The sequence below is a fragment of the Streptomyces sp. WM4235 genome, assembly GCF_001279725.1.
In the GTDB taxonomy this organism is placed as follows: Bacteria; Actinomycetota; Actinomycetes; order Streptomycetales; family Streptomycetaceae; genus Streptomyces.
Map to the genome: position 1 here is coordinate 115,344 of NZ_LGDE01000226.1, position 57,671 is coordinate 173,014.

Below are 57,671 nucleotides of genomic sequence, written 5' to 3' on the forward strand. Positions count from 1 at the left end.
CCGAACGTGTGCGGCAACAGCGTGGACGGGGGTGCCGCGCTCAACCCCTCGATGGGCAACACCTGCGCCACCACCACCGGCTCCGACGCCGCCCACGACTACGAGCGCCACCTCAGCCCCGAACACGCCGCGATGTTCGAGCGCTACCTCGACGAGCGTCAGGGCGGCCGGCACGCGATGCCGCAGCAGCGGGACGAGGAGCCTCGCAGGCAGGCGCCCCGGCACGCGGCCCCCAAGCACGCGGCACCCCGGCACGCGGCAACCCGCCACGAGGAGGCCCGCCACGAGGGCCCCCGTCACCAGGGCGGCCACGGGAGCGCGGAGGAGGAGTGCGACGACCCCCCGCCGGTCGGCCCCCCGAACCCCGAGCCCCGCCCGCAGGCGGAGCACCCGACCGCCCCGGTGCCCCACCCGGCGCCCCCGGCTCCGAGGCCGCTCCCCCAGCCGCACCCGCTCCCGGGGCCCGTCGCGGAGCACCCGGCCCCGAAGCCGTTGCCCAAGCCGGTCCCGATGCCCGAGACGCCCGCACCGGTCCAGGAGGCGCCCGTACCGCTTCCGGCGCCCGAGCCCGAGTGGGAGCAGCCCAAGACGCTCCCGGCGCCCACCCCGGGTCCGTCGTTCGAGGACGAGGTCACCGGGCCGCCGCGCGGCAGCATGCCCGTGACGCACCCGGCCCCGGCCCCCGCGCCGGAGGTCGTACGCCCCGCGGACCAGCCGCCGGCCGCTCCCGCCGGCGACCTCCCCGTCCACCTGCCGCCGGTACCGGCGCCGGCTCCGGCACCCGCGCCGGTCACCGCTCAGGTCCCCGCCCTCCCGCCGATGGTGGCCGTCCCCGCGCCGGCCGCGGTAGGGGAACTGGCGGACACCGGAGCGGGTCAACAGGCTGCCGCGGCCGCCCTCGCCACGGCTCTGATCCTGGGCGGCGCCATTCTGTACCGAAGGTCCCGTATCGCCTGACCGGCAATACCGGTAATCAGAAGAAATAACGGCCGGAGAATCCCTGGTGGATTGTCCGGCCGTTGCCGCGTTCGCTCGCGCGTTTCCGTATCGGCGGGGAATCGTTAGCCAGGTCGAAAGCGGCGCGACGGTCGCCGCTGGAAAAGGGTTTCGATAATGAAGTTCACGAAGGTCGCCGCTGTCGTCGCCGGTTCCGTGGCCCTCCTCGGCGCCGCGTCTCCCTCCTTCGCCGCCGGAACCCCGGCCGCGATGCCCCCCATGAGCCTGACCGGGGGACTGAGTGACGCGCTGACGGCCACCACCGGCGCCACCGAGAACCTTCCCAACGAGGCGCTGGCCGAGCAGGGCGACAGCCTGGGCAAGGTCGTCGGCACCGTGCAGACGCTCAACAAGGCCCGCAACGACCTGCCGGGCGAGACCCTCAAGCTCGCGAACGGTGCGACTCAGGCCTCCCCGCTGCTCGGCGGCGTGGACCTCAACGGCGGTCGCTGAATCCGACCGGACGAGACATGACCGTGGGCGCCACCGGCGAGGCCGGGGCGCCCACAGTCATGAGGTCGACTGACGTCAGTCGTTGACGCAGACGTTGCCGAACGCGGGGTTCAGCAGGCCGATGACGTCGACCGAGTTGCCGCAGACGTTGACCGGGATGTGGACCGGCACCTGGGCCAGGTTGCCCGAGAGGACACCGGGGGAACCCACGGCCGCGCCCTCGGCCGAGGAGTCGGCGGAAGCGGCGCCCGCGGCACCGGCCACAGCGAGACCAGCGGAGGCCAGGGCCACGGCGGCCTTCTTGGCAGCAGAGTTCATGGGAAGTGCACCTTCTCTTCGACGTCCTGCCCCGATCCCGGGGCTCACACCGAGCGAAACGGTTCTGGTTCCCAAACGACACGGGTGAGCACCGAATCAGACCTGTTCAGCCCAATAGTCGTAACCACGGCGCCCTTCCGGGCCGTTCCCCGCCACCATCTGGACGGCTACGGCACGTCGGGGATCTCCGGGATGTCGGGCACCAGGTTCACCGGCAGGGCGGGGACGGCGGGCACCGCGGGCACCGCGGGCACCGCGGGCACCGCGGGCACCGCGGGCAAGGCGGGCAAGGCGGGCACGGCGGGGATCTCCGGGAGCTTGGGGACCTCCACCGGCACCTGCGGGACGGTCGGGATCTCCGGCAGCGTGGGGAGCGTGGGCAGTTGGATCGGCGGCAGCTTCACCCCGGCCGGCAGCAGGCCCTCCAGGGACTTCAACAGCCCCTCCAGCGTCGTGCGGAGCGTGGCGAGCAGATCGTCGATCGGCCCGGCGGCCGCGCGGGCCTCGATGCCCTCGATCTGTTCCTGCACGGCCTCCACGCGTCGCGTGAGAGCCGCGCCCGCGCCGCTGTCGGCGGCGCTCGCGGGGGCGACCGCGCCGCACAGTATGGCGACCGCGAGGACGGAGGGGACGAGGACGCGGGCGCGGAACGACATCTTGCGGTGCATGAATCTTCCTTCTGGTGGTCGCACGAATGCGGACCCGAGCGATCCGCTTCCTTGCCCACCGTGCGAACACCTCGCACGCTCCGCAACCGGAACGCGGTCGCCGGCACGTCCCACTGCGGGCTGCGTACGGCCTTCGCGCACGCGTCCGGAGCCGCCTCACCCTGGCTGGGGAAAAGCGCGCCCCAAGCGGGCCGTTTGAGTGAAGCAGCGGAACCAACCCGGCACCGGGCAGTTGATCAGGGCGCTCCACTAGCGGGCACTCGTGCGACAAAAGGACCAATGATGCTCAAGAAGATCATGACCGCCGCCGCGGTCTCCGCCGTTGCCATCGGCGCGGGCGCCGCTGCCGCCGCCCCGGCCATGGCCATCGGCAACGACAACGGCGTCAACACCGTCAACGGCAACGGTGCCTCGCAGATCTACGGCAACCAGAAGACCAGCGGCGACCTGAGCCCGCAGCTCGGCCTGGTCCAGGGCACCCTGAACAAGCCCTGCATCGGCCTGCCGGCCAAGGTCAACGCCCAGTCGCTGATCGCCCTGCTCAACATCGGTGTTCAGGACATCAACGTCCTGTCCAACCCGCAGAACCAGCAGTGCACCGAGAACTCCACCCAGGCCAAGGGCGACGAGCCGCTCTCGCACATCCTGGACAACATCCCGGTCCTGTCCGGCAACGCCTCTCTCGGCAGCTGACCTCCGCTCCCCCTCACGTCCGGGCCGTGGATGCCCGTGGAGCGATGTGACGAGGGCCCCGGCAGCCACCAGCTGCCGGGGCCCTCGCATGTCGTCGACCGTCAGCTCGTCCAGAACTCCCACCACCGGGTCAGGATCAGCATGCCGATCACGCCGAGGTGCAACGCGGGCGGGGCCCAGCCGAATTCGGTGAAGAATCCCCGTACCGGGCCGGGCGCGGGAAGGATGCCCGCGGCGACGGTGTGGGCGGTGACCGCCCAGAACATCAGCAGCGTCGCCACCCAGGCGAGGCAGCACCACAGGCAGAGCGCGTTGATCTCGTAGAGGGACTGGACCATCAGCCAGCCGCAGAAGACGGTGCCGAAGAGGGTGCCCGCGTTCAGGCCGAGCCAGAACCAGCCCCGGTAGCGGGCACCGGCCAGCAGGCCCATGCCCACGCAGACCACGACCGCGTACGCCGCCAAGCCCAGCATGGGATTGGGGAAGCCGAAGGCGGCCGCCTGGTCGCTCTTCATCACGCTGCCGCAGGAGACCACGGGGTTGAGGCTGCAGGCGGGCTTGAAGTTCGGGTCCTCCAACAGGAGGAACTTGTCGAGGGTGATGACCCAGGAGGCCAGCACGCCGGCGGCCCCCGTGAGCACGAGCAGCCAGGCCAACCCCCTTCCGGGGGCGTCGGGTCGGTCCTCGCGTCGGGTGTCGGGGCGACCCTGCTGCCGCGGGACGCCCACTGTGTTCGTTGCCATGTGCCCCATGGTCGCGCGCCATGCCCCAGACCGGGGCCAATCATGCCTATTCGTACACAAGTTGACCTGAAGGGGTGGCGGGAACCCCCGATGCTTCCCGGACGTTTTACCGAACCCCGGACGTGATGTCAGAGCCAGGGGTTACGTTGAGCTTCCGCGAAGTGACAAGCTGCGACGGCCTGGAGACCCACCTTGAGCGATCCGTACGAGACAACCGAGGCGCACCTCGATCGACTCCTGGGCCGCGCCCTCAACTCCTTCGACCTGCCGGACCTCTTGGTCGAGCGCCTCGGGACGGCGCTCGCTCACAGCTCCTCGCTGTCCACCACGCACCACAGCCCCTCGGCGGGGCTGTGGCGGGAGACCCACTGGCACACGTACCTGTTGGCCGACGGGGGTTCGGAGGCGCTGTGGGAGTTGGCGTACCGGCAGGAGGGTGACCGGGCCGTCCGGCACGAGGTGTTCGCGAGCAAGTCGGACCTCTGCATGGCCGTGACCCGGCTCTTCGGCGAGGTCCCCGCGCGGGTGGCGCGGGATCTGGCGGCATCCCCGTCCGGGGGCGGGCCGGCCGGGGACGTGGCTTCGCTCGGCGCGCTGTTCGCGGCTCCGCCTCCGGCGCTGCGGCACCGGGAGTACACGGTGGAGCAGTCCGCCGACCACGCCCGGCGGGTGCTGCGGCGCGCGGAGAACGCGGACCGGCCGGGCGAGCGGTTGGCGGAGCGGCTGCGGTCCGCGTACGCGCACCAGATCACCCAGGCGTTCGGCGGAAGGCGGAGTCTGATGTCCGGGCGGGACGCGGGGTTCAGCCTGTACGAGCACGCGTTCGTCCTGCTGGACGGCTCCGAGGTCAGCCTGTGGGAGGTCGAGCACACGGCGACCCCGGACGGGCGGCACATGTGCGAGGTCTACGAGAGCGAGACCGTCGCGCGCGGGGCGATGGAGCTCCGCGCGCGGGTTCGGTGACACCCCCGCCCCGCCAGGGTGTGGAGGTCCCCCGCTCGCAGCGGTGACCCGCCGCGGGCTCCTTCACACGCTTCGGACCGCGGCGGGTTCGGTCAGGGGGAGGTCGAGCGGCAGGTCTCGGGTCACGCGGACCGCGTCGGGGCGCAGGTCGGCGGGGGTCGGCATGGCACTGCCGGGCAGTCGCACGGCGGCCGCGCCGTGGGCCAGGGCCGAGGCGAGGGCCTCGGGGCCGGCGCCACCGGCGATCAGGAAGCCGGCCAGGGAGGCGTCGCCCGCCCCGACGTTGCTGCGGATCTCGGCGGCGGGGGCGGTGCCGTAGTGGTCGCCCTCGGCGGAGATCAACAGTTGACCGTCGGCTCCGAGGGAGGCCAGTACCGCCCCCGCACCCAGGGCGCGCAGCTCCCTGGCGGCGTCGACCACGTCGCCGAGGGTGGCCAGCGGGCGGCCGACGGCGGTGGCGAGTTCGTGGACGTTCGGTTTGATGACGTCGGGGCGGTTCGGGAGGGCCGCGAGGAGCGCCGGGCCGGAGGTGTCCAGGGCGATCCGGGCCCCCGCTTCGTGGGCACGGGTGACCAGTTCGGCGTACCACTCGGGGCGCAGGCCGCGCGGCAGGCTGCCGCAGCAGGCGATCCAGGCGGGGCTGCCGTCGTGGGTGCGGACCGTCTCCAGGAGCAACGCCGACTCCTCCGGAGCGAGTTCCGGGCCCGGTGCGTTGATCTTCGTCAGGGTGCCGTCCGGTTCGGCGAGGGAGATGTTGGAGCGGGTCTGTCCGGCGATGGAGACCGCCGTCACGTCCACGCCCTGCGCGCCCAGCAGTTCGGCGAGCAGGGCGCCGGGGGCGCCGCCGAGCGGGAGGACCGCGGTCGTGCGGACGCCCGCGGCGGCGACGGCGCGGGAGACGTTGACCCCCTTGCCGCCCGGGTCGACCCGGTCCCCGGTGGCGCGCAGGACGTCGCCCCGGCCGAGCGAGGGGATCTCGTAGGTCCGGTCGAGGGAGGGGTTGGGGGTGACGGTGAGGATCATGCGAGCGCGACTTCCGTCCCGGCGGCCTGGCCGGCGCTCAGGTGCGTACACGTGGATTCAGGTCCGTTCACGTCCGTCGGATGCCCGACTGTGCGCTTTTCCTTGCACGGTACGCCCTGTTTCCTCCGGAAATGAAACAGGCTGGGCTCGAAAGCAGAACAAGCGGGCATGCCGGCTCCGGAGAGCGGGCATGCCCGTTCGTCGTGCGGTGCGCCGGCTCGCGGCTAGTGGGCGCCTTCTCGCTCGTCCATCGGGACCGACTCGCGCGGGAGCATGAACATCACCGCGAAGATCAGGACCAGGACCGCCGCGACCCACCACAGCGCACCGCGGAAGGCCTCGACGTACGGGGCACCGAGGACCCCGTCGTCGTCGATGAGCCCGAAGAAGACGACCGAGGTCAGGCCGAGGCCCAGCGCGTTGCCCATCTGACCGGTGGTGTTGATCAGGCCCGAGGCCGAGCCGGCGTGCTCGCGCGGCACCTGCGAGAGCACGGTGTCGGTCAGCGGCGCGACGATCAGGCCCATGCCGATGCCCATGACGACCAGCGGGGCGGCCATCTGCCAGGAGGCGATCCCCATGCCGTAGTGGTCGGACTCCCAGATGTAGAGGAGCAGACCCGCGGCCATGGTGAGCGCGCCGGCCTGGAGCACCTTGCGGCCGAAGCGCGGTACGAGCTTCTGTACGGACAAGCCCGCGGCGACCGAGACGGCGATCGAGAAGGGGATGCCGGTGGTGCCGGCGCGCAGGGCGCTCCAGCCGAGGCCCATCTGCATGTACAGCGTCCAGACCAGGAAGAAGATGCCGGTCGCGATGCCGAAGGTCAGTTGGACGGCGATGCCGCCCGCGAAGCTCTTGACCTTGAACAGGGACAGTTCCACGAGCGGGGAGCCGTCCTTGCGGATCTTGTGCTTCTCGTAGGCGATGAAGCCCGCGAAGACCGCCGGCGAGAGGATCATGCAGACGAAGCCCCACAGCGGCCAGTCGTTCTCCCGGCCGTGGGTGAGCGGGAAGATCAGCATGACCAGGGCGAGGGTGGCGAGCACGACGCCGACCAGGTCGAGGCGCAGCGCCTTCGGGGCCTTGGACTCGGTGATGAACTTGCGTCCCAGGAGCACGCCGGCGATGCCGACGGGCAGGTTGATCAGGAAGATCGGGCGCCATTCGAGGTCGAACAGGTTCCACTCGGTGAGCAGTGCGCCGAGCATCGGGCCCGAGACGGCGCCGAGGCCGACGATCGCGCCGAACATGCCGAAGACCTTGCCGCGCTCGTGCGGCGGGAAGGTGACGTGGATGATCGCCAGGACCTGCGGGACCATCAGGGCCGCCATGGCGCCCTGGAGGACGCGGGAGGCGACGAGCATGGAGGGGTTGGCGGCGATGCCGCAGAGCAGCGAGGCGGCGGTGAAACCGGCGATGCCGATGAGGAAGACGCGCTTGCGGCCGTAGATGTCACCGAGACGACCGCCGGTGATGAGGCCGGCGGCGAAGGCGAGGGCGTACCCGGCGGTGATCCACTGGATCGCGCTGGTGGACGCCCCGAAGTTCGCGCGCATGGTGGGTATCGCGATGTTGACGATCGTGACGTCGACGAGGTCCATGAAGGCCGCGGTCATCACGATGGCGAGCGCCAGCCAGCGGCGGCGGTCCGCGGGGGAGGCAGCGGCGACGGCCGCGGCCTCGGAGGCGCCGGATGCGCCGGTTGCGTCGGTAAGGAGGGTGTCGTTCCGCTCTTCTGGTACGGGCCCGTTCTCTCTTTCGGGCGATGCCTTGGCTGTCTCGGTGCTCATGGGGAGAAACCTAGACGGCATCTAGGTCAGTCGGTGACCTATTTCTCCGGCAATCTTGAGCCATGAACGACACCCCGGCGCGGTTGCTCACCCTGCTGTCCCTCCTTCAGACACCGCGCGAATGGCCCGGGAGCGAGCTCGCCGAGCGCCTGCGCGTGAGCGCCCGCACGATCCGGCGGGACATCGACCGGCTGCGGGAGCTGGGGTACCCGGTGGAGGCCTCGCTGGGCTCGGAGGGCGGATATCGGCTGGTGGCGGGCGCGGCGATGCCCCCGTTGCTCCTGGACGACGAGGAGGCCGTGGCCATCGCGGTGGGGCTGCGGGCGGGTGCCGGGCACGCGATCGAGGGGATCGAGGAGGCGTCCGTACGGGCCCTCGCGAAGCTCGAACAGGTCCTGCCGTCGCGGCTTCGCCGCCGGGTGAGCGCGCTCCAGTCGGCCACGGTCGCGGTGTCCCGGGGCGACGGGGCGACGGTGGATCCGCGGACCCTGACGACGATGGCGGCCGCGGTGGCGGGTCCGGAGCGGCTGCGGTTCGGCTACCGGGCCCGCGACGGCGCGGCCACGCGGCGGCTGGTGGAGCCGTACCGGCTGGTGAGCACCGGCAGCCGGTGGTACCTGGTGGCCTACGACCTGGAGCGCGAGGACTGGCGGACGTTCCGGGTGGACCGGGTGAGCGAGCCGTTCGCGACGGGGGCGCGGTTCGCCGCGCGGGTGCTGCCGATGGAGGCGGAGGAGTTCGTGCGGCGCGGGCTGCGGGGCGGGGAGACGTACCGGGTGGAGGTGACCTTCGCGGCGACGGTGGACGCCCTGCCGGGCTGGCTGCGGGAGGACGCCGTGGAGGAGCGGGGCGGCTGTCGGGTGAGGTTCGACACCGGGGAGGCGCCCGAATGGGTGGCGGCGCGGCTGGCGCTGACGGGATTGGGGTTCGCGGTACGGGAGCCGGCGGCGCTGGCGGACAGCGCGCGGGGGCTCGCGGAGCGGCTGAGCGCGGCGGCCGGGGCGTAGCCGGGGGCGGGCGCCGAGCGGGCCCCGGCGGGTCCCGGTCGAGGGGCCGCCAGGGGCGGGTCCGGGTACGAGAGAGCCCCCGGCACCTGGGGGGGGTAGGCGCCGGGGGCTCGTGGAGGGGGCTTCGTCGCGGGCCGGTCAGGCCACGGCGTCGAAGCCGGTGTCACGCGCCATCTTCTTCAGTTCCAGCAACGCGTGCTTCTCGATCTGGCGGATCCGCTCACGGGTCAGGCCGTGCTGCTTGCCCACCTCTGTCAGCGTACGCTCCCGACCGTCATCGATGCCGTAACGCATCTTGATGATCGACGCGGTGCGCTGGTCGAGCTTGCCGAGCAGGTCCTCCAGTTCCTCGCTGCGCAGCAGCGAGAGCACGGACTGCTCCGGGGAGACCGCCGAGGTGTCCTCCAGGAGGTCACCGAACTGTGTGTCGCCGTCGTCGTCCACGCCCATGTTGAGGCTGACCGGGTCACGGGCCCAGTCCAGTACGTCGCCGACGCGCTTCGCCGTCGAGTCCAGCTCGGCGGCGACCTCCGCGTGCTCCGGGTCGCGGCCGTTCTCGCGGTTGAACTCGCGCTGCACCCGACGGATCCGGCCGAGCTCCTCGACCAGGTGGACGGGGAGGCGGATGGTGCGGGACTGGTCGGCGATGGAGCGGGTGATGGCCTGGCGGATCCACCACGTGGCGTAGGTGGAGAACTTGAAGCCCTTGGCGTAGTCGAACTTCTCGACCGCGCGGACCAGGCCCGCGTTGCCTTCCTGGATGAGGTCGAGCAGCGGCAGGCCGCTGCGCGGGTAGCGGCGGGCGACGGCCACGACGAGGCGGAGGTTCGAGCGGATGAAGACTTCCTTGGCGCGCTCGCCTTCGGCGGCGAGCGCCTCCAGTTCCTCGCGGGCCGGGGTCTCCCCCGTGCGCTCTATCGCGTCGTCGAGGATCTGTCGGGCGTACACACCCGCCTCGATGATCTGCGAGAGCTCCACTTCCTTGGCCGCGTCGAGCAGCGGGGTGCGCGCGATCTCGTCGAGGTACATGCCGACCAGGTCGCGGTCTGCGATCTCCCCGCCCACGGCGCGAGCGCTGCTCGTGGACTGACGGCGGGCGACGGCGCGGGTTGCCATGCGTGCTCCCTTGCGATGCGATGAGTTCGGTCGCGGTGCGGCTGCGGGACGCGTCGTGCTTCTCCGAGTGGTGCGGATGATGCGTCCTTCGGACACTCTCCCGAGTGCCCGCTTTCGAAGGAAACAACGACTGGAAACGGGACAGAATTCCCACGCCGGCCCCTCTTTTCCGAGATCTTGCAGTATCCTGCCCCGCCACGTCCCGTCACCGAAGGAGACAGTGTGCGGTCAGATCTCGAAGAGGTGCAGGTCAGGCCCGGGGTGGCAGCCGACCTGCCGGCACTCACGGCGTTGTACAACCACTACGTCCGTGAGACCGCCGTCACATTCGACACGGTGGCCTTCACCCCGGAACAGCGCCGCCCTTGGCTGCACTCCCACCCTGAAGACGGCCCCCATCGGCTTCTGGTTGCCTGGACTGGCGAGCGAATGGCCGGATACGCGACAAGCAGCGCTTTCCGCCCGAAACCGGCCTACGTGGGCTCGGTGGAGGTCAGCGTGTACCTCGCGCCGCACGCGGTCGGTCGGGGGGTCGGCACGCTCCTGTACGAGGCCCTGTTCGCGGCGCTCGCCGACGAGCCGGTCCATCGGGCCTACGCGGGCATCGCCCTGCCGAACGAGGCCTCGGAACGCCTCCACGCCCGGTTCGGCTTCCGGCGTGTCGGGGACTTCACCGAGGCGGGCCGGAAGTTCGACCGCTTCTGGGACGTCCGCTGGTACGAGAAGGCGCTGCGGGACCCGGACCGGGCCGTCTAGCCGAACTGGAGGGAGCGCTTCGAGAGGCCCATCCAGTAGCCGTCCACGGGGGTGCGGGGCGCCGTGAGGTCGCCGGTGGACTCGGCCGCGCCCAGGGTGACGAACAGCGGGGCGAAGTGTTCCGTGCGGGGGTGGGCGAGGCGGCCGGCGGGGGACTTCGTCTCGAAGTCGAGCAGGGCGTCGACGTCGGAGGCGGCCAGCGCCTCCCGGCCCCAGGCGTCGAACTCCGCGGACCAGCCGGGCACGCCCGGGCCGGTGTGCCGCAGGGCGGCGAGGTTGTGCGTGAAGAACCCGCTGCCCACGATCAGCACGCCCTCGTCGCGCAGCGGCGCGAGCCTGCGGCCGATGTCCATGAGGCGGGTGGGGTCCAGGGTCGGCATGGAGATCTGGAGGACCGGTATGTCGGCCGCGGGGAACATCTCCACCAGGGGGACGTACGCGCCGTGGTCCAGCCCCCGGTCGGGGATGTCCTGGACGGGCGTGCCCGGGGTCCGCAGGAGGGCCCGTACCGAGGCGGCCAGGTCGGGGGCGCCCGGCGCCTCGTACCGCACTCCGTAGTAGTGCTCGGGGAAGCCCCAGAAGTCGTACACGAGCGGGACGGGCTCGGTGGCGCCGAGGGCGAGCGGGGCTTCCTCCCAGTGGGCGGAGACCATGAGGATCGCCCGGGGGCGGGGGAGGTCGGCGGACCAGGCGGCGAGTTCACCGGGCCAGACCGGGTCGTCGGCCAGCGGGGGCGCGCCGTGACTCAGGTACAGGGCCGGCATGCGGGTCACGGGGCACTCCTCGGTCGTCGGGCGGGGTGGAACAAGACCGACCCCGCTTCGTACAAATTTGAACGAAGCGGGGTCGTCAGTCATTCCCGGGCCCGTGCCCCGGGGGTCAGTGGGCGACCACCGGGATCTTGATCTCGGCCTCGGCGCCCTCGCCGGAGGCCACCGGCGCACCCGCGCCGGGGCGGCCCGTGGTGATCAGGGTGAAGGCGATCAGCGAGCTGGTCACCAGGATGCCGACGGCCCACCAGATGGCCGAGGAGTAGCCCTCGACCATGGCCTGGGCCTGGATCAGCTTCGCCGCCGGGCCGCCCGCCGCGGCCTCGGCCGCGTGGTCGGTCAGGTACGCGGTCGTCGCGGAGGCGGCGATGGTGTTCAGCAGGGCGGTGCCGATCGCGCCGCCGACCTGCTGCGAGGTGTTGACCATGGCGGAGGCGACACCGGCGTCGGCCGGGTTCACCCCGTGCGTGGCCAGGGACATGGCGGGCATGAACGCCGAACCCATGCCGAGGCCGAGCAGGAGCTGCGCGGGCAGGATCAGCGCCGGGTAGGAGGACCCGACCTCCAGCTGCGTCAGCAGCAGCATGCCGGTGGCGGCGAGCAGGAAGCCCGGGCCCATCAGCAGCCGCGGCGGGACGCGGGTCATCAGGCGGGCGCCGATCTGCGTCGAGCCCGTGATCATGCCCGCGATCATCGGCAGGAAGGCGAAGCCGGTCTTGACGGGCGAGAAGCCCTTCACGACCTGGAGGTAGTAGGTGAGGAAGAGGAACAGGCCGAACATCGAGATGACGGCGAGGCCCAGGGAGAGGTAGACGCCGCCGCGGTTGCGCTCCAGCAGGACGCGCAGCGGCAGGAGCGGCGACTTCACCTTGGACTCGACGTAGACGAAGGCCGTGAGCAGCGCCGCCGAGGCGATGAACATGGTCACGGTCACGGTGTCCGACCAGCCGGCGGACTCGGCGCGGGTGAAGCCGTAGACCAGCGCGACCAGGCCGAGCGTGGAGAGGATCACGCCGGGGATGTCGAGCTTGGCGGGGTTGCGGGCGCCGGCGGGCTCACGGATGACGAACCAGGCACCGATGGCCGCGACGATCGCGAAGGGGATGTTGACGAAGAAGGTCCAGCGCCAGTTGAGGTACTCGGTGAGGAAGCCGCCGAGGATCAGGCCGACGGCACCGCCGCCGCCCGCGATGGCGCCGTAGATGCCGAAGGCCTTGGCCCGCTCCTTGGCGTCGGTGAACATGACGGCCAGCAGCGAGAGCGCGGCCGGGGCGAGCAGCGCGCCGAAGGCGCCCTGGAGGGCGCGGGCGCCCAGCATCATGGCCTCGCCGGTGGCGGCGCCGCCGAGCGCGGAGGCCAGGGCGAAGCCGATCAGGCCGACGACGAAGGCGTTCTTGCGGCCCCACTTGTCGGCGATGCGGCCGCCGAAGAGGAGGAGGCCGCCGAAGGCCAGCGCGTAGGCGGTGATGACCCACTGGCGGTTGCCGTCCGAGATGCCGAGGTCGGTCTGGGCGGACGGGAGGGCGATGTTCACGATGGTCGCGTCGAGGACGACCATCAGCTGGGCCAGGGCTATGAAGACGAGTGCCTTCCAGCGGCTGGGGTCGGCAGCCGGCGCGAGGGTCGCGGCTGTTTTCGGCATGGGAGTACCCACTCACTGTGCGGAATGACTGAAAATCAAGGTTTAGGGAGGATTTACGACGCTAAGGGGTGCGACCCGGCGGCGTCACATGGTTTTCCGCCTGAGGTCCCCCAGGGCCGCCGGGGAACCCGGCAGCACGGAACGCGCCGGAGCCCGCAACCCGTCGAGGAACAGCTGGAGATGGCGGTGGACGAAGCGGTCCATGTCGGGGCAGCCGGTACCCGGGAGGGGTCGGCTGAGCTGGGAGAGCGCGACCATCAGGTCGCCCGCGCCGATGTCCGCGCGGAGCAGCCCGGACTCCTGTCCGGTGAGCACGAGCGTCTGCACGGCGTGCTCCAACGCGATCCGGGACGCGAGGAGTTCGGGGTGTTCCTGGTCGAAGTCCCCGGAGAGCATGGGGCACAGGGCGCCGATGCGCTCGTCGGCCGCCGCGTGGGTGAAGTGGCACAGCGCGGCGAAGGCGTCGCCCTCGTCGGCCGACGCGACCTCGGCGAGGGCGTTCTCCGCGTGGGCGGTGACCCGGCCCATGACGTAGAGGACCACGTGGCGGACCAGGGTGGCCCGGTCTGGAAAGTGTCGGTAGAGCGTGGCGTTGCCGATGCCGGCCCGGCGGGCGACCTCGTCGAAGGGGGCGGTCGAGCCGAGTTCGACGAGCACCTCGCGGGCCGCGGCCAGGATGCGTTCACGGTTGCGGACGGCGTCGGCACGGGGGCGCGGAACTTTCGCCTCGATGCCGGCGACGGCGACGGGGGTCTTCATTCCGGGGCCTCCTCGGCACTGGACTCCCTCAAACGGGGAAGTCGTCCCCGCTTCGTGGGACGTAGATGCAAACGGGGATCGCGTCCCCGCTTATTTCACTCGTCGGTGTGACCTGGGTCACGGCCCTTCTCGGGTCGTGCTCCCGTTTGGCCTCTCCCGACGCGCGGGCGCGCCGCAGCCGTCGGAGGGTGAGGCAACGGAGAGCAGCTCGGGACCGGCCGGCTGCCGTCGGACCCGAAGGCGATCTCCATGCCGCAGACCCGCCACCGGATACGCACCCCACGCCGCACCTGCGCGTACATCGGCCTCACCGCGCTGGCCCTCGGCGTCTCGGCGACGGCGAGCGACGGGACCTCCCATCGCGGCCACTCGGCGGCCGGGCCCGTGTCCACGAGCGCCGAATCGGTGCTGGCCCCCTGCCGGATCACGGGCACCATGGGCGTCCAGATGTCCGAGGGGCTGCCGACGCCCCCCGGGTACTCGCGGTCCACCGGCGAGGTACGGGCCCTGAACCTGATGATCGACTTCCCCGACGCCAAAGGCGAGGGAACGGCCCTGGACCGGATGGCGGAGTTCTTCCCGCAGACCGCCGACTGGTTCCGCACCAGCTCCTACGGGCGGCTCACCTACCTGGCCGAGGCGCCGATAAGGACGTGGCTGCGGATGCCGATGCCGTTCGCGGCGTACGGGATCGGGCGCGGCTCCCCCTACGAGCCCGGGTACCGCCAGCTCGTGGAGCACATCGCGAAGGCCGCCGACTCCGAGGTGGACTTCCGCCGGTACGACATCATCAACATCCTGGTCACCCCGAACGCGGGGCCCTCCGCCCTGGACACGGTCCTGTCCGTGACCTTCTCCGGCAACGGCGAGGCCCCCCTCGCCGACGGGGTGCCCCTGGCGAACACGTCCTTCGTCTACAGCCGCCAGGACGACGGCTCGGGCACCTACCGGGAGACCGGTTACCGGGTGCTCCCGCACGAGAACGGGCACGTCTTCGGGCTGCCCGACCTGTACACGTCCGACGGCGGCGGCACGGTCGGGCACTGGGACATCATGAGCGAGGACTGGGGCTCCAACAACGACCTGCTGGGCTGGCACAAGTGGAAGCTGGGCTGGCTCGACGGCGACCAGATCAGCTGCGCCTCCAAGTCCGGCGTGAGTGATCACGTGCTGTCCCCGCTGGCGGTGCGGGGCGGCACGAAACTGGCCTTCGTACCGCTGTCGGAGAGCGTCGGGTACGCGATCGAGGTGCGCACCCAGGCGGGCAACGACGAGTCCGTCTGCAAACCGGGCGTCCTCATCTACAAGGTGGACTCCGCCATCGACACCGGGCGCGGACCGGTCACCGTGTCCGACAGCACGGACGCCAGCGGAGGCTGTACGCGGCGGCCGAACGTGCACGCGGAACTGTCCGACGCGCCGTTCCGGCCGGGCGAGACCTTCAGCGACGACAAGGCGGGCATCAGCGTCTCGGTGGTGGGCGAGCTGCGCGACGGCAGCTTCCAGGTGCGCGTCACCCGGCCCTAGGCCGGGACGGCCCTCAGGGGGCGTGGTCCGCAGTGAACAGGTCGAGGTGGTCGACGAGGGCGTCCACCACCGCCCCGGGGCCGTCCGCGAGGAGCATGTGGCCGCCCGGTACCCAGGCGCCGCGGACGTTCTCGGCGAACAGGGCCCAGTCCTCGGTCCGCTCGTCGGGGCACAGGTCGTCCGCGTCCCCGAAGACGGTCAGCAGCGGGCAGGCGAGGAGCGGTTCCGGGCCCGACGTGTAGTCCTCGACGGCCACCATGTCCGCGACGATGGCCGGCAGCACCAGGCCGAGCATCTCCGGGTTGGCGGCCAGCGATTGCGGTACCCCGCCGAACTCCCGGAGGATCTCCAGGACGCGGGCGGGGTCGTCCACGTCGCGCAGGGACGGACGGTCGGGGTCGGGCTTCTCCGTCACCGCCCACTGGGAGACGACCACCAGCCCGGCGACGAGGTCGGCGCCGGCGCCCTGTACGGCGCGTACGGCCTCCAGGGCGATCACCGCCCCGGAGCACACGCCGACGACGATCAGGGGGGCGGTGCCGGGCAGGGAGTGCAGGGTGGTGACGACCTCGGCCACCAGGCCGGGCAGTGCGGGAACGCTCTCGCGCAGGCGGGACTCCCGGCCGGGCAGCCGGGCCGTGGCGACCAGCCAGTCGGCCGGAGCGCGCTCCGCGAAGGCCAGACCGGCCGCCGCGCCCGCGCCGGCGTGCGGAAGGATCAGGACGCGCAGGACGGCGTCCCGCGGGTCGGCGCCTTTGATGACGACGTTTCGTGCGGACATGCTCGGTCTCTCCCGGAGGGCGTGGGTCGGGGCGCGGGGGGCCGCGGGCGGCGCCGCGGCCCCCTGTGCGTACGGGGCGTCAGCCCGTCGTGACGAACTCGGCGAGGGCCCGCGTCAGGTACCCGGGGTCTTGGGCGCCGACCAGCTCGCGCGCGGAGTGCATGGACAGGCCGGGGATGCCCACGTCCACGGTGGTCACGCCGAGTTGGGCGGCGGTGAGCGGGCCGATCGAGGTGCCGCAGGCCATCGCGTTGTTGGAGACGAACCGCTGCCACGGCACGTCGGCCCGCTCGCAGGCGGCGGCGAAGGCCGCGAACCCGGTGCCGTCGGTGGCGTACCGCTGGTTGACGTTGACCTTCACCACGGGGCCGCCGTTGGGCAGCGGGTGGTTGTCCGGGTCGTGGCGCTCGCTGTAGTTGGGGTGCACGGCGTGGGCCATGTCGGAGGACACGCAGAACGACCCGGCGATGGCCCGCGACCAGTCCTCGCCGCCACCTCCGCGACCGCTGACGGAGCGGTTCAGGATCCGCTCCAGCAGCGGGCTGCGGGCGCCGGTCTCGGAGCCGCTGCCGCACTCCTCGTGGTCGAAGGCCGCGAGCACGGGGATCCGCGGGCCCTCCGCCGGGACCGTGTTCCTCGCGTACGCCTCGGCGGCGGCCGTGAGCGCGGTGACGCCCGCGTGCACGGACACCAGGTTGTCCAGGCGCGAGGACACCAGGAACTCGCTTTCCTCGCCGAGGTGTCCGGGGGGCTGGATGTCGTGCAGCATCAGGTCCCAGCCGAGGATCTGGTCGGGGTCCCGGTCGGCGGCGCGGGCGATCCGGCGCAGCAGCGCGCCCGGCTCCGAGGCGCCCAGGGCCCAGATGGGCTGCGTCTGGCGCTGCCGGTCGAGGGCGAGGCCGTCGTTCACCGATCGGTCCAGGTGGATGGCCAACTGCGGCACCCGGAAGAGGGGTTCGTCGATCTTGACGAGGGCGGAGCCGCCGTCGCGCAGGCTGATCCGGCCCGAGATGCCGAGGTCACGGTCGAGCCAGGTGTTGAGCGGGACGCCTCCGTAGACCTCCACGGCGATCTGCCGCCAGCCGGCGGACGAGGTGTCGGGCGTGGGCTTGACCCGCAGGTTGGGCGAGTCCGTGTGCGCGCCGATGATCCGGAAGGGGGTGTGCGCGGGAGCCCCCTCGGGGACGTACCAGGCGATGAGGGCGCCGGCGCGGGTGATGAACCTGCCTCCGGTGCCGCCGGTCCATTCCTCGGTCTCGCTCAGCTCGGTGAAGCCGGCCTTCTCCAGGCGGCGGGCGGACTCGGCCACCGCGTGGTAGGGCGAGGAGCTGTCCTTCAGGAAGGCGAGCAGGTCCTCGGCGTGGCTGGGGTCGTTGACCAGAGTCATTCGGATTCCGCCTCTCGGGGCGTCGGTTGAGTGCTGAGCAGGGCCGCGATCCGACGGTCGGGTTGGGCGCTCAGGTCTGCGAGCAGCGTTGCGTAGGAAGAAAGGAGGTCTTCGGCCGTGCGCCCGTCCCACAGGTCGGCCGAGTACTCCAGGAACGTGCGGTAGCCGAGGGACGGGTCCCGGCGGGGCGAGAGCCCGAAGACGAGCTCGGCCCGGCTCACCGGCGGTGCGAGGTCCTCCACCTCCACGTGGAGGCCGGGAATCTCGATGTCGGTGTCGGGGTAGTTCTGGAACCCGAGGACGTACGGCACCCGGTCGGGCACCTCGGTGGCCCCGGCGTCCCGCATCGCCCGCATGATGCGCGCGGTGGGCAGGACGTTGGCCATGACGGCCATGGCCTCCGCGCCGGTCCGGCCCACCAGGTCGGCGAAGCTCTCGTCCGGGTCGACGCGGACACGGACCATGACGGCGGTCGACGTCATCGCCACGAGCGATTCGAACTCGACGCGCTCGCGGTTGGCGTACGGGACGCTCAACAGGATGTCCCGCACGCCGGAGAGCCGGGCCAGGTGGACACCGAGCGCCGCCGCCGACACCGCGAACGGGGTGACCCTGCGGGCCGTCGCCAACCTCTCGACGGCCGTGCGGACAGCGCCGGGCACCACGCCGCGGATCGTGCCGCCGTCGCCGCTCGACTTCTCGGGCCGGGGCCGGTCCGTGGGGATGTCGGAACGGGTCGGCACGCCTTCGAGGTACGCCGCGCAGTACGCGGCCCGTCGGGCCTCGGTCGCGGGGTCCCTCGTCGCCCTCTGGTGGCGGGCGTAGTCCGTCGGCTGGGAAGCCGGCGCCGCGAGGGTGTGCGCCCTGCCCTCGGCGGCGGCCGTGTACAGCTCGGCGAGCTCGGAGACGAGCATCGAGTGCGCCCATCCGTCGGCGGCGATGTGGTGCAGGACGAACATCAGCAGCCACTCGTCCTCGGCGAGCCGCAGCAGCTTCGGCGGGGCCAGCGTCGAACGGGTGATGTCGATGGGGGTGTCCGCCAGCCGGCGGCACACCCGGTCGGCCCGTGCGGTCCGCTTCGCGGGCGCCAGCCGGGTCAGGTCCTCGATCGGGAGGCGGACGGGCCGGGCGGCCAACACCTCCTGGCACCATTCCCGGCCGGTGCGGGGGTCCTCGGCGGTGCCGGGGTCCTCGGCGGTGCCGGGGTCCTGGACGGTGCCGGGGTCCTGGACGGTGCCGGGGTCCGGGGCAGGGGCTCGGCCCGTGCCGGGGTCCCGGGCCGTGTCCGGGTCCCGGGCGAAGCGCAGGCGGAGGGCCTGGTGGCGGGCCACCAGTTCGGTGAGCGCGGCGCGCAGCGCGTCGGGTTTCAGGGCGCCCCGGAAGCGGATCCTGGTGGGCATGTTCCAGACCTGCGGCTGCGGCACGGAGAGGTGACCCGCGATCATCCGCTCCTGCTGGTCGCTGACCGGCGCCCGCTCGACGACCTCGCCCTCACGCGGGGCGGGAACCTTCACGGGCCGGACCGGCGGCGGGTCCTGCGCGGTCGCCGGGTCCTGCGCGGCGTCCCGGTCCTGCCCGCCGGTCGGGTCCTGCCCGCCAGTCGGGTCCTGCCCGCCGGTCGGGTCCTGCCCGCCCGCCAGTCGGCGGGCCATCGCGCCCAGGTTGGCGTCCGCGAAGAAGTCCGCCATGGCGAAGTCGACGTCCAGCGTCTCGCGCACCCGGTTGATCAGGCGGATCGCCGATATCGAGTTGCCGCCCAGGTCGAAGAAGTCCCCGTCGTCCGGCACCTCTTCGACCTTCAGGACCGCCTTCCAGATCGTCCGCAGCTCCTGCGGAACCTGGTCGGCGGACACGACGACGGCGGGGCCGGCCGCGGTGTCCCGAACCCGTTCCGCATCGCCGCCCGCCATCACGGCGAGGATCCGGTCGAGGTCGTCCAGGTGGGCGCGCGCCGTCGCCGCGTCGAACAGGTCGGCGTCGTAGCGCAGGCGCAAGCGCAGGCCGGAGCCGCCGCGGATGGCCATCAGGGCCATCTCCAGCGGCGCCGACTCCGTGCCGCCGGGCACCTCCCGGGCGCGCAGTCCGGGCAGGCGGATGCAGGTCAGGGGCGCGGTGTCGAGATCGGCCGACACGGTGATCAGCGGGCGCGGGTGGCCCCGGTCGGGGTTGACGGCGGTCATCAGCGCGTCGAGGTCGACGTGTTGGTGGGCGTCCGCGTCGAACAACGCGTCACGCGTGGCGCGCACGGCGTCGGTGAGGGGCGTCGTGTCCGTCAGGGACACCCGCAGGGGCAGCACGGAGACGTGGAAGCCGACCGTGTCGGCGGTCTCGGGCGTACGCCGGCCGAAGGTGGAGCCGACGACGAACTCGTCCTGCCCGGACCGCTCGCGCAGGACGAGCTGCCAGCCGGTCAGGAGCGTGGCGAAGAGCGTGACGCCCCGTTGCCCGCTCCATTCCTGGAGCGCGGAGGTGCGGGCGGCGTCGAGCCGGATCTCGGCGGCCGCGCCCCTCCCGGCCACCCGGCGTTCCCGGGGGCGGTCGGTGGGCAGGGCGAGCGCGGCCGGCGGCGGCGTGAGCCGGTCCTGCCACCAGCGCAGGTCGGCCGGGTCCCGGTCGGGCTCGGGTGCGCCGACCGTGGTGCCGGCGGGCGCGGTGAAGCGGGCGGCGCGGCCCTCGACGGCGGCCGTGTACAACTCCTCCAGGTCGGCGGCGAGCAGGGCGGCGGAGTGCCCGTCGGTGACGATGTGGTGCATGCCCAGCACGAGGACGTGCTCGTCGTCGGCGAGGGCCAACAGGCGGGGGGTGAACAGCGGTCCCTCGGCCAGGTCGTACGGCCGCGTGCTCTCCCGCGTCAGGACGGCGGCTACGGCGGCGTCCGCGTCGGCGTGGTCCCGCAGGTCGCTCGACCGCAGCGCGACGTCCGCGTCGGCCCGGACGACCTGTCGGACCGTCTCGTCCCCGGTGCCGGTGCGGAACACGGTCCGCAGCGCGGCGTGCCGTTCCACGAGGCCGGCGACGGCCTCGCCGAGGGCCGCCGTGTCCAGGGCGCCGCTCAGCCGTACCGCCTGGATCTCGTTGTAGGCGGCCGGGTCCCCGATGAGCTGGGACGCGAGCCAGATCCGGCGCTGGGCGTCGGTCGCGGGCGCGGACACGTCGACAGACCCCTCGACGGGATCGGCTTCGGCTTCGGCTTCGGCTTCGACGGCCACCTCGCCGGGGTCGTGGAACCGGGCCCGCAGCGCGTCGAGCCGTTCCAGTCCGGACCTCATCAGGTCGGCCGGCATGCCGAAGTCGACGAGGGAGGCGATCTCGTCGACGCCCGCCCGTCGCAGTGCTTCGACCACCGGGGCGCAGGTCTCGGGCGTGCCGATCAGGGCGCGTTCGTCGCAGTACCGGTCGTACGCCCGGCGGAAGAGGTAGTCGAGGTCCTCGTCGCTCGCGCCGGCCACGTCCTGGGGGTTGCTCGTCAGTGCGCCCGCGGCCGAGCGCATCTGGAGCGAGGACCGCAGGTAGCGGCTCATCGGCTCCAGCGCCTGCGCCCGCGCCGTCGCGTGGTCCTCGCCGAGGTACGTGTGCAGGAGTACGGTCACGCGGCCCGCGTCGGGGTCGAGGCCGTGCTGCTCACGCGCCTTGCGGTAGTGGCGGACGTTCTCCGCCAGCTCGGCGATCGTCTGGTTCATCAGGTTGGTGACGATGCCCAGGTCGCGTTCCGCCGCCTCCTCGTACGAGTCCCGGCGCCCGGAGGTGGCCAGGAACATCGGGGGCTCGGCCTGCACCGGGCGGGGGTGGACACGGATCCCGACCTCCGCGCCGCTCCCCGTGGTCCGGCGCAGGGTTCCGCCGCGCCACAGGGTCCGTACGTCGTCCAGGTGGGCGAACCCGATCTCCTTGCGGCGCGCGAAGCGGTCCGGGTGGAGGGCGAAGTCCTGGGCGTGCCAGCCGGTGGCGCAACCGATCCCGACCCGCCCGCCGGACAGGTTGTCGACGACCGACCACTCCTCGGCGACACGGACCGGGTCGTGCAGCGGCAGGACCACGGAGCCGGCGTTCAACCGGATGCGGTCGGTCTCCCGGGCCAGCGCTGACGCGAGGACGGCCGGGTTGGGGAAGAGGCCGCCGAAGGAGTGGAAGTGCCGTTCGGGAACCCACAGCGAGCTGAAGCCGCGCTCGTCGGCGAAGCGGGCCGTCTCGATGATCCGCGCGTACGCGTCGGCGGGCCGCGGCGCGTGCCCACCGGCGTCACCGGCGGGCCCGTCGTCGGCGTCGGGGTAGTCGCCGAAGAAGTACATCCCGAAGTCGGGGGCGGGCCGGGGGCGGGCGGGCCGCGCGGTCGGCCGCGACCGGAGGGCCGGGCGGGTGGTGGGGAAGAAGCCGCCGGCGCGCAGGGCGCGCAGCGAGTCCTTCACCGCGTCGGAGACCCGTTCGACGTCGCCGTCGGTGTGGGCGGTGGACAGGTAGAAGCTGCGCCACTCCCAGACGTAGACCCCGCGCGTCAGGAGGTGCTGGTACAGCAGTTCCATGTCGGCCCGGTGGGTGAACCGGAACATGGAGCCGAAGTGGGCCAGTTCCAGGGGGAATTCCTCGTCCCGGAAGAAGCCGTTCAGGTCGTCGGTGAGGGCGTCGGTCCTGGCGTTGAGCCGCTCCTGGAGGGCGGGGCCCTCGGCGGTGAGGTGGGTGAGGACCGCCTTGGCCGCCGCCATGGACAGCGGGTGCTGCATGTACGTGCCGCCGAAGAAGGTGGTCTCGACCTCGGGCCGGCTGTCGTCGCCGTACCGCCAGAAGCCGCCGTCCACCCCGTCCAGGATGTCCGCGCGGCCGGCTATCGCCCCGATCGGGAAGCCGCTGCCCAGCGCCTTGCCGTAGGTGGCGAGGTCGGGGACGACGCCGAAGTGGTGCTGTGCGCCCCGGGGGTGGGGGCGCAGGCCGGTGAGCATCTCGTCGAAGAGCAGCACGATGCCGCGCCGCCGGGTGAGTTCGCGCAGGGTGCGCAGGAACGCGACGGGGCGCAGTGCGGGGTTGCGGCACTGGACCGGTTCGACGATGACGGCGGCGATGGTGTCGCCGAGCGCGTCGATGGTCTCCAGGGCTTCCTGGCTGCCGTATTCGAGGACGAGGAGTTCGGCGACGGCGCTGTCCGGGATGCCCCGGGCGACGGGCACGGCGCGTGCGGCGTCCGGGCCGGGGCGGCCCAGTACAGAGTCGATGTGTCCGTGGTAGGAGCCGCGGAACATGACGACGCGGTCGCGTCCGGTCGCGGCGCGGGCGAGGCGCAGGGCGGCCGAGTTGGCCTCCGTGCCGGAGTTCGCGAACGCCACCCGTTCCAGGCCGGTGAGGTCGGCGAGGAGTTGGGCGACCTCACCGGCCTCGACCGGCCGGGGGCCGAACCGCAGACCGTCGTCGAGGTGCTCGCGCACGGCCGCCGTGACGAACTCCGGCTCGTGCCCGAAGAGCAGGGCGCCGAAGCCCATCGTGATGTCGGTGTACTGGTTCCCGTCCACGTCCGTGAGCCGTGCGCCGCGCGCCGAACGGGCCACCAGCGGGTACAGGGTCTCCTTGGTGGAGCGGCGGAAGCCGACGACGGCCCGGCTGTCGGCCAGTACGGCCCGTCGGCTCTGGGCCAGCTCCTTCGACGTGCGGGTGCGCGCGACCAGGCGGCGGCCGAGCTCGGCGGCGTGGGCGCGCTGGGCGCGGTCGACGCCGTCGCCGACCATCCCGGAACCCTCGGGCAGCACGACGCGCGGGCCGTGCGAGGACGGCGGCTCCGGCGGGGGCGGCGGGGGCGGTGTCGGTGGCGTCGGCTCGGGCGATGGCGATGGCGGCGGCGTGAGGCGGTCCCTGGCGGCGGCGAGCTGCGCCGTGAGCTGCCGGGAGAGCGCGGCGGCCCGGTCGGCCGCGGTGCCGGTCATCGGGCGCGCTCGGCACCGAGCAGGGTCATGGCCTCGGACAGCTGCACCAGCATGGCGGCCTGGGTCTCGGCCAGCAGGTCGATCTGGCGGCTCAGCTCGGCGATCTCCGCGCGGTGCGCGTACTCGGTGGCCGAGGGACGCGCGGACTCCACGACGGGTGCGGGTGCCGATACGGGTACGGGTACGGGCGCGGGCGCCGGTACGGGTGCGGGTGCCGGTGCCGGTGCCGGTGCGAGCACGGTCAGCGGGGCGGGCTCCTCGGGCTCGGCGAACAGCGGGGTGCCCGAGCCGACCGAGGAACCGGACGCGCCCGAGGAACCGGACGCACCGCCGTCGACCGAGGAACCGGACGCACCCGAGGAACGCGAGGCGATCAGGCGGGCCGTCAGCTCCGGGGTGCCCGCGTCCTCCAGCACGTCGCGGATCGCGATCCGCACCCCGAACTCGGCCTCCAACTGCCTGAGCATGCCGATGAGTTGCAGCGAGTCGGCACCGAGACCGATGAACGTCTGCCCGGCACGGACCTCGGCGAGGTCGTAACCGAGGTGGCGCGCGGTGAGTTCGAGTACGCGCCTGAGTACGTCCCGTTCGGTCATGCCGTCCTCCATGGAGCCTTGGTTCGTGGGTGCGCGGTCCGCCTCGGGACCGGAATGCGGTGGGGGCCCGGTCCAGTACGACCGGCGCTGGAAGGGGTACAAGGGCAGCGGGACGCGCCGACCGGCACAGCCGTCGAGGAGCGCGGCCCAGTCGACGGAGACGCCGGCGCAGTGCAGTCGGGCCACCGCCGTCCACGGGCCGTCCGCGTCGGCGCCCGGATCGCCGCCCTCGCGCCGGACGGGCGTGGCGGGCCAGGTGGGGACGCAGGTGGCGTCGGGTACCGCCCGGCGGGCCAGGCCGGTCAGGGGTGCGCCGTGTCCGAGCTCGACGAGGACTCCGACGGGCGCGAGGGTGCCCAGTGCCGCGTGGAAGTCCGCCGTGTGCCGGGCCTGACGGACCAGGTAATCGGCATCGGGGAGCCACCCGATCGGCCGGGTCCGGCCGTCGAGCCCGCTGACGAACTCCACCTGTACGGGGTGGAGTTCGACTTTGTCGGCGACGGCTCGGAACTCGTCCAGCACCGGGTCGAGCAGCGCGGTGTGGAAGGCGCGGTCCACGGGCAGCGGTTCGCTCGTCTCCCCGCGTTCGGCGAGCCAGGAGCGGGCCGCCTCCACAGCGGCCGGCCGGCCCGCGACGACGTGCTGCGCGGGCCCGTTGGACACGGCCAGTTCGAGGCGGCCGTGCGCCGACCGTCCGAGGGCGTCGAGGAGTTCCCGTACCCGTTCCAGGGGGCTGAACACGGCCAGCATGGCGCCGGGCTCGGTGCCCTGCATGAGCCGGCCGCGCCGGCACAGCAACCGCATGCCGTCCTCGACCGTGAAGGCGCCCGCGACGCACAGGGCCGCGTACTCCCCCACGCTGTGCCCGGCGACGGCGGACGGGGTCACGCCCAGGTACCGCCAGAGCCGCGCCTGGGCGACCTGGAGGGCGAAGATCGCCGGTTGGGCGAAGTCGGTGTCCCACCGGCCGGGTCCCTCACCGGTGACGACCCGGGCGAGGAAGTGGTCCTCCCCGGTCTCCTCCCGGTGGATCCGGGCGCACTCCCTCAGCACCTCGGCCGCCTGGGGGAAGCGCGCGGCGAGCGCGCCGGCCATCCCGGGCCGGCCGCTGCCCTGGCCGCTGAAGACGAACGCGGGCGCGGTCGGGGCCTGCGCCTCGACCGTCCCGGTGTGGTGGGCGGTGACCCCGTCGGCGCGGACCGGGGCCGCCGCCCGCGCCGCCGGCGGCTGCGCGCCGTCGTACCGCGCCGGGTCCCCGAGGTACGCGTCCAGGGCCTCGGCCAGGCGCCCGGCGGGCGCGGTGACGACGAGCCGGTGGCGCAGGTGGCGCCGGCCGAGGGCCAGGGTGGTGAGCACGTCGGCGGGGGCGAGGTCCGGGCGCCGGCGCAGGGTGTCGCGCAGCGCCCGGGCGCTGTCCTCCAGGGCTCGGGGGCTCTGCGCCGACAGGGGCAGCAGGGCGGGGAGCGGGCCGCCCGGGGGGCGTGCGGGGGCGTGCGGGGCCTCTTCGAGGATCACGTGCGCGTTGGTGCCTCCCATGCCGATGGAGTGCACGCCCGCCCGCCGCGGCCCGTCCGCGGCCCAAGGTGCGGCCTGCCGGGGCAGCGTGAACGGGCTGTCGTCGACGCCCAGCAGGGGGTTGGGACGGGTGAGGTTCACCAGCGGGGGGATCGTGGCGTGCCGCAGGACGAGGAGGGCCTTGATCAGTCCGGCGAGCCCGGCGGCGCTGTCCAGGTGGCCGATGGCGGGCTTGGTGGAGCCGAGGGCGCAGAATCCGGTGCGGTCTGTGTGCCGCCGGTAGGCCTCGGTGAGCGCGGCGAACTCGATCGGGTCGCCCTTGTAGGTGCCGGTGCCGTGCGCCTCCAGATAGCCGATCGTGTCGGCCCCGACCCCGGCGTTCGCCAGTGCGCCGAGCACCGCGTCCCGCTGGCCCGCGACGCCGGGGGCCGCGAAGCCGGCCTTGTCCGCGCCGTCGTTGGTCACGGCGGAGCCCAGGATCACCCCGTGCACGGTGTCCCCGTCGGCGAGCGCCTTCGCCAGGGGCTTGAGGAGGACGGCGGCCACCCCGTTGCCGCCGACCGTGCCGTCGGCCGCCGCGTCGAAGGCCCGTACGGCGCCGGTGCGGGAGAGCGTCGATCCCCGTACGTGCCGGTGCCCGGTGATCTGTGGCAGGTGCAGCGCGGCGGAGCCCACCACCATCAGGTCGGCGTCGCCGGCGAGCAGCGCCTGGCAGGCCAGGTGGACGGAGACCAGGCCGCTGGAGCAGGCGGTGGCGACGTTGACGGCGGGTCCGGTGAGTCCGAGCCGGAAGGCGGCGCGGTTGGCGGTGAAATCGGGGTAGTTGCCGACCTGGATCTGCTTGACCTCGGCCCAGTCACCCGAAACACCCGGGTCGCCCGAAGCACCCGAGTCGCCTGAAGCACCCGGGTCGCCCGAGTCGCCTGAAGCGCCCTGCCGGCCGATCTGATTCGCGAGGTAGCTGTGCAGGGAGTACAGGCGGTAGCCGATGCTCGCGTACACGCCGACCCGCTCGGAGGTGCCGGCATGACCGCCGTCCTCCAGCGCGTGGTGGCAGCACTCCAGGAACAGCCGCTGCTGGGGGTCGGTCAGGGTGGCCTCGCGGCCGCTCATCCCGAAGAAGGCGGCGTCGAAGCCGTCGATGTCGGGCAGCAGCGCGCTCGCGCCCGTGAAGTCCGGGGCCCGGTAGAGGTCTTCGGGTAACCCGGCGGCCGCGAATTCGTCGTCGGTGAAGGGGCGTACGTGCGATGCGCCGGAGCGGATGTCGTCCCAGTACCGCGCGGGTGTGTCAGCCCCCGGAAACCTCAGCGCCATCCCGATGACTGCCACGCGCCGGTCCTGCATCGCCGCTCCCTCCCTCGTCGCTGTCCGCCGTCGCCTTCCGCGACGCGTTGCGCTGCCAGAGCACCTGTGCCACGAAGACCAGGGCCACGAGGATGGCGGCGCCGTGCGCGACGGCGACGACCGACAGCGGGGTGAAGGCGTCCAGCGCGGTCGCGACCACGATCATCCCGATGCCGAAGCCGAGGTTCTCGACGGTCGCGGAGAGCCCGAAGGCGTGGGTGCGCAGGTCGCTGGGGAGGGTCTGCAGGTGCGAGGTGTACGAGACTTCGGTGACCCCGTCGGCCGCCCCGGCGAGCAGGGCGATCACGATCGTCGCCGCCCACGGGAACCCGGCGAACGCCAGGATGAAGGTGCCCGACATGACGATGGTGCCGAGTCCGAAGCCAAGCGATCCGACGGCGCGTTCGGTGCGCTTCGCGTACCGGCGCAGCACCTGTTGGGCGAGGACGTTGCCGATGGCCCACACGCACCAGAAGACGCTGACGAAGACGGCCGGGGAGTCGGCGTCGAGTCGGGTGGAGTACACGGGCAGGGCGGCGTTGTGCGAGGACGACCCCAGTGCGTCGACCCCGCGCAACGCCACCATCAGCAGCAGGGCGGGGGCCGCTCCCAGCGCGGCGAGCGCGGCGGAGGACCGGATCTTCCCCTTCGTCCCCTCGGCGCCCTCCGGGTCGCCCTTGCCCTTCGCGCCGTCGGCCGTGGCGTCGGCCGCGTCCCGGGTCATCGGCAGCAGGGCGACGGTGAGGGCGCAGACCAGGAAGGTGCCCATGTCCGCGAGGAAGGCGGCGGTGTAGCCCATCAGCGAGACCACGACGCCCGAGGAGGCGAAGCCGGCCACCATGGCCATGGAACGCCAACTGACCATCAGCGAGTTGGCCCACGTGGTGCGGCCCTCGCCGACCATGTGCGGGATCGAGCTGCGGAACGCGACCATGAACAGGGTGCCCGCGGCGCCGACCACGGCGGAGACGGTGAACAGCGAGGCCGTGTGGTACTCGTCCGGCACCAGCACGAGGAGCAGCATCGCCGCCGCCTGGAGCAGGTTCGCCCAGAGCATGGCGCCCTTGGCGGACCAGCGGGCCAGGAGCGGTCCGGCGACCAGACCGGTCAGGAACCCGGCGGCGAACCGCACGGTCATGAACGCGCCCACGGCCAAAGCCCGGTTGGTCACCGCGTACACGTACAGGTTCAGCGCGACCAGGTTGAGGAAGGTGCCGTACGAGGAGATCGCGTAACCGGCCACCAGGATCCGGTACCGACGCTCCTTGAGAGCCGTGCCGGAGGTCACGGATGGGCCTGTGGCGCGAAGGCGTCGTCCCGAACCGAACCAGACATGGATGACTTCCCCCTCGAACGCCCGCGCAGAGTGCCTGGCGAACATAAACCGGCGGCCCTGCGCTCATAGGGATATCGGGTTGCACGAATGTAATGTGCACAGTTGTGAAGCAAGATCATTTCGGCACAGTCGGATGCGATTGCGACGAATCGCCCCCAAACCCCCAGCCCTGCACGGCCGCTCTGACCGCCTACCGCACGGCGCTGCGCGAGGGCCGCGCCCCGCGCGAGGGGCTGCCGTCCTGTCTGTGGAGGCTCCATCTCGTCATGGAGGACCGCGAGGACCCCGGGTACGCCGTACCCGTCACACCCGCCGCCGCGACCTTCGCCACGCTGGGCCCACTGGAGGACCTCCTCGCGGAGCAGCGCCGCTCCGTGCGCGCCGCGAAGGCCCGGCTGTCCGTCTTCGAGGCGGTGTACGCGCAGGAGCAGGACGCGGCGCGCCCCGCCCCGGTCCGACTCGTCGGCCAGGACGTCATCAGCGCCACGCTGGAGGCGGCCGTCGGCTGCTGCCGGGAGGAACTGCGCACCGTGCAGCCCGGCGGCGGACGCCCCGAAGGGGCCCTCGCCGAGGCCCTGGAGCGGGACCTGCGCGCGCTGGAACGAGGCGTGCGCCAACGAACCCTCTACCAACACACCGTCCAGACACACCGACCCACCATGTGGTACATCGAGCAGGTCACGGCGGCCGGCGCCGAGGTCCGCAGCCAGGCCGAGATCATCGAACGCGTCATCATCTGCGATCAGGACGTGGCGTTCATCCAACTGTCCGACGAACCCGCCGAGGGCGCACTGCACATCGACGACCCGTCGCTGGTGCGTTTCCTGACCCGGTACTTCGACCAGACCTGGGAGCGTTCCACCCCGATCCTCCCCACCGGTTCCGCCTCCCGCGGCCCGATCGTCACCTCCGACCTGCAACGGACCATCCTGCGCGCGGTGATCGGCGGCGAGACCGACAGCTCCATCGCCCGCCGACTGGGCATGAGCCGCCGCAGCGTCGCCGAACACATACGCAAAGTCTCCCTGGAACTGGGCAGCGGAAGCCGGGCCCAACTCGGCTACCTGCTGGCCGCGTCGGGCCTGCTGGACGACGAGAGCTGACGCCCGGGGGTGGGGCGGGCGCGGGGATTCGGGCGGCGCGGACGGCTCGGCGGCGCGGAGCACGGGCCCTGGTCCCGGTCCTCTGAGAGCCGGCCTGCAATGGCCTCACCCAACTCATCACCCTGGCATCACTCGCGGTGATCCATTCGGGGCACGGAAGGGGGACGACCGCGCCTAGTGGTCGCAGCCGGCGTCGAAGACCAGCCGTACTTCCAGCCCCCATACAACTGTCGGTCAGTGCGGAACTCGAGTCGCCCGGGAGTGTGCGGCTAAAACCTGAAGGCGCTTTTGGAGTTCCACTTGAACCAGCTCGTCGGGGGTTTACTCCGCGAGGGGTGAGGCCTCAGGTCGGCCATTCCCTGGCCTTTATCGGGCAACCCCAACACAATCCGCGCGCTCGCGGCGGCGGTACGGTTTCACTCGACTTCGACGAAGCGGAATGCGTCCGCGCAGGCCCACCCTCGCGGGGATCCCGGACGGCGGTGTCGATCTCCTCTCCGAGGAGATCGAATCCTTTCAGCCACACCTCTACCGTAGGGCTATCGTCGTCCCGTCGGCTGCCTCGGGCACAGCTTCGGCGCCCTCCACGGAAGGCGCCTATGCGGTATGAGTTCGGCTCGGCAAGGTCGGTAACCACCCCCAGTTCGCCGGGTCGACGCCTGCGGCGAGGCGCCAACAGACCTACCCTCGGCCAGGCGCCCTGGGGCGCGCCTTGGACTGCCTCCTCACCTCGGAACGGGTGGATTCCGATGTCAAGCGCGGTCTGACCGCAGGTCGCCAGAAGCGGAACCGGGCTGTACGAGTAACGAACCTGCCCCTTGTTCCCTCGCCTCCGACGCCGACCTCGATTACGCCGCGGCTACTTCCGGGGCACTGGCTGCACATTCAACGAGGATCCTTTGAGTTCTGCACACCAAGTGATCACCATCACGGAAAGGTGCATGCATCAACACATCGACCAAATGGGGTGGCCGACCTGTCGAATTCATTTGACAGGCGAGTCCTTGTGAGGGAACTGTGAGCCCGATCTTTGTCCGTTCAATGTTCACAGCGAGGAACTCCACCTTGAGGCGATCAACTTCCCGTTCGTGGATATCGAGGCCGGGGGCCTCGCCACACGAACATGCTTTTCGGACACGGTTACGACCGATTTCCGGCGTCGCGGTGCTGTCTCTGAGCCTTGGCCTTCTGGCCGCACCGACCGCTGCCGCAGCAGCAACCGGCGGCGGTGATCGCACCTTCGGCCCCGCCGACACGAGCTGGCCCGCCTTACCGCCCAAGACCCCGACCGCGGACGAGGCGGCGCTCGACAAGGCGCGGGCCCAGGCCAAAAGCACGGGCAAGCCCGTCGTCGTCGGCTTTCTGACCACGGCGACCTCGCAGACCGTCGCCAACCCCGACGGCACCCTCGGTACTGACGCCTCTCCCATTCCACAGCGCGTGCGCAAGGCCGATGGCACCTGGCAGGGCATCGACACCACGCTGCGGGTCAGCGCTGACGGCACGATCACGCCGGCTGCCGTGCCGTCGAAGCTGGCGTTCTCCGGCGGCGGTCGGGGCCCGATGGCCACCATGGCCACGGGCGACGGCAAGAAACTCGCCATCAAGGCTCCGTTCTCGCTGCCCGAGCCCGTGCTCAACGGCGACAGCGCTCTCTACGCGAACGTTCTGCCCGATGTCGACCTGGAGCTGACCGCCACCACGCTCGGTGGCTGGCGTCAGGTCCTGGTGGTGCGCACCGCGCAGGCCGCAGCGAATCCCGCGGTCAGGAAGCTGCATCTGGACGTGGTCGCCGACGGGTTGACGGTGAGCGCGGACGTGGCAGGCAACCTCAGGGCGGCCGACGCGGACGGGAAGTCCCGCTTCACCGCTCCCACTCCGGTGATGTGGGACTCCGCCGTGCCCGCCGGCCGGCAGGAGGCCCCGGCCGGTCCCTCGGCCCGGTCCATGCCCGCCGACGGCCAGAGAAGTGGTTCCACCCCGGATGGTTCGACCTCGGACGGGCCCGGCGCGGGCGCCACCGTTGCCAAGGTCGCCGCCACCGCCACCAGCGGAGGCATAGACCTGGTCCCTGACGCCCAGGCCCTCGGCCAGGGCACCGGTCCGTGGTTCATCGACCCGGGCTGGAATCCGACCACGGACAGCAATGGGGTACAGGCCTGGGCTCAGGTCCAGGAGGCGTTCCCGGCCACCAACGAGTACAACGGCACGCAGTTCGGACAGGACATTCCGGCCTCGGGCTACTGCGGCTACATCAACTCCGCGTCCAACTGCGAGCCGACGGGGCGCACCCGAGCCTACTTCCAGGTGGGCATCGAGCGGTTCCTGCACGACCGGTCTGCGGTGGTGCTCGAAGCGCGGCTGAAGGCGACCGTCGTCAGCTCCTCCAGCCCGTCCACCAAGACCCCGATGGGCCTGTACGACACGGGCACCATCAGCGACCCGACCAGCTGGAACCGCCAGCCGTGCGGGACCGGTTCCGTCATGGCCGGCTGCCGGAACATCGGCACGGTGTGGATATCAGGTACCGGCGAGATCGACTACGGCGTCCGCGACACCATCAAGACGGCCGTCGCGAAAGGCTGGCCCAACTTCACCTTCGGCTTCGCCCCCGACGACGAGTACAACAAGTACTACCGCCAGCACTTCAGCGCCAAAGGAGGCGAAGCCCCGCACCTCGTCGTCACGTACGACATCAAGCCCACGGTGAGCACCCCCCGCACGACTCCGACGCCAGGGTTCGCTAGCACCAACAGCTTCGCTCCCTGCAGCCCGTGGAACACCGCGGGCTGGCTCGGAGCCAACACCGGCGCCGCACTCACCGTGAATGCCAATTCGCCCACTGGCCAGACCCTCAACACCAGTTTCAAGCTCTGGGACAACGACAACGGCAACAGCACCTCGAACTTCGCCACTGGCTGGGTGTCCGGCGGAGACGTCACGGTGGGTTCCGGTGCTCTGACCGACGGCCACCGCTACGGCTGGCAGGCCCAGACCACGGACGACACCCTTGCCAGTGACGTCAGCACCCCCTGCTTCTTCCAGGTCGACCGCACACCGCCCACCGCCACCGTCGTGTCTGCCGACTTCCCCGCTTCGGGCACGCTCAACGCCAAGCCGCTGAAGTACGCCGGTGAGGCGGGAACATTCACCCTCACCGGGACGGATCCCGGTCCCGTCGGTGGCGGCCGATCCTCGGGGTTGGCCTGTGCCCGCTGGACCACCGACCCGGTCAGAGCCGCCGCGACGGACTGGAAGTGCACCGACACCACGGCGGGCATCGTCAAACTGACGGACGGTACCGCTGACATCCGGGTCACGCCCGCGCGGTGGGGCACGAACTTCGTCTACCTGCAGACGCAGGACGACGCGGGCAACGTGTCGCAGCCCGCCGTGTACGGCTACTACGCGCCGTCCAACCCGAACAACCCCGCCAAGCCCGTCTTCGGTGACGTCAGCGGTGACCGAGTCCCGGACATCCTGCTGTCGGACTCCGCAGGTGATCTACGTCGGATCGGCGGCGGGACCGACCCCAACACCGCGTCCAACGCGCCCTTCAAGACGCCTGACGACACGGACCCCCGGGCCGCGTTCAAGGCGTCGCCGTCCGGGAACGGTTGGGCGAACACTCAAGTCACCCACCGAGGCAGCCTCGGCTCCAAGAACGTCGACGACCTCATCGCCCACCAACCCGGCGACTCCGAGCTCTATGTCTATCCCAACGACGTCACCAGCGGACGTTTCGACGGCCAGGCTCCCATCAAGGCCGGCAAACCCACCAGCTGCGTCGCGTCGGACGGTTCCACCAGCGTGACCTGCACCCAGTACGGTTACGGATCCGACTGGTCGAAAACGACGCAGATCGCAGCCTTCGGCGCCTTGGACGGCGACTCCGCCGTCCGGGAGGGCACCGGCGAGTACACCCTGCACCGCTCCAGCCTGCTGTTCGTGGAGAACGGGCGGCTGTGGTTGGGCCTGGCAGGCTCCGGTAACCAGCTCGACTCCCGGGCCATCCTGCTCTCCGCCAATGACCAGCGGTGGGACGGTTACGAGCTGATCGCCCCGGGCCGAGCCAAGGCCACCGACCTACCGACGCTGTGGGTCCGCTCGAAGGCCGACGGCAGCATCCGTGCCCTTCCCGTCAAGGGGACACCTCAGGCCCCTGACCTGACGGGGTTCACGAACCCCGGCCAGGGGGCCGTCCTGGCAACCATCGATCCCGCGCGTTTCCCGCGCGTCGGCTCCGACGGTGACCTCACCGGCGACGGCATCCCCGATCTGTGGGCCGTGGACGCCAACCAGCAGCTCGCCTCCTGGAACGGCATCGGCACCGCGCCCACCGCACAGATGCCCCATCCCGACGTCACAGGCCTCGCCACCGTCGCAACGCCCCAGGGCAATCTGAACAGGCCCACGGCGGCATGGGAGCTGACCAGCCAGACCGCTGACAACAAGGTGGCCGACAGTACGGGGTCCTACCCGGCGACCGCGGCCAACCTCACCTGGCCGACGGGCATCATCGACGGCCGCCGCATCGGCTACGCCGCGTTCAACGGCCCGCAGTCGACCCTCACCACCGCTGCGTCCGTGATCGACACCCGCAACAGCTTCACCATCAGCACCTGGGCGAAGGCCTCGGGTGCGGGCGGCGTGATCGTCAGCCAGGACAACACCAGCACCCAACGCAGTGACTTCCTGCTCTACCCCGACCCCGATGGCAGCACCTGGCGTTTCGCCCTCACCAACCCCACCAAGCCCACGTCCGGTTGGCAGTACGACAACACGGACGTCATCAACGCCCAAGCTCGCATCAACCCCGACGTCTGGACACGACTCACCGCCGTGTACAACGCGACCACCGGGCGGATGAGTCTGTACGCGAACGGCGTGCTGGTGGGCTCCGGACAGCACAGCAAGACCAATAGCCCCGCACCGAGCGGACCCCTCGTCTTCGGCCGCTTCCAGGCCAAGGGTGCGCCGAGCCCCATGGGCCGAGGCCTTTACGGAGGCGCCGGCAACCTGGCCGTCTACCCGTACGCGGCCTCCGTCACCGCCCCCGACGCGGCCGGGCCCGTCACCGTCACCAGTGCTGCCACCACGTGCATCGACACCGACAACGGTCAGACCGCCGACAGCACCAAGATCCAGATCTACACCTGCAACCAGACCGCCGGACAGCAGGTCGCCCTGCGTGACGACGGCACCCTCCGCATTCTGGGCAAGTGTGTCGAGGCCGCCAACAGCGGCACGGCCAACAGGACCCTCATTCAGCTCATGACCTGCAAGGGCACCCCGAACCAGCAGTGGCAGGTCCGCGCCGACGGCGGTTACCTCAACGTCAACGCCCAGCGGTGCCTGGACCGCGACAACAACACCCTTGTCAACGAGACTCAACTCCAGCTGTGGGACTGCGCGGACATCGACGCCCAACGTTGGACCACCACCAGCCTCGGCACCGCCGCCCTGCCCGCCCCCGCCTCGCTGCCCGACAACGGCAAGGTGCCCACGCTGCCCGCCGAAGGCCTACTGCACAACGCGGGGAGCCGCTCCTGCTTGGAGATCGACAACTCCAGCAAGGACGACGGCGCGATGGCCCAGCAGTGGGCCTGCCTCGGTCAGGCCGGAGCCAAATGGCAATTCCGACCCACGACCGCCAAGGGCGTCTACGAGATCGTCAGCGCCAACAGCGGCAAGTGCCTGGAGATCAACAACTCCAGCCCCGACAACGGCGCCCGCGCCCAGCAGTGGACCTGCGGGGGCATCGCGACCCAGCGGTGGGCCATCGAGTCCATCGGCACCTCGGGCAACCTGAACATCACCAACGTCAACAGCGGCAAGTCCCTGGAGATCGAGAACTCCAGCAAGACCGACGGTGCTCCCGCGCAGCAGTGGACGCACGCCGCCAACCCCAACCACCCGTCCCAGAGCTGGTACCTCTAGCCGCCGTTGACCAGCCGCGGCCCGAGGGCCACCCCTTCCTTTTCCAGGAGCCGGCCGTTGGGCGACGCGGCCCACATGACACCGCCCTATCGAGGGGCGTCGGTTCCGGACTCGGCCCGATCCGGATTTCTCATTCCATTCCCGTGGGGGGATTCTGTTGTCTCGTCAAGGTGGTTCCTCTTTACGCGTGCGCGCGAAGAGACCACGCGTAGCGATGATTGCCGTGCTCGCGGTGCTCATCTCCGGCCTGGGTCTGCCCGTGGCCGAAGCGGCGGCCAAACCGCCGAAGGTCTGGGTGCCGCCACAGACGGCGCTGCCCCAGACCAAGCCCGTCAAGGGCTCGAACGCCAAGCCGGTCAACGCCAAGGCTCCGCCCGGCAAGCCGTGGAAGCCGGACGTGAAGGCGAAGGCTCCGGTCGGCTCCGCGACCGTCTCGCTCGGCTCGGCCGGCGGATCCGCAACTGCATCGCGCCCAAAGCCTGTTCAGGCGGGTGGGCTCCCGGTATGGCTCTCCGCGCCCGCGGGTGCGAGGCCTTCCGGGAAGTCCTCGGGACTCGCCACCGGGCCTGCCGGCGGTACCGCCGGTTCCGGTGAGGGTTCGCTGCGGGTGGAGGTGAACGACGAGGCGAAGACGCGCGCCGCCGGGGTGCGGGGTGCGCTCGTCGCCCTGACCGACGCCAAGGGCGCACCCGCATCGGGGAAGGTGCAGGTGGGTTTCGACGTCACCGCGTGGGCGAAGACGACCGGTGCGAACTGGGGCGACCGCGCGCATGTGGTCCGGCTCCCGGACTGCGCACTGACCACACCGGGCGCGGCGGGCTGCACGGCCCGTACCCCCGTCGCCTCGCGCCGGGATGCCTCGGGCCGTCTGATCGTCGAGGTCGATGTCCCCAAGGCGACCGCGGAGACTTCGAGTCCGCTGAGGTCCGCACCGCGTGCGCAGTCGGCGCCCGAGGCGGTGCCCCTGGTGTTGGCGCCCCAGGCCGTGGCCCTCGCGGTGGAGCCGGGCCCGTCGGGTGCGAGCGGTGACTTCACCGCGACGCCACTGTCGCCTTCCGCTTCCTGGAGTGCGGGCGCGAACGCGGCGAACTTCACCTACGGCTACACCGTCGAAGTCCCGTCATCCATCGCCGGACCCGGCCCGTCATTGGGCTTGGGGTACGACTCCTCGTCCATCGATGGCCGGACCGCGTCGACGAACGCCCAGGCCGGCGGTTTCGGCGAGGGCTGGGACTGGAGTCCGGGTGCGATCTCCCGGTCGTACAAGGGCTGCAAGGACGCGGGAATCGCGGAGTCGGGTGACGAGTGCTGGGCGGGCGACATCCTGTCGCTCAGTCTGGCGGGCCACGCGGGTCAGATCGTCCGTGACGACGCGACGTGCCTGTACCACCTCCAGGGCGAGGACGGGACGAAGGTCGAGCGCCTGACCGGGCAGCGCAACACGGCGTGGAAGGGTGAGGGCTTCAAGGTCACCACGAGTGACGGGACCCAGTACTACTTCGGCTCCAACCGCCTGCCGGGCGGTGACGGTACCGACCCGGAGGCCAAGTCGGTCTCCACGGTCCCGGTGTACTTCAACAGCGGCCGGGACAAGTGCCTGGGTGCTGATACTCCTGCCAACGGCACGTGGCAGCAGCTGGGTTGGCAGTGGAACCTCGACTACGTCGTGGACCCGCACCAGAACCTCGTCACCTACCGCTACGAGCAGGAGGACAACCACTACGGGCGCGCCGGCGGTCAGAACGGCGGCACCGGTACCTCCACGAAGTATCAGCGTGGTTCATACCCGACCTGGATCGGCTACGGTCAGCGCCTGCCCGAGCAGATCGCCGCGAAGGGCGCGGCCAAGCCGGCCGCCCAGATCACGATCGACAACGCCGAGCGCTGTGTCGTGATCGGGACCGTCACGTGCAAGGACACGGCCCAGCGGGTCAAGGCGAACGCCAAGTCCTGGCCCGACACCCCGATCGACCAGGAGTGCCCGGCCACCGGTCAGTGCCTGAATCTGTCGCCGACCTTCTTCACGACGAAGAAGTTCACCCGGATCTCCACCGAGGTGTGGACGGGCACGACATGGACCAAGGTCGACACGTACGACCTCACGCAGTCCTTCCAGGACCCGGGTGACGGCACGTCCCCGACCTTGTGGCTCGACAAGATCGAGCGGACCGGTTCGAACGGCAAGACCGCGATCAAGCTTCCTGCAGTCTCCTTCCAGGCCGTTCAGATCCCCAACCGCGTGGACGGCGTCGTCAAGCGCCCGGACGGTACGGAGGCCTCGGCGCCGAGCTACCGGCGCCCGCGGATCCAGACGATCACCACAGAGACCGGTGGCCTGATCAACGTCGCCTACAAGGCGCCCGAGTGTTCGCGCCTGAAGGGCAAGATGCCGTCCTCGGAGGACGGCAACACCATGGCCTGCATGCCGGTCAAGTGGTACCTGCCGGGCCAGTCCTACCCGGACCCGGTCGACGACTGGTTCAACAAGGTCGTCGTCCAGTCCGTCACCCGACAGGACATGGTGGCCGGCCAGATCGCCACGGTCACGGACTACGAGTACGGCGGCGGCTTGGCCTGGCACCGCAACGACTCGGAGTTCACCGACCCCAAGACCCGCACCTGGGACCAGTTCCGCGGTTTCGCCACCGTCACCACGCGGACCGGCAACGGCAATGCCGGCGAGGCCCCGCGCACCAAGAGTGTGACCACCTACCTCCGTGGCATGGACGGCGACGTCCTGGCCGACGGGTCCACGCGCACCGTAAAGGTGGCCGACGCGCTGGGCGGCACCATCAAGGACGAGGAAGTCCTTTCCGGCTTCGTCCGCCAGAGCGAAACCTACGACCGCGACGGCGGCACCGTCGTCTCCGACGAGGTCACCACCCCCTGGATCGGTCCGGTCACGGCGACCCGTGCTCAGTCCGGTGGGATGCCCGCCATCACCGCGCGCGCGTTGAACACCGGCAAGGTCACCACGCGGGCGAAGCTCGCCAACGGCACCTGGCGCACCGGTGAGCGTTCGTCGACGTACGACAACACCCTCACGACCCGTCCGGTCCAGATCGACGACAACAGCGACGTCTCGCGCACGGACCAGCGTCTGTGCACCACCTTCGAGTACCCGACCGGCCCCGGCGGTGCGTTCGCGGAACTCGCTTCCCGAACGCTGGTCCAGTCGGGTGCGTGTGGGCAGACCCCGACCGCGGCGAACACGGTCGGCGACACCCGCTCGTTCTTCGACAACCTGGCTTACGGCAAGGTCGGCGCGACCGCCGACGGCACCGGAACCGAGGTCCTGGAGAGGTACGACGGCGCCGGCAAGCCGGTCTACCGCCTGAACTCCACGTCCACGTACGACCCGTACGGTCGTGTCACCAGCAACACCAACAAGACCCGCAAGGACGCCGCGCACACCGACGGCGCGGTCACCACGACCGCCTACTCCCCGGCCACGGGCACCCTGCCGAACGCGGTCACCCACACCAACCCGCTGGGCTGGAAGTCGGTCACGACCCTAGACATCGGCCGCTCGCAGCCGCTGAAGACCACCGACGAGAACAACCACGTCGCCGAGCGCGAGTACGACGGCCTCGGCCGTGTCGTCTCCATCTGGCAGCCGGGTCAGGAGCGGGCGAAGTCCGCCTTGCCGGTGCGCAAGTTCTCGTACGCGATGAACGGCACGAACGCGCCGTCCTCCGTTCTGAGCCAGGCGCTCATGAACAACAAGAAGTACACATCCAGCTACGCCATCTACGACGGTCTCGGCCGGGTCCGCCAGACGCAGGCCAGTACCCCCTCGGGGGCGGCCGGTCGCATGGTCACGGACGCGCTGTTCGATTCGCACGGCTGGCAGGTCAAGACCAGCGCCGCCTATTACACGAATCAGGACTCGCCTTCCGCGGCGGTGTTCCTGCCGAACGGCGGGGTCCAACCCGACAGCAAGATCCCTTCCCAGACCGTCAACGTCTTCGACGGCCTCGGCCGCACGACGGCATCCGTCTTCCAGTCGTTCGGCGTGGAGCAGTCCCGCTCCACGACCGAGTACCCGGGCGCAGACGAGGTCCGCACCACCCCGCCGGCCGGCGGCTTCGCCACGGCGACCGTAACCAACGGCCTCACCTCGGTCCTGCGCCAGTACAAGTCGAACACGCCCACCGGCGCCTACGACGAGACGACCTACGTCTCCAACACCCAGGGCCAGGAACTGTCGCGCAAGGACTCCGCCGGCAACGAGTGGACCTTCACCTACGACCTCCTCGGCCGCACGGTGAAGACCACCGACCCGGATGCCGGTACCGGCACCACGGCCTACGACGACAGCAAGAACCTCGTCACCGCCACGGACGCACGCGGCAAGAGCGCCACCACCGTCACCGACCTCCTGGGCCGCACGGTCGCGACCTACGAGGGCACGGCCGTCGACCCGGCCAAGCAGGTCGGCGCGTTCACCTACGACGCCAAGGCCCTGGGCAAGCCCGCCACCACCACCCGCTACGTGGGCGGCGCTGCGGGCAGCGCCTACCTCACGGAGATCACCGGATACGACGGCGGCTACCGCCCCCTCGGCACGAAGGTCACCATCCCGGCGGCCGAGAAGGGACTGGCGGGCACCTACGAGACGACCAACACCTACGATGCCTACGGGCAGCTGATGAAGACCGCCCTGCCGGCCATCCCCAAGGCCGGCCTGGGCGTCGAGACGCTCGCGTTCGGTGTCGATGTCGCCGGGAACTTCACCTCGCTCGACGGCCAGATCGGGTCCACATGGACCCCGTACGTCGTGGACATGCGCTACGACCCCTACGGCCGGGCCATCCGCACCACCGTTGGCCGCACCGGCGCGCAGATCGTCTCCACGACCGACTTCGACGCCGGCAGCGGGCGCCCGGTCCGCGGCATCCTGGACAAGCAGACGGCCGCGACCACGAGCGTGGACGTCCTGGATTACACCTACGACAAGGTCGGTCAGCTCACCTCGATCGGCAACACCCAGGACGGCACCGCCCGTGACCTGCAGTGCTTCACCCACGACTACCTGGGCCGGCTGACCCAGGCCTGGACCGACACCGGCACCCAGACCACGGCCCCGCAGCCCAGCATCCGCGGCGTCGGCGCCTGCACCAACGCCGGCGGCCCCGCCGTCGACGGCACCGGCAAGACCAGCGTGGGCGGACCGGCCCCGTACTGGCAGCAGTACGAGTACGACAACCTCGGCAACCGCAAGAAGCTCGTCAAGAAGGACACGAAGGGCAACACCGCCAAGGACATCACGCTCACCCAGAGCTTCGGCGCCGGCCCCAACGTCCCCTCCACAGACCCGAAGACGGGCGGCGGCACGGGCGGCCCGCACGCGCTGATGAACACGACCGAGACCGGCCCGTCCGGCACCAAGGTCACTTCCTACACCTACGACGCCACCGGCAACACCACCGGCATCACCAGCACCCCTGGCACCAAAGCCCTCACCTGGAACGGCCAGGGCAAACTCGACAAGATCGTCGGTACCGGTGAGAGCGCCGGAACCAGCTACCTGTACGACACGGGCGGCAACCAGCTCATCCGCCGCGACCCCACCAGCACCACCCTCAACATCGGCAGCGACCAGATCACCCTGGACACCGCCGGCGGCAAGGTCTCCAACGTCCGCACCTACGCGGCCCCCGGCGGCCTCACCGTCACCCGCACCACCACCGCCGGCGCATCGACCTTCACCTACCAGAGCTCGGACCACCACGGCACCGGCGGCGTCCAGTTCAACGCCACCGACCTCGCCCACGTCCGCCGGGCGTCCGACCCGTTCGGCAACGAACGCGGCACCCAGCCCGCCCCCGGCACCTGGGCCGGAGACAAGGGCTTCGTCGGCGGCACCAAGGAGAAGGCGACCGGCTTCACCCTCCTCGGAGCCCGCGAATACGACCCCACCACCGGCCGCTTCATCAGCCCCGACCCGATCATCAACGCGGACAACCCGCAGCAGTGGAACGCGTACGCCTACTCCGAGAACAACCCCATCGACAAATCCGACGCGACAGGCCTGGAAAGCTGCTTCGGCCACGGGTACTGCTCGGGAAGCAACGGCACCGACAGCGGCTCCACGTACGATCCGGACTTCTACGAAAAGCACGGCGGAAACTCCGACGACGACGGCCCGTCCAAGACAGAGCTGAACGAATCCAACAGGAAGGTTTCCGAGGCCAAGAGGAACCGTGACGAGCTCATCGACGAAGTCGTCGACATGGTCGGCGACCTGATCGGATACAACGACGCCCGGGACTGCTTCACCAAGGGCGACGTGATGGCCTGCATCAACACGGCTCTGAACTTCGTCCCCTGGGGCAAGCTCTTCAAGGCCGTGAAGATCGGCATCAAGGCCTTCAAGATCTACAAGGAAGTCAACAAGGCCTACGCCGCCGTCCACGAGGCGGAACGCGGCGCAGCCAAAGCCGCCCAGGCCTACAGCTCCGCGAAAAAGGCACTGAAGGAAGCCCGCGCGGCCGAAGCCAAGGCAGCCGATGCGGCAGCAGAGAAAGCCGGAAAGGAAACGGCCGGCGACGCCGCGGGCACGGAAAGCCACGCGGTCAAGGAGAGCGCTGACGCCGAAGTCACAGGTGCGGGATCCGAAACACCGGTAAGCGCGGCGTGCAACAGTTTCCCCTCCGGTGTCCAGGTGCTGATGGCCGACGGCACGGCCAAGTCCATCGAGGACATCAAGAACGGTGACGTGGTCATGGCCACCGACCCGCAGACCGGCGAAACCCGGCCCAAGACCGTCACCACCACCATCACCACCCCCGACGACAAGGACTTCACGGACCTCACCCTCACCGACGAGGCGAGCCCCCGCGGACCGCCCCTCAAGATCACTTCCACCTCTCACCACCCCTACTGGAGCGAAACCCGCCACCAGTGGATTGATGCCGGCGAACTCACCTCCGGCGAACAACTCCGCCGTCCCAACGGCGCCACCCTCACGGTCAAGGGCACACACAACTACCCCTACGCCGTCACCACGCACAACCTCACCGTCGACGACTTCCACACGTACTATGTGCTGGCGGGAGCTGCGCCGGTCCTGGTTCACAACTGCACGACGAGCACTCCGCAGGATGGTTCCGGGCTCTCGGACGGGGACCTTCTGACAGCAGCGCAAGGCGAAAGGGATCGCTTTGCCAGGGAAATCGGAGCAATGCCTACCAATAAGCGACCTGCGGTAGTCACGGCTGGATACAATACGGAGACAAGGCAGTTTGCCGCCGCCGCCAACGCTTTTAATGGGGCATGTGCCGAGGCGTGCGTCGTGAGCGCGCTTGGGGGCGATCCGAGCAAGATTGTGTTCACTTCGGCGGTGCGCCCAAGGAAGGCTCCGACGGAACTCAAGCAGGTAAAAATCTGCTCCTCGTGTGAATCTAGATACGGGCGTGGTGCGTTCCCGGCGGCCGGAACGGTATTCAATACCGATGTCCTTAGGCTCTTTGACTAAGCGGAGGGCTGGCATGAAGGTTGAGATCGACAGGCATGATTGGAGTTCGGTGCGGAGCCTTTGGGGTGAAGATTCACTGATCCTCCGCGCCGCGCTCATCGACCTGTGTGAGGCAGTATCCGACGATGACGTGGATCTGGCGGTTCAGCGGATCGAGGACGAGTGCGTGTCGCCGGGAACCCTGTCGGAGTCTTCCGCCGCAGCAGCTCGATGTCTTGTCCACGGGATTTACAGCTTCAACGGTCACACCCTGGCCAGAGCTCTGGAAACGCTGGCCATCATTGCCTCGGAAGGACATAAGCAACTCCAACCACAGGCGGGAGAGCTCGCCAAGGAATGCCTGAAAGGCATCCTCCTCGGATTTCCTACTTATTGCGAGATCTTGGAGATGTCCAAGAATATCGACTGTAGGAGTTCGGCAATCGACCTCCTCCTGATTTGTGGATTGAATGATCCCGATGCGAGGCCGGCGGCCAAGTTTGCACTCGAATCGGTAAGGACTTCCGACGACTTGGTCGAACTGAGTGACCTGATCTCCACTTCACTCGCGGAGCTGGATCAGGTGTAGCTCAAAGTGTCAGGTTTGAGGCCCCGTCCGCTCCGGACGGGGCCTCAACTCGTTTGGGTAGCCAAGCCTCGCCAGGTGACTCCTGGTGGGGCCTCTTCGTAGGGTGACGGCAGTAGTTGACGGCAACGTCAACGGAAGAGAGCAGCGCAGGCTGGCGGTTCCTCACCGTCGATCCTGGCCGCCTCGGGACCGGTCGGGCCGTCGAGGGCGGTGCCGAGGGTGCCACGCGTCGCGCAGGAACCAAAGTCGGAGGGTGAGCTGTTCAGAGTTTCTTTACTTGATCAAGGCGGTCCGCTGGCGCGGCCCGTGCGCGCTCCGGCCCCTCGGGGCCGCCGCCCGCTCCTGTCTCCGCCCCGCGGGCGACGGCCCCGCTGGTCCGGGCGCGCAAGACCACCAGGAGACCCCCGGGCGAACCTGGAGAGCAGGCGCTGGGGGATGCCTGCTACTGCGGCGATGGTGCGGCGTAGGTGGAGCATGAAGCGGGCCCACAGGGCGGGTGCGTGGGCGTTCCAGAGGACCGCGCCGGTGTAGTCGTACCGGTTCGGATCCAGTGTGTTGCCGAGGGCCGTGTCGTCCTTGGCGTGAGTGCGCTCGCAGCGGCAGCGGGCGGCGGTGCTGGAACGCCGGCCGTGGACGGCGCCGTACGAGGGAGCGGTGCGGGTGGCGAACACCCGGGGGTGGGAGGTGACCTGCTCGGGGATGTTCTTGCCGCCGCGGAGTCCTGCGGCGATGAGTTGGTAGGTGTCCTGGCGGTAGAGCTCGGCGCAGGAGGGGCAGCTGGTGGTGCGGCGGTTGCCGCAGCGGACCAGGAGGTGCCCGGCTGGCATCTTCGCGGAGTCCAGGTGGCACAGGACGCCTTCGTGGGGCTTGACGGAAACCCGAGAAGCCCAGGTCAGAGGCCTACTGCGGAAGCTGTCGAAAACGCTCCGCTCCCCTTCTCGGAACGCTCTGCCCATCGCTGCAGCTCAGAGCCCTATCGCCAACACGGTCGACACCCAGCTCACCGGATGGCCGAAACGGCCCTGTCAGCCCGTCTCGGTCATCCGCCAACAGGGCACCAGGAACAGGGCGCGTCGAGGTTCCGATGCGGGCCGCCGGCCGCCATCGCCGTCGCCGTCGCCGTCGACCATCCACCGAAGAGCATTGTGTTCATGTGTGAAAGCTGGCTCGCATTGCTCCTACCTCGCCTGTCGGAACATGATCAAATGGCGCCATGGTGTGGGACGAATGGGAAAAGGCCAAGGTAGATGTCGCCGGCGAGCGCCAGGTGTCGATGTGCCTCAACTAGGTGACCAGCGGACCTGGTGGCGGTCAGGCCGACCTGGTCGTACACCAGGATGACCTGGGCGAAGTGGGCCATGAGGCCTTCCTGCTGCATGGGCAGCTGCAGAAGCAGGCCGACATCGCCGGCGCCGGTGCCGACGGGTCAGGAAACGGCTCCACGATGCAGGCCGCAGGATCCTTGAAGACGGCCGGCTTCTCTCTCGGCGGCGAGCTGGAGACCACCGTGTCCGTGTGGACATCTCAGGTGAAGACGGTCCTGCAGGCATGCGCCCACATCTCGAACCACCTGGACTACTCCAAGAAGGCGCACGCCGCGGACGACGAGGCCATCGCAGCCTCGCTCCGCAACCGCGACGGCTCGGCCGTGCCCGTCTCCCGCATCGACGAGTACCTCAAGTAGGGAGCACGGCATGGACTACTCGGACCTCATGGAACTGGACCTCACGAAGCTGGGATCCGCCGTTCAGGACTGGAAGCGTACGGCCGACGCTCTGCAGAGCCTGGGGGGACAGGCGCGCGACGGGGCAAAGGCCAAGGCCGAGAAGGCCCGCTGGGAAGGCGTGAACGCCGGTGTGACCCGCGCCTTCGTCGGTAAGACGGTCAAGGAGATAGAGGACCTCCACACGGAGGCCAAGAGCATCTTCAGCGTCCTCCAGGACGCCCACTCCGAACTGGTGACCATCCAGCAGCAGGCGAAGAACGTGACCGCCGATGCCAAGGAGGCAGGCTTCAACGTCCGTGTGGGGCAAGGCGGCGCGGTGACGATCGAGGATGCCCTGGTCTGCGAGGTGGACGGTCCCGGCCAGCGCAAGCAGGACCTCATGCGCTGGTACGCCGACACCCTGAGCGGAGTAGTGAGCCACGCGGCCGAGGTCGATGCCGCTGCCGTACGCGCTTTGCGCGGCAGCCACGGCGCGGATCCACACAACGCCGGCCATGCGACATACACCTCCCTCGACCAGGAAATGCTCCCCCGGGCACTGAAACTGGCCGGGCTCGGCGAAGAGGCCAACGCCAAGCAGCGGAAGGAGCTGCAGCGGCTCTGGCAGTCACTCGGGCCCGAGGCCCGGGCCCAGCTGTGGACCCAGCACCGGGACGACCTCCTTGCGGCCGGGTTGCTCCGCCCTCAGGTCAAGCAGGTCGCCGCGGACGACGGCGCCGGCCCGTACGACGTCGAATCGCCAGGAATAGCGGACTACTGGAAAGAGATCCAGGCCAACGGCATCTCGAACTCCGGCGACTTCATGGGCAAGACCGACGCGGCCCGACACATGGATCACTACCTCAACGGCAGCGGCAAGACGCTCGATCTGGACGTCGACCGCATGCTGGCCGACGACCCGGCGCTCCGGGACGAGGTGGCACGGATCCGGGCCACAGAGCAGGACGAGTGGCGGCAGCAGGCACTGGATGCCTTCGAGAAGTCAGGCGGCAAGCCTGTCGCCATCCCCGTGGAATCCGGCAGCAGCGGATACGAACACGAAAAGGGCCCGGACGGTACGAACAACTGGTACCTGGCCGTAGGCAGCGGCATGACCAACACGACCGGGGTGGTCACCGCCGTCCCCGGACCCGATGGGAAACCGCAGGTCAGCATCGACTACCAGGTCAATGTGTGGGACCGCTACAACTGGGACGGAATCAAGGCCACGCCGATCGGACCGACCACCGTCACCGATGCCGACATGGCCCGCATGCACACGACAGGGCTGGCCAGGGAGTTCGACATGCGAGGAAGCAGCTCGGTACAGCGACACGATCTGTCGGCGGGAGGGTCCTGGCCCGCGCCCGAGGACACCGGGCGGAGCGGCACCCGCACGGACATCGGCCGCAATTCGGCCGCCCGGTGATCCGCGCACCACGCCCGGGCCCCGCCCCGGCGCTCGCAGTGGCAACGGTGCTGCTCGGCGTGCTCGCCGCGGGATGCTCCGGGGCGTCCGGCGGTAGCGGCAGGGAAGGCGGCCGCTCGGCGGACCCGGGGACGTCCGACTGGGTCGAGGGGGCCACCGCCGAGTCCGTCGCCCGGACCCTGCACGTGGAAGTCCCCTCGACAGCGACCCAAACCGCGGCAGCGCACCGCAGGGGGTTCCAGGACGACGGGTTGATCCTGTCCTTCGTCCTGCCCGCGGAAGCCGTGGACTCCTTCCTCACCCAGCTGAAGCCGGAGCAGCCCCTCAGACTGCGCGCGCAGCCCTTCGCCGCCGAGGCAACACCGGCCACGCCGTTCGCACGCCTGGGGCTGCCGGAACCGGATTCGCTTCCCAAGGTCAGGGAGGGGCAGGTGTGCGCTCCCTGCAAGGGCGACCTGAACTGGCTCAAGGTCGCGGTGGCGCAGATCGACGAACGGAGCAGCCGCGTCTACCTGAGAGGGGTCGACTGACGCCCGCAAGAGCCGCGGTGCGGTCTGACGCCCAGCCGTCCGCAGAGACAGCGGTGTTGCAAGCACACGTCAACGCGGTCGCGCCCCGGCAGGGGGAGGCCGGTCCAGTCGGCCTTCGTCGCCAGGACGCCGGCCCCCAGCCCATCAGAACACCCAGGCCCCGCGCCTGCGGCAATCCATGCGACCACTCCCAGCACAATCCAAGACAGCTCACATCACGCAGGCGATGTCTGGCACTCCTCGCACCGCCTGATCGCCTGCCGTGTGATGTTTCCGTCGGTCGCGGTCGCCGGATAGCTACTGCTCAACCGGTGCCACAGCCCGGCCGGAGGTGTGGGGATCCAACCCCAGCGCGGGGCGGTCACCAGTTCCTCGGTCAGATGGGTGCAGGCCCCGGGAATGTGCGCGTACTGCGTCGGTGAGATCAGAATCGTGTCCGCAGGGAAGCGTCGCCACTCCTGCCGGGGCGAGGTCGCTGGGCGGGCTTTTGGCGCGGATCCGTCGGGCGGGCACGCACAGCCCAGCCCGATGATGAAGTCGCAGCGCTCGCAACGCCATTCCTTCACGGCCCGCCCCACCCTCACGTCCTACCGGTGTCCACACGGTAGACGATCTTCCCATCGAACTCCGCGAACCCCAACGACTTGTAGAAGGCGCGCGCGCCGGGATTGTCGCGGTCCGTCATCCACTCGACCCGGCTGCATCCGGGACGTGCTGAGGCCAGGGCCCGGAGCTCGTCCATGAGGCGGGCGCCGACGCCCTGGCGGCGGAGGGTGCCGCGGACATAGAGCTCTTTCAGGAAGAGAGAGTGGGAGGAGCCGGCCGCCGGCCAGAGGAACGAGTAGGCGGCGAGCCCGACGAGATCACCAGCCTCGTCCTCGACCAAGAGAGCGGACGCCAACGGCGGGGAGCCGAAGAGCGCCTCCTCCACCTGGGAGCGGCGCTCCTCGAGCGGCTGGATCTCGGTCGATCCGTAGAACCGTTCGATCTCCTCGATCAGATCGGCCACTGCCACGGTGTCGCGCCTTTCGGCGGGGCGGATCGTCACGGTCATCGACATCTCCTGTCGCTCTTTCATCGCTTCACTCGTTCGTTTCCATACGTGATCCTGGCGTGGCGGCACGGCTCGTGGCTACGGGGGCGTCAGTGCCTGAGGAGCCCAGCCGTGCTGGCGCAGGGAACCCTGAACATGCCGGATGAGGTACTCCAGATCCGCACAGTAGACCGAGGGGTTTCGGTAGCCGCGCTCGGTGCTGAAGCGGTGCGGCAGATAGCCCCCACCGCACACCTCCACCAGAGGACAGCTCTGGCACTGATCGGCGAGCGCGGCCTTCCCGTTCTGCCGGTACAGGAGCTTCGGCTGGTGAAGGACCTCATTGAAGGACTGGCTGAAGACGTCGCGTCCCAGCCAGGAGGCACCTTCCTCGACGGACCGCAGGGTGTCCACGCCCTCGATCGTGCCGTCCGACTCGATCACGATGCTCGTCGGCGGGGCCAGGCCGAGGGACTCCACCGAGCTGTGCACCCCGGAGCTCAGCGCCACGATGTCCTCCAGCATCCGCACACTGTGCCACTGCTCCGGCCGGGCGAGCCAGGCGTCGTAGACGCGGCTCATCCACAACCCGTACTCGGGCACACTCGGGTCGTCGCGATGCGGCGGCTCGTCGTGCGTCCCGTGCGGCAGGCCGAAGTCGATCACAGGCGGCTCGAACGACGCCAGGTAGTCGTGGACCTCGACCGGGTCGTTGGCCAGGTCGACGACCGCGAGCAGCCCTGCAAACAGGTGCGGCCGGGACCGCAGGAGTTCGATGCCTCGTACAGCCGAGCCGGCGCTCGATCGCGAGGCGTGTGTCAGCCGGTGACGGTCATTCGCGGTCGGCGGTCCGTCGAGGCTGACGCCCACGACGACCGCGTACCGCTCGAAGAGGTCCAGCCACGGCTCGGTGAGGAGCGTCCCGTTGGTTTGAAGCTCGAAACGGACCGCCACACCGGCCGGAACACCCTCCTGTATGGCGCCGAGCAGGTCTGCCATGTGCCGGGGGCCGGTGAGCAACGGCTCACCGCCGTGCAGCACGACGTGCACACTCCGCAGGCCGTGCACCGCCACGTGCTCACCGATTCGCAGCCCAGCCGCCCGGGCCACGTCCGCACTCATCCGGGCAGGCAGGTGCCGCCACGCCTGGTCCGCGGAGTTGAAGACGTAGCAGTAGTCGCAGTCGATGTTGCAGCGATTGGCGACCTTGAGGATGAACGACCGAAAGGGGGCGACGTCCGCGCGCGGTGTCATCGAGCGGAACGGCTCAAAGAGGCCAGGTCCAGATCAGCGAAGCCTGGTGACCACCCTCGCCAGCGTGGTTTGACGCCGTCTGCTCGGCCGCCAGCCGCTGCCGTACGCGGACGGCGACACGGTCCAGGACGACCGAACCGTTGATGGACTCCGCGACGACGGGCGCCGGAGCATGCGGTGCGGGAACGGGCGTACGTGACGGCATTCGACGCTCCTCGGGGCAGTACAACGACGATTGAGGCGGCAGGCCAGCCCGCAAGGTAGCAGCGCCGCTCCCCTCGGCGACACATCGAATCCGGCCACGTGCCCGGCTACTCGGCCCGCGACGCAAGTAGCTGCTCGACGACATCTGCCGCCCCGTCCACGCCCAACCGTCGGTACACATCGAGCGCTTCACGCAGCGCCCCTTCGCCCCGCGCCCGCTCGCCGACCGTCCAGTCGCAACGGCCGATCCCCTCCAGGGCCCGTGCCTCCTCAAGCGGGCAGCGGATGTCGCGGGCCAGCCCCAGCGCCTGCTCGAAGAGTCCGCGGGCGGCGGCCCAGTCACCGGAGGAGTGCAGCAGCGTCCCCCAGTGGTTCAGGACCTCCGCCTCACCGCACCGGTCGCCGTGCTCTCGGAGGATGTCCAGACTCCGCCGGAACGACTCGACGGCACCGTCCCGCTCGCCGGCGACCCCGCGCGCCGCACCCAGCTCGCCCAGAGCGGCGGCTTCGCCACCACGGCTGCCGAGATCGCGGTACGAGCCCAGGGCGTCATCCAACAGCCGGATCGCCTCCGTGACGTTCCCGTCCAGGCGGTCCAGTACCCCGAGGTAGCGAACGCTGTTCGTGCGGCCGAACCGTTCGCCGAGCTCGGTGAAGTACTCCAGCGCCCGGGTGTGAGCCTCCCGCGCTCCGGTGGGATCGCCGGTCAGGCGCCGTACGACTCCGAGCTCGTTGAGGGCGTACGCCTGGTGGACCCGGTCGTCGAGCTCCTGATAGATGCCGAATGCCTCACGGTGGCGCTGCGCAGCCAACTGATACTCGCCCAGGAGACAGTGCACGACGCCAAGGTCTCGCAGTGAGTTGGCCTCCCCGTACCGGTCGCCCAGCTCCCGGTAGATCGACAACGCTTCGGTCTGTGCCGCCGCCGCTGCGTCGAACCGGCTGGTCTGCCGGCGCACCATGCCTAGGTCCGCGAGCGCGTTGGCCTGGCCGAGCCGGTCGCCGACTTCCCGATAGAGCGCGAGGGCCTCGGTCTGCGCCTGGGCAGAGGCGTCGTTGTCCGCGGTCATGTACCAGACGATGCCCACCTGGTTCAGAGCGTCAGCCTTGCCTCGCTTCTCGCCGACCGTCTCGTACTCCGTCACCGCTTCGTTCAGTGCCTCGATGGCCTCGGGGTAGGCCGCCATGAAGCGCCGGACGACTCCGAGCTCGGCCAGCGCGTTGGCCAGCGCCCGCCGGTCGCCGGTGTGCCGGGCGGCCTCGGCGGCGGTCCGGTGGAGGCCAACGGCTTGATCCCAGGGCCCGGCCTGCCGCAGGAAAGGCGCCATCGCCGCAGCCATGTGGATCACCAACTCGTGCAGCGCGAGGTCGTTTGCCCTTCGGATGCAGGCCAGGACGTTGGCCCGCTCGTCCTCCAGCCAGCCCAGAGCTGCCGTACGTGAATCGATGGGCGGGGTCTCTACCTGCGTGTCGCCGTCCGGAGGATTCGGCGTGGAGGCGCCGCTGCGGGCAATGTGTCTGTTCGCGACAGCGAGGGCGGCCAAGTAGTAGGAGCACACGCGCTGAACGGCATGAACAGGGGGCATGCTGCCTCCCTCGTCGGCGAGACCGCGGGCATAGTCGCGTAGGAGGTCGTGAAGCCGGAACCGGCTTCCCGGGTGTTCCTCGATCAGATGGGCGTCGTAGAGCGTGTCGAGTCCCTCGCGTGCCGCCGCCACCGAGACCGAGCCGAGCGCGGCCCCGCAGAAGGCATCGAGCTCGGTTCCAGGGTAGAGGCCGAGACACCGGAAGAAGTGCTGCCGCTCAGGGGAGAGGTCCTGGTAGGACAGACTGAACGTCGCGGCGACCGCGCGCTCCCCAGCTCGGAGCTCTCCCAGCCGGTCCCCGGCGGTGACCAGACGCGCACGGAGATCCTCGGCGCTCCATGACGGGCGATGGCGCAGCCGCGCGGCGAGCAGCGACACCCCGAGTGGCAGGTACCCGCACAGCTCCACCAACTGCCCGAGGACGGCCCGATCGAGCGACTCCGCCGACCGCCCGCTGAGGCGTACGAACAAGTCGACCGCATGCTCCGCCGGCAACGCCTCCACTGGCAGGACCACCTCCTCGTACGCAGCCAGCCGCTTGCGGCTAGTCACCAGCACGAGACAGTCGCTCCCGCCGGGGAGCAGGGGCTCCAGCTGGCGATAGCTGGCCGCGTTGTCGAGGATGAGCAGTGCCTTCTTGTTCGCGAGCTGGCTCCGCCACATGGCCGCCCTCGCCTCGGTGACCGCACCCAGGTCGTCGCCGACAGGAATCCGCTGCGCCGGCACTCCGGTCGCTGCCAGCAACGATGCGAGCGCTTCCGTGGCCTGTACGGGGGGCCTTCCCGTCGTGTGGCCGTTGAGATTCACGAAGAGCTGGCCGTCCGGGAACCGCTCCGACAGCACATGTCCCGCGTGTACGGCGAACGTCGTCTTCCCGACTCCTGGCATTCCGTCGATCACATGCACAGGCAAGGCCTCGCCGCTCTCCTGCGAGTTCCGTACGGACCGCACCAGCGCCTCGAGCTCGGCGGTCCGGTCGGTGAACGCGGTGGTGTCGCGCGGCAGGGACCGCAGCACGAGGGCAGCACCCGGAGGCACCGTCCCTTCCTCTGGCTGGGGCGTCGGCGCGGCGCGGCGTTCCGGCGCCCCCGACTCCGACAGCGCGGCAAGCAGTACGGCCAGCCCGACCATGGCCCCGCCCAGCACAGCGAACGAGAACCAGCCATGCCGCTGTAACCACCCCAGCCAGCCGGGCCACTCCGACTCGGACACGGCGTTGGTGACGAGCCCCACGAGCATGGTCGTAACGGCTCCGCCGGCGGCCACGACGGCGACGGAAATCCCCCGCCGGAGCCTCATACGTGGGTCGTCTTGACGGAGCAGGGATTGGTCCGTTCGGGCTGGCCGCCTGTGGCGCGGCACAGCTTTCCAGCTGTAGCTCTGGTCACGAACGCAACCCCCGAATCCGACGCCCTATCGCGCATAAGCGGACCAGCTCTCACGGACCCTGGTCAAGGTCAGCTCCCCGCCACATGCCGGCTCGTATCAGCCAACCGGTGCGTGGCTTCTAAGCCGGGCGCACCGACGCCCCTTTCACAGAGCCGGCCAGATGACCAGGTGAACGTGCTGCTGATCGCCAGCGGAGAGTGATCCTCGGCAATGGGTGTGTAGTCAGCCCTGGTAGCGTCGCCAACCGCTCCGCCGCCATCGTCGGCTTCGACTGGCAGAACGACCCCGCCTACACCGACGGGGGCCTGGCCCGTGCCTGACGACATCTTCGGATCCCCCAGGCCCCAGCTCGAACGCCCGAATCGCAAACGCCGGCTCGCCGACCACGAACAGCGCAGCATCGCCGAGCGCGTCCGCGGCTGCCTCGACTACCCACTCCTTTACGAGATGGCAGAACTCCTGCCACCACCGAACGCCGTCGGCTGCCCCCGCGAGTACCCGGGGATTGCCTATCTGATCGTGGCCGCCCTCACCCCGGTGACGAGGTCCAAGCGCTCCACCACAGGGCTCCTCGCCTCACCCCAGGACTGGCGCAGCGTACGGGCACACCTCCGCCGCCACCTGGGCCGCAGGGCGGCAGCAGCCCTGCCCCTCACCGCGCCCTCCCGCGGGCAGTACCAGGACGCTCTGAACAGCCTCCTCGTACCGGCCGCCGACGTACTCGAGGAAGCGTTTCGCAGGTACGCCGCCCGGCAAGCCCTCAACCAAGAACTCTTCCCCCCGGACGCCCCCAAGGTATGGAGCCGCCCCGAGCGCCGGCAGCTCCTGGTCGGCGACGCCACCGTCCCCAAGGCCCCCTCGAAAGCCCGTGCCGTGGAGATCTACGACGAGGACACCGGCCTGATCCGAAGCCACCGGGTCGACCCGGCCGCCCGCATCTACTACGAGAACGGAGAGAAGGCGAAGCGGAAGGTGCGTGGCACCAAGTGGTTCTTCGCCTCCGGACGCGACACCGGCTACTGGACCCGCGTCATCCTCAGCTTCGCGCACGTCGGCGGCGGCGAGTACGAAGTCGAAGCGGCCATCGCTGTAAGGCAGTTCCGAATGCTGAAGGACGCTCTGCCGGACTGTATGGGCGTCGTCTACGACGGTGCCTTCCGCGGCGTCCACCGTGACGCCCTCGCTCGGACCGGACTACTGGCCATCAACAAGCAGCACGGATCCGTCGCCCCTGTCTTCTACGAGCGCGTCAGCCCTTGCAGAAGGGGCCATGAACTCTGGTGCGACCAAGGCCGCATCGCCGAGAGCATCCGCATCGATGACGGCACCCGCATCCTCGAGCCCCTCCCGATCATCAAACTCGAGCACCGGGCCGGAGCCACCAAGAGCCGCTGTTACCACCTCCTCAAGATCCCCTGCCGGCACGGTGATCACGACTACCGCGTCTCCGTGGGCATCACCACCACTCCCGCCGACCGGTCACTCCGCTCCACCGACACGGGTCAGCGCCTCAAGAGCGACACCGAACGCGGCTTCCACCGGGCCGAATACCTCCAGCAGATCCCCGAGGCCAGCCTCACCCACCAGCTCCTCTATCCCTACCGCGCCGACTCCGAGTCCGTTCACAGCCAGTTCGACCAGAGCCTCTGGAACCGCCGCATGATCGCCTACGGCGTCGAGCGACAGAAGATCTTCGTCCTCGGCTTCGCCCTCTCCCAGAACGCCACCAGCCACCAGATCCACCTCGAAGCCCGCAGCAACGCCCAGCAAGAGCTCCGCGTCGCCTGACGTGCCTCAACCCAACGACGGCCGCACCCGACCCAGGGTGCGGCCGTCGACGCATTTGCACCTCGGCGGGGGCAAGCGGACAGAACGGATGCCTGGGCTGTCCCTCCTCGCCCCCACAGCGCGCCCTTGCCTCCGCGCCCACCACCTCAGCCCCTCAGAACCCCCAGGTCGCGGGCACGCCTTCGGCTCAGACCCGCGCCCGCGGCAATCCATGCGACCACTCCCAGCACGATCCGCTAGGCTGTCAGCGGTCAGTCGGCTACCAGGCGTATGCCGGGAAAAGTGTCCGCGAGGGCATCTCCACCCGGATGTGTGCACGTCGCCTGACCAGCATGTTTGTCGAGACGGCGCGCGTGATCCCTCCGGGGTTTCCGACAAGGTTCGCGACAAGCCCCCGCCTTCGTGGGATCTGTCTAAAACCCCAAAACCGCAGGTCACAGGCGCGGGCTTTGAAGCCCCAAAACGCCTTCTCCCGATCTCAAAACGCCTCAGAGCCCGTCCCACTGTGCTGGCACCGCGCAGCTGAGATCGGCGCACAGGACTCCCAGAGCACCGGCCGCGACTGATTTCGTGCAGCAGCCCCAGGCGCCACATGAGCAGAGCGAACCTCGACGTTTTCAAGCACGATCCATGCGTCCCGCCGGCCGCCCAGGAGCTGCGCCAGACCATGGGTAGGGCGTGGCCTCCGGTCACGCCCTACGGCCTGCGTATCACCTAGTGCTCTGACCGCATACGTTCGCCGGGTTGGGTGGCCGTGAGGTGGTGGGGGCCAGGCTTGTGGCTGGGGCGTCCGCCTATGCTCAGCTCGTGCAGCGGTCCGATAGAAGCGATCCTTTGACCATGGCGTTCCCAGCCGAGCTTGCAGGCGATGCCGAGGCAGTAGTGTCGGTCATGCCTGCTTCTCGCCTCCTGCCGGCAGCGCCGTTTTCGGTCGTTGTGGAGGGCCATCAGGTCTTGATCCCCGAGCGTCTCTACAACGACGAGCCGCCAGCTGACGCGGTGGCGTCACTTTCCTCGCGCCAACGGCAGCTTCTCCACTGCCTGTACTCAAGGCACTGCGACGGGGTGGTCAGGCAACGCCATCTGGAGAAGATCGTTGGATCCACGGACCCGTGGGTCGTCCCCTTCGTCGTGCAGCTGGTCGGCGAGTACGTCTTGGAGATCCTGATCGTCATCTGCGATGAGCTCCGTGATCTCGCCGCGCCGGGCACCGGCGGCCACCTCGCTTACGGGCAGTTCATCGTGGACAACCCGGCCTACTTTGCGCGCACTCAACGGCGGGTCGTGAGCTACTGGAGTTGCTACTACCGCGGCACCTACGCGAGTTTTCAGGGTTACCCGGGGCGCACTCTTCTTGACCTCCTGCGGTCCGCTGCCTCCGACAGAGCCGGGCATTCCTGGCCCAACCTTGCTCCAGTCGCCAGCAGGGTGGACGGCTACTGCTAGGCCCCGGCCGGGCAGGGTCGCCGGGCCGTCAAGCCGCATCGGCGAGAGGCTGCCCGCCCCAGCGGATGCCCTTCTCGCTGCGGATGCGGGCGCGCTCGCGGCGCTGGGCGGCCAGCACGTCGGGGTGTCGGGCGTTCTTGTTGCGCCAGCGGAGGTAGGCGTGCAGGGCCCGGGTCTGGACGGTGTGGTTGCGGTGGTGGGAGTTGGCCAGGGTGAACTGCCACAGCGGCCCGAAGTGGGCCTCGATGGGGTTGACCCAGGACGCGTAGGTGGGTGTGAAGCACAGCTCGACCTTGTTCCGGGCCGCCCACCTGCGGATCTTCCAGTTCAGGTGGGCGGAGAGGTTGTCGAGGATCACGTAGATCGGGGCGCCGTCCGGGCGGGCGGCTCGGATCGACCGCAGGGCGGCCCAGGTGTGGTCGATGCCCTTGCGGCGCCGGTTGATGCCCCACAGCTTGTCGTCGCCGACCGAGTAGCAGCCGTGGAAGTAGGTGATGCCGTGGGTGCGGCGGTAGGTGGCCGGCAGCCGGTCGGGGTGGCTATGTTCGGCCCAGCAGGAGCCGGCGGTGGGGCGGATGCCCAGCGGCCCGAACTCGTCGAAGGCGAATGTGCGGTCCGGGCGCTCGTTGATCGCGTACTCGATCCGTTCCAATTTGGCGTCGAATGCCGGGTCCGGGGATTCCTTCCAGGTCTTCGTCCGCTGGAAGGTGATCCCGCGGCGGGCCAGTAAGCACCGCAGGGCCTCGCGGCCGATCCGGACGGGCCGGGCGGTATTGCGTCGCAGGTGATCGACCAGTTTCCGGATGGACCAGCGGGTGAAGGGCTTGCCCAGCACGGTGGGGCGGGTGGTGGCCGTCTGGATAACGAAGTCCTCGTCGTCATGACTCAGCAGGCGGGGACGGCCTCCCGCCCACTGAGGGTTGAGGCATGCGAGCCCGATCTCGTTGAAGCGGTGGATCACGTCGCGGACGGTGTCCTCGTCCGCCTGGACCAGACGGGCGATGACCGGGACGGTGCTGCCGCCGGCCGAGGCCAGCAGCATCATCGCCCGCCGGAAGCGCACCGAGTTCGTGCTGCCCCGCCGCACAATCTGCTGGAGCTTCTGTCCTTCCTGCTCCGTCAGCCTCCGGACCCTGACCGGCGGTGCCATTCCGCCTCCCCTGTTGGTTGGAAGCGTCGTCACTTCCAACCAACACAACGAGCAACCCGGTGAACCTATACGGTCACAGCACTAGGTCTGAGATCTCGGCCTCGCCGGACGCGGCCCTCCGATAGCCGCCCCGGGCCTCCCCCGGGGGTGTCGATGCGCCTGCCGCCGACGGCGGCGTGGGCATACCCCCTCTTGTGGTCAAGGAGTGGCACCTGCCCCTACCGGGGACGGGCGATCGCGGCCTCGAACCCTGGATTCAAATCCCTAACTGGTATTGGTGACGCGGCCGCGATAGCCCCCGTGGTTCCCTCACGCACCGGTGGCCCCGTTTGCCGGGACTGCCAGGCCCGTAGCCCTGTTTGTCCCATCCTCGACCTGTCGATTGTCAGTGCTGCATGCGACTCTGTGAGTACGAAGTCGACGGAAACGAGCGGAGGGCATTGGCATGCGCGCTTCGGCTGTGCGTGTTCGGCATACAGATCCGCCCGTTCCCTCGGGATGCAGATGGTGCGGCGAGGAGCAGGGCAATCACGGTCAGCGCTGGGCTGCATCTGTGGGCGTCCACACATGGGTGGCACCAACACGCGCTCAGCGGCTGAGTCGGATGCAAGCCCGACGATCACGCAGGACAGCTCAGTCGTCCTCGGACCAATAGCCCTGTCCAGCAGTGGTGGCGATCTTCATGGCGGTCTCGAAGGTCGAGACGAGGGAAGCCGGCACGTCTGACGGCACCCGCAGCCTGTGAGTCAGGGCCACAACCATGTCTTCCTTGGACCGTGGTGCCTGGGACGAGTGCTTATAGACCAGGGTGTGCAGGTTCTTGCTGAACTTGCCCTCGGTTCGAAGCGCGGACACTTCCTCGGCCTTCCACTGCAGCTCGTCGTCGCGCGGCCACAGGGCGTTCATGGTATCGGCCCACTGGTCGTTCCCGAACACGTCCTCCAGCTCGTTCGGTGCTCCGATAAAGAGGCAGTCGC

38 protein-coding genes (2 of these 38 cut by a window edge) are annotated in these 57,671 nt (G+C 70.2%); 17 read left to right on the forward strand and 21 right to left on the reverse strand.

The features are described 5' to 3' along the window. A protein-coding gene (locus ADK55_RS17100; protein WP_053679631.1) for a chaplin family protein crosses the window boundary here: on the forward strand, window positions 1-957 show its 3' portion. The gene continues 180 nt to the left of window position 1, outside the view; the window shows 957 of its 1,137 coding nt (coding positions 181-1,137); its start codon lies beyond the left edge, outside the window; it ends in the stop codon at window positions 955-957. 156 nt (window positions 958-1,113) lie between these two features. Beyond that, window positions 1,114-1,449, forward strand: a complete 336-nt coding sequence (locus ADK55_RS17105) for a hypothetical protein (protein ID WP_053679633.1) — start codon at window positions 1,114-1,116, stop codon at window positions 1,447-1,449. 75 nt (window positions 1,450-1,524) lie between these two features. Here the strand turns inward: ADK55_RS17105 and ADK55_RS17110 are convergent, their stop codons facing one another. Continuing rightward, window positions 1,525-1,767, reverse strand: a complete 243-nt coding sequence (locus ADK55_RS17110) for a chaplin (RefSeq protein WP_053679635.1) — start codon at window positions 1,765-1,767, stop codon at window positions 1,525-1,527. A gap of 167 nt (window positions 1,768-1,934) precedes the next feature. Continuing rightward, on the reverse strand, window positions 1,935-2,435 hold the full coding sequence (locus ADK55_RS17115) for a hypothetical protein (RefSeq protein WP_053679637.1): 501 nt from the start codon (window positions 2,433-2,435) through the stop codon (window positions 1,935-1,937). Between the two features lie 282 nt (window positions 2,436-2,717). Here ADK55_RS17115 and ADK55_RS17120 point away from each other — a divergent pair, with 282 nt between their 5' ends. Beyond that, the gene (locus tag ADK55_RS17120) at window positions 2,718-3,128 is read left to right on the forward strand and encodes a rodlin (RefSeq protein ID WP_053679765.1); all 411 of its coding nucleotides are present in this window, start codon (window positions 2,718-2,720) and stop codon (window positions 3,126-3,128) included. A 101-nt stretch (window positions 3,129-3,229) separates the two neighbouring features. On the opposite strand, the gene ADK55_RS17125 is transcribed toward ADK55_RS17120, so the two are convergent. Further along, window positions 3,230-3,880 carry a vitamin K epoxide reductase family protein gene (locus ADK55_RS17125; RefSeq protein ID WP_371591394.1) on the reverse strand — a complete coding sequence of 217 codons (651 nt, stop codon included), beginning with the start codon at window positions 3,878-3,880 and terminating at the stop codon, window positions 3,230-3,232. 183 nt (window positions 3,881-4,063) lie between these two features. Between ADK55_RS17125 and ADK55_RS17130 the strand changes: the two genes are divergently transcribed. Then, a complete protein-coding gene (locus ADK55_RS17130; RefSeq protein WP_053679640.1) occupies window positions 4,064-4,834 on the forward strand; it encodes a DUF6227 family protein in 771 nt (256 codons plus the stop codon). 63 nt (window positions 4,835-4,897) lie between these two features. Here the strand turns inward: ADK55_RS17130 and pfkB are convergent, their stop codons facing one another. Together pfkB and ADK55_RS17140 are read right to left on the reverse strand one after the other, a co-directional pair. Beyond that, entirely contained in the window at window positions 4,898-5,857 is a 960-nt protein-coding gene (gene pfkB / locus ADK55_RS17135) for a 1-phosphofructokinase (protein WP_053679641.1), read from the reverse strand. 224 nt (window positions 5,858-6,081) lie between these two features. Next, window positions 6,082-7,647, reverse strand: coding sequence for an MFS transporter (locus ADK55_RS17140; protein WP_053679644.1), 1,566 nt, complete (start codon window positions 7,645-7,647; stop codon window positions 6,082-6,084). Window positions 7,648-7,709: 62 nt separating this feature from the next. On the opposite strand from ADK55_RS17140, the gene ADK55_RS17145 reads away from it, so the two are divergent. After that, entirely contained in the window at window positions 7,710-8,654 is a 945-nt protein-coding gene (locus ADK55_RS17145) for a helix-turn-helix transcriptional regulator (RefSeq protein ID WP_053679646.1), read from the forward strand. A gap of 138 nt (window positions 8,655-8,792) precedes the next feature. On the opposite strand, the gene ADK55_RS17150 is transcribed toward ADK55_RS17145, so the two are convergent. Further along, window positions 8,793-9,770 (reverse strand): sigma-70 family RNA polymerase sigma factor, encoded by a 978-nt coding sequence (locus ADK55_RS17150; protein ID WP_053679648.1) that lies wholly within the window; start codon window positions 9,768-9,770, stop codon window positions 8,793-8,795. Between the two features lie 222 nt (window positions 9,771-9,992). Between ADK55_RS17150 and ADK55_RS17155 the strand changes: the two genes are divergently transcribed. Then, window positions 9,993-10,526: a GNAT family N-acetyltransferase gene (locus ADK55_RS17155; protein WP_078999029.1), complete on the forward strand. Its 534-nt coding sequence runs from the start codon at window positions 9,993-9,995 to the stop codon at window positions 10,524-10,526. Here the strand turns inward: ADK55_RS17155 and ADK55_RS17160 are convergent. The 3 genes from ADK55_RS17160 to ADK55_RS17170 all read right to left on the reverse strand — a co-directional run bounded on the left by ADK55_RS17160 (window position 10,523) and on the right by ADK55_RS17170 (window position 13,697). After that, on the reverse strand, window positions 10,523-11,290 hold the full coding sequence (locus ADK55_RS17160; protein ID WP_053679768.1) for a dioxygenase: 768 nt from the start codon (window positions 11,288-11,290) through the stop codon (window positions 10,523-10,525). The genes ADK55_RS17155 and ADK55_RS17160 overlap by 4 nt on opposite strands. Before the next feature lie 115 nt (window positions 11,291-11,405). Beyond that, window positions 11,406-12,938: an MFS transporter gene (locus ADK55_RS17165; protein WP_053679651.1), complete on the reverse strand. Its 1,533-nt coding sequence runs from the start codon at window positions 12,936-12,938 to the stop codon at window positions 11,406-11,408. A gap of 84 nt (window positions 12,939-13,022) precedes the next feature. Further along, entirely contained in the window at window positions 13,023-13,697 is a 675-nt protein-coding gene (locus tag ADK55_RS17170) for a TetR/AcrR family transcriptional regulator (protein WP_053679653.1), read from the reverse strand. A gap of 249 nt (window positions 13,698-13,946) precedes the next feature. On the opposite strand from ADK55_RS17170, the gene ADK55_RS17175 reads away from it, so the two are divergent. After that, on the forward strand, window positions 13,947-15,224 hold the full coding sequence (locus tag ADK55_RS17175; protein ID WP_053679655.1) for a M6 family metalloprotease domain-containing protein: 1,278 nt from the start codon (window positions 13,947-13,949) through the stop codon (window positions 15,222-15,224). A gap of 13 nt (window positions 15,225-15,237) precedes the next feature. Here the strand turns inward: ADK55_RS17175 and ADK55_RS17180 are convergent, their stop codons facing one another. The 5 genes from ADK55_RS17180 to ADK55_RS17200 form a co-directional block, all read right to left on the reverse strand. After that, window positions 15,238-16,005, reverse strand: coding sequence for a thioesterase II family protein (locus tag ADK55_RS17180; RefSeq protein WP_053679657.1), 768 nt, complete (start codon window positions 16,003-16,005; stop codon window positions 15,238-15,240). 79 nt (window positions 16,006-16,084) lie between these two features. Next, window positions 16,085-17,392: a M18 family aminopeptidase gene (locus ADK55_RS17185; RefSeq protein WP_053679659.1), complete on the reverse strand. Its 1,308-nt coding sequence runs from the start codon at window positions 17,390-17,392 to the stop codon at window positions 16,085-16,087. Continuing rightward, window positions 17,389-23,298, reverse strand: a complete 5,910-nt coding sequence (locus ADK55_RS17190; protein ID WP_053679661.1) for a MupA/Atu3671 family FMN-dependent luciferase-like monooxygenase — start codon at window positions 23,296-23,298, stop codon at window positions 17,389-17,391. Before ADK55_RS17190 ends, ADK55_RS17185 begins: the two co-directional genes overlap by 4 nt. Beyond that, on the reverse strand, window positions 23,295-26,738 hold the full coding sequence (locus tag ADK55_RS17195) for a type I polyketide synthase (RefSeq protein ID WP_420713638.1): 3,444 nt from the start codon (window positions 26,736-26,738) through the stop codon (window positions 23,295-23,297). The genes ADK55_RS17190 and ADK55_RS17195 overlap by 4 nt, the downstream gene beginning before the upstream one ends. Next, entirely contained in the window at window positions 26,698-27,996 is a 1,299-nt protein-coding gene (locus ADK55_RS17200; protein WP_053679770.1) for an MFS transporter, read from the reverse strand. Before ADK55_RS17200 ends, ADK55_RS17195 begins: the two co-directional genes overlap by 41 nt. Before the next feature lie 359 nt (window positions 27,997-28,355). On the opposite strand from ADK55_RS17200, the gene ADK55_RS17205 reads away from it, so the two are divergent. The 4 genes from ADK55_RS17205 (at window position 28,356) to ADK55_RS17220 (ending at window position 43,180) form a co-directional block, all read left to right on the forward strand. Beyond that, the gene (locus tag ADK55_RS17205; RefSeq protein ID WP_234350092.1) at window positions 28,356-29,192 is read left to right on the forward strand and encodes a LuxR family transcriptional regulator; all 837 of its coding nucleotides are present in this window, start codon (window positions 28,356-28,358) and stop codon (window positions 29,190-29,192) included. 1,164 nt (window positions 29,193-30,356) lie between these two features. Further along, window positions 30,357-35,132, forward strand: coding sequence for an RICIN domain-containing protein (locus ADK55_RS17210; RefSeq protein WP_053679667.1), 4,776 nt, complete (start codon window positions 30,357-30,359; stop codon window positions 35,130-35,132). 214 nt (window positions 35,133-35,346) lie between these two features. Continuing rightward, window positions 35,347-42,612: a polymorphic toxin-type HINT domain-containing protein gene (locus ADK55_RS40475; RefSeq protein ID WP_107089215.1), complete on the forward strand. Its 7,266-nt coding sequence runs from the start codon at window positions 35,347-35,349 to the stop codon at window positions 42,610-42,612. 13 nt (window positions 42,613-42,625) lie between these two features. After that, entirely contained in the window at window positions 42,626-43,180 is a 555-nt protein-coding gene (locus ADK55_RS17220) for a hypothetical protein (RefSeq protein WP_053679671.1), read from the forward strand. Window positions 43,181-43,461: 281 nt separating this feature from the next. Here ADK55_RS17220 and ADK55_RS17225 read toward each other — a convergent pair whose 3' ends face one another. Then, a complete protein-coding gene (locus ADK55_RS17225) occupies window positions 43,462-44,136 on the reverse strand; it encodes a replication initiator (RefSeq protein ID WP_420713639.1) in 675 nt (224 codons plus the stop codon). Between the two features lie 332 nt (window positions 44,137-44,468). On the opposite strand from ADK55_RS17225, the gene ADK55_RS17230 reads away from it, so the two are divergent. From ADK55_RS17230 to ADK55_RS17240, 3 genes are read left to right on the forward strand one after another with little or no spacing between them, the layout of a single operon-like run. Continuing rightward, window positions 44,469-44,864, forward strand: coding sequence for a hypothetical protein (locus ADK55_RS17230; RefSeq protein ID WP_234350093.1), 396 nt, complete (start codon window positions 44,469-44,471; stop codon window positions 44,862-44,864). Window positions 44,865-44,874: 10 nt separating this feature from the next. Continuing rightward, window positions 44,875-46,314 carry a hypothetical protein gene (locus ADK55_RS17235; protein ID WP_053679676.1) on the forward strand — a complete coding sequence of 480 codons (1,440 nt, stop codon included), beginning with the start codon at window positions 44,875-44,877 and terminating at the stop codon, window positions 46,312-46,314. Between the two features lie 38 nt (window positions 46,315-46,352). Further along, complete coding sequence (locus tag ADK55_RS17240; protein WP_159041429.1) at window positions 46,353-46,844, forward strand: hypothetical protein; 492 nt, start codon at window positions 46,353-46,355, stop codon at window positions 46,842-46,844. Window positions 46,845-47,424: 580 nt separating this feature from the next. Here ADK55_RS17240 and haaN read toward each other — a convergent pair. From haaN to haaT, 4 genes are all read right to left on the reverse strand, one after another. Continuing rightward, window positions 47,425-47,898, reverse strand: a complete 474-nt coding sequence (gene haaN, locus ADK55_RS17245; protein ID WP_053679772.1) for a cyclophane-containing RiPP N-acetyltransferase HaaN — start codon at window positions 47,896-47,898, stop codon at window positions 47,425-47,427. Between the two features lie 78 nt (window positions 47,899-47,976). After that, window positions 47,977-49,131 (reverse strand): FxsB family cyclophane-forming radical SAM/SPASM peptide maturase, encoded by a 1,155-nt coding sequence (locus ADK55_RS17250; protein WP_053679680.1) that lies wholly within the window; start codon window positions 49,129-49,131, stop codon window positions 47,977-47,979. Window positions 49,132-49,144: 13 nt separating this feature from the next. Beyond that, window positions 49,145-49,516: a HaaA family cyclophane-containing RiPP peptide gene (gene haaA / locus ADK55_RS40730; RefSeq protein WP_324611186.1), complete on the reverse strand. Its 372-nt coding sequence runs from the start codon at window positions 49,514-49,516 to the stop codon at window positions 49,145-49,147. After that, window positions 49,443-52,220: a cyclophane-containing RiPP biosynthesis TPR protein HaaT gene (gene haaT / locus ADK55_RS17255; protein ID WP_199826550.1), complete on the reverse strand. Its 2,778-nt coding sequence runs from the start codon at window positions 52,218-52,220 to the stop codon at window positions 49,443-49,445. Before haaT ends, haaA begins: the two co-directional genes overlap by 74 nt. A gap of 287 nt (window positions 52,221-52,507) precedes the next feature. Here haaT and ADK55_RS40480 point away from each other — a divergent pair, with 287 nt between their 5' ends. The 3 genes from ADK55_RS40480 (at window position 52,508) to ADK55_RS17265 (ending at window position 55,544) form a co-directional block, all read left to right on the forward strand. Next, a complete protein-coding gene (locus ADK55_RS40480; protein WP_266947875.1) occupies window positions 52,508-52,630 on the forward strand; it encodes a hypothetical protein in 123 nt (40 codons plus the stop codon). Beyond that, a complete protein-coding gene (locus ADK55_RS17260; RefSeq protein WP_053679682.1) occupies window positions 52,623-54,098 on the forward strand; it encodes a hypothetical protein in 1,476 nt (491 codons plus the stop codon). Before ADK55_RS40480 ends, ADK55_RS17260 begins: the two co-directional genes overlap by 8 nt. An 840-nt stretch (window positions 54,099-54,938) precedes the next feature. After that, a complete protein-coding gene (locus ADK55_RS17265; protein ID WP_053679777.1) occupies window positions 54,939-55,544 on the forward strand; it encodes a hypothetical protein in 606 nt (201 codons plus the stop codon). A gap of 28 nt (window positions 55,545-55,572) precedes the next feature. Here ADK55_RS17265 and ADK55_RS37735 read toward each other — a convergent pair whose 3' ends face one another. Continuing rightward, on the reverse strand, window positions 55,573-56,694 hold the full coding sequence (locus tag ADK55_RS37735; RefSeq protein ID WP_053679684.1) for an IS630 family transposase: 1,122 nt from the start codon (window positions 56,692-56,694) through the stop codon (window positions 55,573-55,575). A 633-nt stretch (window positions 56,695-57,327) separates the two neighbouring features. Further along, window positions 57,328-57,671 carry the final stretch of an ATP-dependent nuclease gene (locus ADK55_RS17275; protein ID WP_053679686.1) on the reverse strand. Its footprint extends 1,522 nt past the window's final position, so the window shows 344 of its 1,866 coding nt (coding positions 1,523-1,866); its start codon lies off the right edge, out of view; its stop codon occupies window positions 57,328-57,330.

What these genes read in the sequence shown, in the direction of transcription:
- ADK55_RS17105 (WP_053679633.1), top strand. Translation starts at nt 1,114, where the DNA reads ATGAAGTTCACGAAGGTCGCCGCTGTCGTCGCCGGTTCCGTGGCCCTC.
- ADK55_RS17110 (WP_053679635.1), bottom strand. Translation starts at nt 1,767, where the DNA reads ATGAACTCTGCTGCCAAGAAGGCCGCCGTGGCCCTGGCCTCCGCTGGT.
- ADK55_RS17115 (WP_053679637.1), bottom strand. Translation starts at nt 2,435, where the DNA reads ATGCACCGCAAGATGTCGTTCCGCGCCCGCGTCCTCGTCCCCTCCGTC.
- ADK55_RS17120 (WP_053679765.1), top strand. Translation starts at nt 2,718, where the DNA reads ATGCTCAAGAAGATCATGACCGCCGCCGCGGTCTCCGCCGTTGCCATC.
- ADK55_RS17125 (WP_371591394.1), bottom strand. Translation starts at nt 3,880, where the DNA reads ATGGGGCACATGGCAACGAACACAGTGGGCGTCCCGCGGCAGCAGGGT.
- pfkB (WP_053679641.1), bottom strand. Translation starts at nt 5,857, where the DNA reads ATGATCCTCACCGTCACCCCCAACCCCTCCCTCGACCGGACCTACGAG.
- ADK55_RS17140 (WP_053679644.1), bottom strand. Translation starts at nt 7,647, where the DNA reads ATGAGCACCGAGACAGCCAAGGCATCGCCCGAAAGAGAGAACGGGCCC.
- ADK55_RS17145 (WP_053679646.1), top strand. Translation starts at nt 7,710, where the DNA reads ATGAACGACACCCCGGCGCGGTTGCTCACCCTGCTGTCCCTCCTTCAG.
- ADK55_RS17150 (WP_053679648.1), bottom strand. Translation starts at nt 9,770, where the DNA reads ATGGCAACCCGCGCCGTCGCCCGCCGTCAGTCCACGAGCAGCGCTCGC.
- ADK55_RS17160 (WP_053679768.1), bottom strand. Translation starts at nt 11,290, where the DNA reads ATGCCGGCCCTGTACCTGAGTCACGGCGCGCCCCCGCTGGCCGACGAC.
- ADK55_RS17165 (WP_053679651.1), bottom strand. Translation starts at nt 12,938, where the DNA reads ATGCCGAAAACAGCCGCGACCCTCGCGCCGGCTGCCGACCCCAGCCGC.
- ADK55_RS17170 (WP_053679653.1), bottom strand. Translation starts at nt 13,697, where the DNA reads ATGAAGACCCCCGTCGCCGTCGCCGGCATCGAGGCGAAAGTTCCGCGC.
- ADK55_RS17175 (WP_053679655.1), top strand. Translation starts at nt 13,947, where the DNA reads ATGCCGCAGACCCGCCACCGGATACGCACCCCACGCCGCACCTGCGCG.
- ADK55_RS17180 (WP_053679657.1), bottom strand. Translation starts at nt 16,005, where the DNA reads ATGTCCGCACGAAACGTCGTCATCAAAGGCGCCGACCCGCGGGACGCC.
- ADK55_RS17185 (WP_053679659.1), bottom strand. Translation starts at nt 17,392, where the DNA reads ATGACTCTGGTCAACGACCCCAGCCACGCCGAGGACCTGCTCGCCTTC.
- ADK55_RS17190 (WP_053679661.1), bottom strand. Translation starts at nt 23,298, where the DNA reads ATGACCGGCACCGCGGCCGACCGGGCCGCCGCGCTCTCCCGGCAGCTC.
- ADK55_RS17205 (WP_234350092.1), top strand. Translation starts at nt 28,356, where the DNA reads ATGGAGGACCGCGAGGACCCCGGGTACGCCGTACCCGTCACACCCGCC.
- ADK55_RS40475 (WP_107089215.1), top strand. Translation starts at nt 35,347, where the DNA reads ATGATTGCCGTGCTCGCGGTGCTCATCTCCGGCCTGGGTCTGCCCGTG.
- ADK55_RS17220 (WP_053679671.1), top strand. Translation starts at nt 42,626, where the DNA reads ATGAAGGTTGAGATCGACAGGCATGATTGGAGTTCGGTGCGGAGCCTT.
- ADK55_RS17225 (WP_420713639.1), bottom strand. Translation starts at nt 44,136, where the DNA reads ATGGGCAGAGCGTTCCGAGAAGGGGAGCGGAGCGTTTTCGACAGCTTC.
- ADK55_RS17235 (WP_053679676.1), top strand. Translation starts at nt 44,875, where the DNA reads ATGGACTACTCGGACCTCATGGAACTGGACCTCACGAAGCTGGGATCC.
- haaN (WP_053679772.1), bottom strand. Translation starts at nt 47,898, where the DNA reads ATGACCGTGACGATCCGCCCCGCCGAAAGGCGCGACACCGTGGCAGTG.
- ADK55_RS17250 (WP_053679680.1), bottom strand. Translation starts at nt 49,131, where the DNA reads ATGACACCGCGCGCGGACGTCGCCCCCTTTCGGTCGTTCATCCTCAAG.
- haaA (WP_324611186.1), bottom strand. Translation starts at nt 49,516, where the DNA reads ATGTGTACCGACGGTTGGGCGTGGACGGGGCGGCAGATGTCGTCGAGC.
- haaT (WP_199826550.1), bottom strand. Translation starts at nt 52,220, where the DNA reads ATGAGGCTCCGGCGGGGGATTTCCGTCGCCGTCGTGGCCGCCGGCGGA.
- ADK55_RS17265 (WP_053679777.1), top strand. Translation starts at nt 54,939, where the DNA reads ATGGCGTTCCCAGCCGAGCTTGCAGGCGATGCCGAGGCAGTAGTGTCG.
- ADK55_RS37735 (WP_053679684.1), bottom strand. Translation starts at nt 56,694, where the DNA reads ATGGCACCGCCGGTCAGGGTCCGGAGGCTGACGGAGCAGGAAGGACAG.